At 68.9% G+C, this 57,671-nt stretch carries 45 protein-coding genes, 1 tRNA gene, 1 rRNA gene, 1 other RNA gene and 5 pseudogenes (2 of these 53 cut by a window edge); 18 read left to right on the forward strand and 35 right to left on the reverse strand.

The window, feature by feature from the left end; all coding sequences use genetic code 11:
- The 3 genes from ACVDFE_RS00425 to glnA form a co-directional block, all read right to left on the reverse strand.
- Positions 1 to 153, reverse strand: a 16S ribosomal RNA gene (locus ACVDFE_RS00425) (it extends 1,364 nt beyond the left edge of the window).
- Between the two features lie 474 nt (positions 154 to 627).
- A complete protein-coding gene (locus tag ACVDFE_RS00430) occupies positions 628 to 4,158 on the reverse strand; it encodes an FkbM family methyltransferase (protein WP_458429213.1) in 3,531 nt (1,176 codons plus the stop codon).
- Between the two features lie 19 nt (positions 4,159 to 4,177).
- Complete coding sequence (glnA, locus tag ACVDFE_RS00435; RefSeq protein ID WP_360386587.1) at positions 4,178 to 5,521, reverse strand: type I glutamate--ammonia ligase; 1,344 nt, start codon at positions 5,519 to 5,521, stop codon at positions 4,178 to 4,180.
- 207 nt (positions 5,522 to 5,728) lie between these two features.
- Here glnA and ACVDFE_RS00440 point away from each other — a divergent pair, with 207 nt between their 5' ends.
- Both ACVDFE_RS00440 and ACVDFE_RS00445 read left to right on the forward strand, forming a co-directional pair.
- Positions 5,729 to 6,199: an LppX_LprAFG lipoprotein gene (locus ACVDFE_RS00440; protein ID WP_458429214.1), complete on the forward strand. Its 471-nt coding sequence runs from the start codon at positions 5,729 to 5,731 to the stop codon at positions 6,197 to 6,199.
- 91 nt (positions 6,200 to 6,290) lie between these two features.
- Positions 6,291 to 7,382, forward strand: a pseudogene (locus ACVDFE_RS00445) (MFS transporter); the annotation flags it as partial.
- A gap of 285 nt (positions 7,383 to 7,667) precedes the next feature.
- On the opposite strand, the gene ACVDFE_RS00450 reads toward ACVDFE_RS00445, so the two are convergent.
- Together ACVDFE_RS00450 and ACVDFE_RS00455 are read right to left on the reverse strand one after the other, a co-directional pair.
- Complete coding sequence (locus ACVDFE_RS00450; RefSeq protein ID WP_360386581.1) at positions 7,668 to 9,191, reverse strand: alpha/beta fold hydrolase; 1,524 nt, start codon at positions 9,189 to 9,191, stop codon at positions 7,668 to 7,670.
- Entirely contained in the window at positions 9,188 to 10,753 is a 1,566-nt protein-coding gene (locus tag ACVDFE_RS00455) for an alpha/beta hydrolase (RefSeq protein WP_458429215.1), read from the reverse strand. The genes ACVDFE_RS00450 and ACVDFE_RS00455 overlap by 4 nt, the downstream gene beginning before the upstream one ends.
- 29 nt (positions 10,754 to 10,782) lie before the next feature.
- Here ACVDFE_RS00455 and ACVDFE_RS00460 point away from each other — a divergent pair, with 29 nt between their 5' ends.
- The 3 genes from ACVDFE_RS00460 to ACVDFE_RS00470 all read left to right on the forward strand — a co-directional run bounded on the left by ACVDFE_RS00460 (position 10,783) and on the right by ACVDFE_RS00470 (position 14,605).
- Positions 10,783 to 12,495, forward strand: coding sequence for an NAD+ synthase (locus ACVDFE_RS00460; protein ID WP_360386576.1), 1,713 nt, complete (start codon positions 10,783 to 10,785; stop codon positions 12,493 to 12,495).
- A 273-nt stretch (positions 12,496 to 12,768) separates the two neighbouring features.
- The gene (locus tag ACVDFE_RS00465; protein ID WP_360386573.1) at positions 12,769 to 13,953 is read left to right on the forward strand and encodes a sensor histidine kinase; all 1,185 of its coding nucleotides are present in this window, start codon (positions 12,769 to 12,771) and stop codon (positions 13,951 to 13,953) included.
- Positions 13,954 to 13,957: 4 nt separating this feature from the next.
- Positions 13,958 to 14,605, forward strand: a complete 648-nt coding sequence (locus ACVDFE_RS00470; RefSeq protein ID WP_360386570.1) for a response regulator transcription factor — start codon at positions 13,958 to 13,960, stop codon at positions 14,603 to 14,605.
- A 10-nt stretch (positions 14,606 to 14,615) separates the two neighbouring features.
- Here the strand turns inward: ACVDFE_RS00470 and ACVDFE_RS00475 are convergent, their stop codons facing one another.
- The 3 genes from ACVDFE_RS00475 to lysX form a co-directional block, all read right to left on the reverse strand.
- The gene (locus ACVDFE_RS00475) at positions 14,616 to 15,152 is read right to left on the reverse strand and encodes a hypothetical protein (protein WP_458429216.1); all 537 of its coding nucleotides are present in this window, start codon (positions 15,150 to 15,152) and stop codon (positions 14,616 to 14,618) included.
- Positions 15,149 to 16,204 (reverse strand): helix-turn-helix domain-containing protein, encoded by a 1,056-nt coding sequence (locus ACVDFE_RS00480; protein ID WP_458429217.1) that lies wholly within the window; start codon positions 16,202 to 16,204, stop codon positions 15,149 to 15,151. The genes ACVDFE_RS00475 and ACVDFE_RS00480 overlap by 4 nt, the downstream gene beginning before the upstream one ends.
- A 92-nt stretch (positions 16,205 to 16,296) precedes the next feature.
- A complete protein-coding gene (gene lysX / locus ACVDFE_RS00485; protein WP_458429218.1) occupies positions 16,297 to 19,542 on the reverse strand; it encodes a bifunctional lysylphosphatidylglycerol synthetase/lysine--tRNA ligase LysX in 3,246 nt (1,081 codons plus the stop codon).
- 21 nt (positions 19,543 to 19,563) lie between these two features.
- On the opposite strand from lysX, the gene ACVDFE_RS00490 reads away from it, so the two are divergent.
- Positions 19,564 to 20,403: an alpha/beta fold hydrolase gene (locus ACVDFE_RS00490; protein ID WP_360386560.1), complete on the forward strand. Its 840-nt coding sequence runs from the start codon at positions 19,564 to 19,566 to the stop codon at positions 20,401 to 20,403.
- Here ACVDFE_RS00490 and ACVDFE_RS00495 read toward each other — a convergent pair.
- On the reverse strand, positions 20,381 to 20,743 hold the full coding sequence (locus ACVDFE_RS00495) for a VOC family protein (protein ID WP_458429219.1): 363 nt from the start codon (positions 20,741 to 20,743) through the stop codon (positions 20,381 to 20,383). The two genes, ACVDFE_RS00490 and ACVDFE_RS00495, sit on opposite strands and share 23 nt — an antisense overlap.
- Before the next feature lie 125 nt (positions 20,744 to 20,868).
- Here ACVDFE_RS00495 and panB point away from each other — a divergent pair, with 125 nt between their 5' ends.
- Positions 20,869 to 21,726: a 3-methyl-2-oxobutanoate hydroxymethyltransferase gene (gene panB, locus ACVDFE_RS00500; RefSeq protein ID WP_360386555.1), complete on the forward strand. Its 858-nt coding sequence runs from the start codon at positions 20,869 to 20,871 to the stop codon at positions 21,724 to 21,726.
- A 105-nt stretch (positions 21,727 to 21,831) separates the two neighbouring features.
- Here the strand turns inward: panB and ACVDFE_RS00505 are convergent.
- Positions 21,832 to 22,689, reverse strand: a pseudogene (locus ACVDFE_RS00505) (glutathione S-transferase family protein).
- An 18-nt stretch (positions 22,690 to 22,707) separates the two neighbouring features.
- On the opposite strand from ACVDFE_RS00505, the gene pip reads away from it, so the two are divergent.
- Positions 22,708 to 23,649, forward strand: a complete 942-nt coding sequence (gene pip, locus ACVDFE_RS00510) for a prolyl aminopeptidase (protein WP_458429220.1) — start codon at positions 22,708 to 22,710, stop codon at positions 23,647 to 23,649.
- Between the two features lie 8 nt (positions 23,650 to 23,657).
- Here pip and ACVDFE_RS00515 read toward each other — a convergent pair.
- The 12 genes and pseudogenes from ACVDFE_RS00515 to ACVDFE_RS00570 all read right to left on the reverse strand — a co-directional run bounded on the left by ACVDFE_RS00515 (position 23,658) and on the right by ACVDFE_RS00570 (position 35,479).
- Positions 23,658 to 24,565 (reverse strand): annotated as a pseudogene (locus tag ACVDFE_RS00515) (IS5 family transposase).
- A 107-nt stretch (positions 24,566 to 24,672) separates the two neighbouring features.
- Positions 24,673 to 25,434, reverse strand: a complete 762-nt coding sequence (locus tag ACVDFE_RS00520; RefSeq protein ID WP_458429221.1) for a helical backbone metal receptor — start codon at positions 25,432 to 25,434, stop codon at positions 24,673 to 24,675.
- Positions 25,434 to 26,099, reverse strand: coding sequence for an NADPH-dependent F420 reductase (gene npdG, locus ACVDFE_RS00525; protein ID WP_458429222.1), 666 nt, complete (start codon positions 26,097 to 26,099; stop codon positions 25,434 to 25,436). Before npdG ends, ACVDFE_RS00520 begins: the two co-directional genes overlap by 1 nt.
- A gap of 191 nt (positions 26,100 to 26,290) precedes the next feature.
- Positions 26,291 to 27,688, reverse strand: a complete 1,398-nt coding sequence (locus ACVDFE_RS00530; RefSeq protein ID WP_458434244.1) for an RNB domain-containing ribonuclease — start codon at positions 27,686 to 27,688, stop codon at positions 26,291 to 26,293.
- 35 nt (positions 27,689 to 27,723) lie between these two features.
- Positions 27,724 to 27,918 carry a hypothetical protein gene (locus tag ACVDFE_RS00535; protein WP_360386543.1) on the reverse strand — a complete coding sequence of 65 codons (195 nt, stop codon included), beginning with the start codon at positions 27,916 to 27,918 and terminating at the stop codon, positions 27,724 to 27,726.
- On the reverse strand, positions 27,915 to 28,388 hold the full coding sequence (locus ACVDFE_RS00540; protein ID WP_360386540.1) for a hypothetical protein: 474 nt from the start codon (positions 28,386 to 28,388) through the stop codon (positions 27,915 to 27,917). Before ACVDFE_RS00540 ends, ACVDFE_RS00535 begins: the two co-directional genes overlap by 4 nt.
- An 18-nt stretch (positions 28,389 to 28,406) precedes the next feature.
- Entirely contained in the window at positions 28,407 to 29,408 is a 1,002-nt protein-coding gene (locus tag ACVDFE_RS00545) for a C40 family peptidase (protein WP_458429223.1), read from the reverse strand.
- A gap of 3 nt (positions 29,409 to 29,411) precedes the next feature.
- Positions 29,412 to 30,008, reverse strand: a complete 597-nt coding sequence (locus ACVDFE_RS00550; RefSeq protein WP_458429224.1) for a hypothetical protein — start codon at positions 30,006 to 30,008, stop codon at positions 29,412 to 29,414.
- 16 nt (positions 30,009 to 30,024) lie between these two features.
- Positions 30,025 to 31,896: a hypothetical protein gene (locus tag ACVDFE_RS00555; protein ID WP_360386531.1), complete on the reverse strand. Its 1,872-nt coding sequence runs from the start codon at positions 31,894 to 31,896 to the stop codon at positions 30,025 to 30,027.
- Positions 31,893 to 34,707 (reverse strand): annotated as a pseudogene (locus ACVDFE_RS00560) (ATP-binding protein). Before ACVDFE_RS00560 ends, ACVDFE_RS00555 begins: the two are co-directional and overlap by 4 nt.
- A gap of 19 nt (positions 34,708 to 34,726) precedes the next feature.
- On the reverse strand, positions 34,727 to 35,197 hold the full coding sequence (locus ACVDFE_RS00565; protein ID WP_360386528.1) for a hypothetical protein: 471 nt from the start codon (positions 35,195 to 35,197) through the stop codon (positions 34,727 to 34,729).
- A gap of 3 nt (positions 35,198 to 35,200) precedes the next feature.
- Positions 35,201 to 35,479, reverse strand: coding sequence for a hypothetical protein (locus ACVDFE_RS00570; protein ID WP_360386526.1), 279 nt, complete (start codon positions 35,477 to 35,479; stop codon positions 35,201 to 35,203).
- 489 nt (positions 35,480 to 35,968) lie between these two features.
- Here ACVDFE_RS00570 and ACVDFE_RS00575 point away from each other — a divergent pair, with 489 nt between their 5' ends.
- Positions 35,969 to 36,160 carry a ParB family protein gene (locus ACVDFE_RS00575; protein WP_360386523.1) on the forward strand — a complete coding sequence of 64 codons (192 nt, stop codon included), beginning with the start codon at positions 35,969 to 35,971 and terminating at the stop codon, positions 36,158 to 36,160.
- Between the two features lie 61 nt (positions 36,161 to 36,221).
- On the opposite strand, the gene ACVDFE_RS00580 is transcribed toward ACVDFE_RS00575, so the two are convergent.
- The 3 genes from ACVDFE_RS00580 to rnpB form a co-directional block, all read right to left on the reverse strand.
- On the reverse strand, positions 36,222 to 37,808 hold the full coding sequence (locus ACVDFE_RS00580) for a DUF6345 domain-containing protein (protein ID WP_458429225.1): 1,587 nt from the start codon (positions 37,806 to 37,808) through the stop codon (positions 36,222 to 36,224).
- Positions 37,809 to 37,968: 160 nt separating this feature from the next.
- Positions 37,969 to 39,093, reverse strand: coding sequence for a threonine synthase (locus tag ACVDFE_RS00585; protein WP_458429226.1), 1,125 nt, complete (start codon positions 39,091 to 39,093; stop codon positions 37,969 to 37,971).
- Positions 39,094 to 39,110: 17 nt separating this feature from the next.
- Positions 39,111 to 39,504: RNase P RNA component class A (gene rnpB, locus ACVDFE_RS00590), an RNA gene on the reverse strand.
- A 176-nt stretch (positions 39,505 to 39,680) separates the two neighbouring features.
- Here rnpB and ACVDFE_RS00595 point away from each other — a divergent pair.
- Together ACVDFE_RS00595 and ACVDFE_RS00600 are read left to right on the forward strand one after the other, a co-directional pair.
- The gene (locus ACVDFE_RS00595; protein WP_458429227.1) at positions 39,681 to 40,202 is read left to right on the forward strand and encodes an NAD(P)H-dependent oxidoreductase; all 522 of its coding nucleotides are present in this window, start codon (positions 39,681 to 39,683) and stop codon (positions 40,200 to 40,202) included.
- Between the two features lie 19 nt (positions 40,203 to 40,221).
- Complete coding sequence (locus ACVDFE_RS00600; RefSeq protein WP_458429228.1) at positions 40,222 to 40,401, forward strand: hypothetical protein; 180 nt, start codon at positions 40,222 to 40,224, stop codon at positions 40,399 to 40,401.
- 2 nt (positions 40,402 to 40,403) lie between these two features.
- Here the strand turns inward: ACVDFE_RS00600 and ACVDFE_RS00605 are convergent, their stop codons facing one another.
- Entirely contained in the window at positions 40,404 to 41,486 is a 1,083-nt protein-coding gene (locus tag ACVDFE_RS00605; protein WP_458429229.1) for a bifunctional RNase H/acid phosphatase, read from the reverse strand.
- Between the two features lie 119 nt (positions 41,487 to 41,605).
- On the opposite strand from ACVDFE_RS00605, the gene ACVDFE_RS00610 reads away from it, so the two are divergent.
- Positions 41,606 to 41,688, forward strand: a tRNA-Leu gene (locus ACVDFE_RS00610).
- Here ACVDFE_RS00610 and ACVDFE_RS00615 read toward each other — a convergent pair.
- From ACVDFE_RS00615 to ACVDFE_RS00635, 5 genes and pseudogenes are all read right to left on the reverse strand, one after another.
- Positions 41,670 to 43,418 (reverse strand): recombinase family protein, encoded by a 1,749-nt coding sequence (locus ACVDFE_RS00615; protein WP_458429230.1) that lies wholly within the window; start codon positions 43,416 to 43,418, stop codon positions 41,670 to 41,672. The genes ACVDFE_RS00610 and ACVDFE_RS00615 overlap by 19 nt on opposite strands.
- A gap of 151 nt (positions 43,419 to 43,569) precedes the next feature.
- Complete coding sequence (locus tag ACVDFE_RS00620; RefSeq protein ID WP_458429231.1) at positions 43,570 to 45,648, reverse strand: cell division protein FtsK; 2,079 nt, start codon at positions 45,646 to 45,648, stop codon at positions 43,570 to 43,572.
- A pseudogene (locus ACVDFE_RS00625) lies at positions 45,645 to 46,238 on the reverse strand (hypothetical protein). The gene ACVDFE_RS00620 and the pseudogene ACVDFE_RS00625 overlap by 4 nt, the downstream one beginning before the upstream one ends.
- The gene (locus ACVDFE_RS00630) at positions 46,235 to 46,567 is read right to left on the reverse strand and encodes a hypothetical protein (protein ID WP_458429232.1); all 333 of its coding nucleotides are present in this window, start codon (positions 46,565 to 46,567) and stop codon (positions 46,235 to 46,237) included. Before ACVDFE_RS00630 ends, ACVDFE_RS00625 begins: the two are co-directional and overlap by 4 nt.
- The gene (locus ACVDFE_RS00635; RefSeq protein ID WP_458429233.1) at positions 46,564 to 46,902 is read right to left on the reverse strand and encodes a WhiB family transcriptional regulator; all 339 of its coding nucleotides are present in this window, start codon (positions 46,900 to 46,902) and stop codon (positions 46,564 to 46,566) included. The genes ACVDFE_RS00630 and ACVDFE_RS00635 overlap by 4 nt, the downstream gene beginning before the upstream one ends.
- A gap of 349 nt (positions 46,903 to 47,251) precedes the next feature.
- Between ACVDFE_RS00635 and ACVDFE_RS00640 the strand changes: the two genes are divergently transcribed.
- The 3 genes from ACVDFE_RS00640 (at position 47,252) to ACVDFE_RS00650 (ending at position 49,682) form a co-directional block, all read left to right on the forward strand.
- Positions 47,252 to 47,635, forward strand: coding sequence for a helix-turn-helix domain-containing protein (locus tag ACVDFE_RS00640; protein WP_090062704.1), 384 nt, complete (start codon positions 47,252 to 47,254; stop codon positions 47,633 to 47,635).
- Between the two features lie 128 nt (positions 47,636 to 47,763).
- Complete coding sequence (locus tag ACVDFE_RS00645) at positions 47,764 to 49,335, forward strand: transcriptional regulator (RefSeq protein ID WP_458429234.1); 1,572 nt, start codon at positions 47,764 to 47,766, stop codon at positions 49,333 to 49,335.
- Positions 49,332 to 49,682, forward strand: a complete 351-nt coding sequence (locus ACVDFE_RS00650; protein WP_458429235.1) for a signal peptidase I — start codon at positions 49,332 to 49,334, stop codon at positions 49,680 to 49,682. Before ACVDFE_RS00645 ends, ACVDFE_RS00650 begins: the two co-directional genes overlap by 4 nt.
- On the opposite strand, the gene ACVDFE_RS00655 is transcribed toward ACVDFE_RS00650, so the two are convergent.
- Positions 49,671 to 51,221 (reverse strand): transcriptional regulator, encoded by a 1,551-nt coding sequence (locus ACVDFE_RS00655; protein ID WP_458429236.1) that lies wholly within the window; start codon positions 51,219 to 51,221, stop codon positions 49,671 to 49,673. The genes ACVDFE_RS00650 and ACVDFE_RS00655 overlap by 12 nt on opposite strands.
- Positions 51,222 to 51,261: 40 nt before the next feature.
- A complete protein-coding gene (locus ACVDFE_RS00660) occupies positions 51,262 to 52,209 on the reverse strand; it encodes an IS481 family transposase (protein WP_458429237.1) in 948 nt (315 codons plus the stop codon).
- Positions 52,210 to 52,878: 669 nt separating this feature from the next.
- On the opposite strand from ACVDFE_RS00660, the gene ACVDFE_RS00665 reads away from it, so the two are divergent.
- Both ACVDFE_RS00665 and ACVDFE_RS00670 read left to right on the forward strand, forming a co-directional pair.
- Positions 52,879 to 53,775, forward strand: a complete 897-nt coding sequence (locus ACVDFE_RS00665; RefSeq protein ID WP_458429238.1) for a helix-turn-helix domain-containing protein — start codon at positions 52,879 to 52,881, stop codon at positions 53,773 to 53,775.
- A gap of 63 nt (positions 53,776 to 53,838) precedes the next feature.
- Entirely contained in the window at positions 53,839 to 54,681 is an 843-nt protein-coding gene (locus ACVDFE_RS00670) for a DUF5753 domain-containing protein (protein WP_458429239.1), read from the forward strand.
- Between the two features lie 265 nt (positions 54,682 to 54,946).
- On the opposite strand, the gene ACVDFE_RS00675 is transcribed toward ACVDFE_RS00670, so the two are convergent.
- Together ACVDFE_RS00675 and ACVDFE_RS00680 are read right to left on the reverse strand one after the other, a co-directional pair.
- Positions 54,947 to 56,152, reverse strand: coding sequence for a DNA cytosine methyltransferase (locus tag ACVDFE_RS00675; protein ID WP_458429240.1), 1,206 nt, complete (start codon positions 56,150 to 56,152; stop codon positions 54,947 to 54,949).
- A 105-nt stretch (positions 56,153 to 56,257) separates the two neighbouring features.
- The gene (locus tag ACVDFE_RS00680) at positions 56,258 to 56,704 is read right to left on the reverse strand and encodes a very short patch repair endonuclease (protein ID WP_458429241.1); all 447 of its coding nucleotides are present in this window, start codon (positions 56,702 to 56,704) and stop codon (positions 56,258 to 56,260) included.
- 590 nt (positions 56,705 to 57,294) lie between these two features.
- Between ACVDFE_RS00680 and ACVDFE_RS00685 the strand changes: the two genes are divergently transcribed.
- On the forward strand, positions 57,295 to 57,671 hold the beginning of the coding sequence (locus ACVDFE_RS00685) for a hypothetical protein (RefSeq protein WP_458429242.1). The gene runs 397 nt beyond the window's last position; only the first 377 of its 774 coding nucleotides appear in the window; it begins with the start codon at positions 57,295 to 57,297; the stop codon falls past the right edge of the window.

The following is a 57,671-nucleotide window of genomic DNA, read 5'->3' on the forward strand; positions in this document are numbered from 1 at the left end:
TTTCCAAGGCTTATCCCAGAGTACAGGGCAGGTTACCCACGTGTTACTCACCCGTTCGCCGCTCGTGTACCCCGAAGGGCCTTACCGCTCGACTTGCATGTGTTAAGCACGCCGCCAGCGTTCGTCCTGAGCCAGGATCAAACTCTCCAATAAGGATTGTGTTGATCGCTCCAGACGGAATATGTCTGGCAATCTGGTCTAGCTACTCAAAGGAATACTCCTGACGAGGAGTATTCATATTACTGGCTGTGTTATCGGCACGCTGTTGAGTTCTCAAAGAACACGCGCTCACCGGGTCCATCTCCGTTTCCGGAGAGTTTCTCTCGGGGCTTGTGTTTGAAGCTTAGCCAGTTCGTTTTCGCTTTGTCAAATCGGCCATTTCGGCTTCTTCGGTGCGGCGCAAACTCGCTTCGCATTCAATTTTGCTTGGTTCAGAAGTTATCCGACTGGCTTTTCCGGTGTCAAATCGGGGTCATTTTCAGATCCCGGACAGCACGGTAGGCCGTTCATTTACTTCTGGGGGTTTGACGCCGTGAAACTTTACCCGGCCCGATCCGCGGTGTCAACCGCTCGTTCCGGGGGTCTCGCTTGCGACCCGGAGAAAGTTACTCACCGGGGGCACCGGTGTCAAATCGCCTGGTCAGCAGGCTGCTTGATGGGCACGGACGGCGGTGGAGCGGCCGGCTTGGCGCCGATCGGACGCGGTCGCAGCCACAGCGTGACCGACCGCAGACCCTCCATCGCCCGCACGATCTGCTCGGGAGAGGCGGCCTGGCGGGTGGCCAGCGGCACCAGCTCGTACCCCCAGATGCCGAACTCCTTGAGGACCGTCACCGGATCGTCACCGAAGTCGGCGGTCGCGGTGGCGGAGAACTCGAGGAACACCTGCGGGCGGTCCCTGCGCAGCAACCGGACCAGGCCGGCCAGTGCGCGGTGACCACGACCGGGCGTGTCGACCCGGACGACCGAGAGCTTCATGCCCTGTGCGAGGGCGATCTCCTCGAGCTCCTTGTCGAGCCGGACCGCGCGGACCCGCGGGACGTCGTCGCCCGCGTCGGCCGGCAGCGGTGCCACCGACACCCCGCCGGTCAGCGTCGGCGCGGCGGCGAGCTCGCCCGTGCTCTCCCACGCGGCGCCCTCGATGACGGTCATCCGGTCGGCGACGGCGGCGGGCAGGTTCGCGGAGACGTTGTGCCGCAGCAGGGCCGCGGCGCCCCTGTCGGGTTCGACGGCGACGACCGCGCCCATCAGGCCGAGGCGGGACAGCACCCTGATGGAGTGGTAGCCGACGTACGCGCCGACGTCGAGGAAGATCCCGTCCGGTTCGATGTGCGAGTCGAGCACCTCGGCGAGGTCCGGTTCCCACACGCCGTTGGACGACAGCAGCGGCAGCATGAACGCGTCGTCGGAGGGCAGCCGCAGCATGCCCGCGTCGCACAGCACCAGCGAGCTGCGCACCCCGGGCACGTCGGAGGAGGTCTCGTGCTGGCGCACCACGACCCGGCGGAGCGCGTCGGCGGTCTGCTGGGCCTGGTGGGCGGCGCGGACGGCGGCGTCGAGGCGGGTGTCGCGTTCGCGGAACACCTCGACGACGCGCGATTCGAGGGTGTCGATCCGGTCGAGCGTGCGGTCGAGTGCGACGGTGAGCTTGTCGATCCGGTCGGCGAGCACGTCGGTCGTCTTCGCGCGCTTGGCCGCCTCGGCGACGACGGCGTCCTCGATCTCGCGCAGCCGGCGGCCTTGGCCGGCCATGTCGGCGCGGACGCGGACCACGCCGTCGTCGACGCCGACGAGCTGGTCGGTGAAGTGGGTCTGGCGGGCGGCGACCTGTTCGACCTCGGCGCGCAGCAGCTCCAGCTCGCCCGCGCCGACGCCGGTGCGCAGCGCGTCCTGCCGGTTGACCAGCTCGGACACGGTGCGTTCGACGCCGTCGACGAGGGTGTGGAGCACCTCGCGCATGTGGTTGTCGTAGTGGTCCAGCGCGCGCAGCACGACCTTGCGCAGCGCGGGAGCCATGGGCGTTCGGTGTGCGGATCCCACGTCGGGCTGGCGCAGCAACGCGTGCTTGGCCGACTGGAGTGCGAGCAGCGGGTCGACCTCGGGGCGCGGCTTGGGCCGGCGGGCCCGCCAGCCGCGGTAGGAGTGCTCGACGCGCTCGCGCAGCAGTTCGCCGACGCGTGCGACGGACCGCACGGACAGGACGTGGTCGCGTGCGGCCTGGCCGAGGGCGGCGGCCGTGCCGAGGTCGTCGGCCAGTGACCGCATCAGCTTCGCGGCGGCCTGGACGTCGGGTTCTGCGCCCTGGTGGCACGGCACGAGCACGGCGGTCTTGCCGAACAGCTCGGCCACCCCGCCGTGGTCGGAGGCGAGCACGGGGATGCCGCGGACGGCGAGCTCGGCCAGGCGCAGTGCGATCCGGTCGTCGGCGCCGCCGCGGTGCAGCGACACCACGACGTCGGCGGTCTGGCACACGTCGAAGTCCTCGACCAGGGCGATCCGCTGGTCGGAGGCGGTGGCGAGGCGCAGCCGCTCGGCGGCCTCGGGGTGGTCGTACGCACCGGAGACCGCGACCTGCAGCGTCACGTCGGTGCGGTCGGGGAACGCGCTGAGGAACGCCGACACGGCGCCGAGGACGTTGCCGGGCCGGTCGAGCGCGTGGTCCGCGATGGCCGCGAACACCACCACCGAGCCGGCCTCGTGGTCACGTGCGCCCACGTCGTGCACGGGTACCGGGACCACGCGGACGATCGGGCCGCCGATGCGTTCCGCGGCGGCGCGTGACGACTCGGACGACACCCACAGCTCGTTCACGCCGACGCGGTCGTCGGCCGCGGAGGCGTCCAGGGCGATGTCGACGACGAACCGCCCGTCGGGGACCTCGACGTCGTCGGAGGTGCGCACGACGACCGGGTAGGCGGCGGAGTCGGACACGGGCAGCCCGGACGCCCGTGCGGCGGCCAGCACGCGTTCGGTCACCGGGCCGTTGCCGACGATCGAGACGCCGAGCTGGTCCAGCAGCGCCGGGCCTTCTGACCGCGGCTGGGGCACGGCGGGCACGGGCAGCCGCCCGGAGGCGACGCCGGCACCGGCGCACCACTCGCGCCAGTCCTCGAAGTCGGCGCCGAAGGGTGCGGGGAACTGCTGTTGCAGCGCGGGGTCCGCGCGCCAGACGGCGTCCGCCCAGCGGGTGCCGCCCTGCTCGGTCCGCTCGCACGCCCAGATGAGGAACCCGCCGCCGCCGTCCTCGCCGAACGCGGGCAGCGGCGTCGGTGCGGTGGCCCGGTAGTCGGCGCGCAGCTCGGACGGGATGACCGTGCCGTCGATGAGGGCCCCGAACCGGTAGGGCACGGGGGCGGTGGTCCACCCGCAGCGCACCAGCTCGGCGCGGTAGGCGGTGCACAGGTCGGCGACCAGGGGGTGTTCGGACAGCAGCACGCGCGGCCGTTCGACGAACTCCGCGGACAGCATCCACGGCCGCAGGGGGTCGAAGCCCGCGAAGTGCACGGTGAGCAGGTCCTCGCCGAGGACCTGGACGGTGCCGGCCTCGGAGCGGTGCAACGGCCGGTCGGCGACGTTCCACACGGACAGTCCGACCCGTGCGTCGCGCACGACGTGGTGCGGCACGATCGCGGGCATGTCCAGCGAGCCGAGGTAGGGCTCGGAGCCGGGGCCGACCGCGATGAAGCCGGGGTCGAAGGCGCCCGACTCGTGCAGCTCCCACGGCCCCGGTTGCAGGCCGTCGTCGGGCAGTGGTCGCAGGGTGCGCGGCAGCAGCACGACCGGTGCGGTGCGCAGCGCCTCCAGCACGAGCTTCGTGACCGACCCGAAGACCTGCACCCACGGGTCGAGGTAGAGCACCGGCATGCCCTGCGTCAGCAGCGCCTCCAGCAGCCGGGGCAGCATGGCGGCCTTCAGCTCGGCGGCGTCGCGCGCGGTGGCCAGCACGTGCAGCTCGACCTCGGAGACGCCGATCTCGAGCGGTGTGATGAGGCCGGGGCCTGCGTGCTCGGGCTGGGCGTCGACGATCAGCGCGACGAACCGGCCCTCGGGGTGTTCCGCGAGGAAGGAGCTGGACAGCACCTTCACCGCGGGCAGCTCCGCCGCCGTGGCGACCGTGCACGCGCAGATCGTCGGCTGGAACTCGGGTACCTCTGTCACGGAGAGCAACGTATCGGCCTCACAGCACGGGAAGAAGAGTGCGCAACTCGTACGGGGTGACGCTACGACGGTACGCGTCCCACTCCGTCCTCTTGTTGCGCAGGAAGAAGTCGTAGACGTGCTCGCCGAGCGCTTCGGGGAGCAGTTCCGAGTTCTCCATCTCGGTGAGCGCCTCGCCGAGGTTCTGCGGCAGGTTCGCGTAGCCCGCGGCACGGCGTTCGCGGTCGGTGAGCGACCACACGTCGTCCTCGGCGGGCGGCGGCAGCTCGTAGCCCTTCTCGATGCCCTTGAGGCCGGCGGCCAGGATCACCGAGTACGCCAGGTACGGGTTGCAGGCGGAGTCCAGCGTACGGACCTCGACGCGGCGCGACGACGACTTGCCCGGCGAGTACATCGGCACGCGGACCAGCGCGGACCGGTTGGCGTGACCCCAGCAGACCGCCGTGGGTGCCTCGCCGCCGACGATCAGGCGCTTGTAGGAGTTGACCCACTGGTTCGTGACGCCGGAGATCTCGCGCGCGTGCTTGAGGATGCCCGCGACGAACTGCTTGCCGATCTCGGAGAGCTGGTACGGGTCCTCTTCGTCGTAGAACGCGTTGCGGTCGCCCTCGAAGAGCGAGAAGTGCGTGTGCATGCCGGAGCCGGGCTGGTCCGAGAACGGCTTGGGCATGAACGAGGCGCGCACGGCCTGCGTGATCGCGACCTCCTTCACCACGTACCGGAACGTCATGACGTTGTCGGCCATGGTCAGTGCGTCGGCGTAGCGCAGGTCGATCTCCTGCTGGCCGGGTGCGCCCTCGTGGTGGCTGAACTCGACGGAGATGCCCATGGCCTCCAGCGCCTCGATGGCGTGGCGGCGGAAGTGCGTGGCGGTCTCGTGCGAGGTCTGGTCGAAGAAGCCGCCGTTGTCGGCGGGCTCGGGTTCGCTCCCGTCGCCGGGAAGGCCCTTGAGCAGGAAGAACTCGATCTCGGGGTGCACGTAGCAGGTGAAGCCGGCCTCGCTGGCCCTGGACAGGGTCCTGCGCAGCACGTGCCGCGGGTCGGCCCACGACGGGGAGCCGTCCGGCATGGTGATGTCGCAGAACATGCGCGCGGAGTAGTTGTTGCCCTCCGGCGTCTGCCAGGGCAGCACCTGGAACGTGGCGGGGTCCGGCTTCGCGACCATGTCCGACTCGTAGACGCGGGCGAAGCCCTCGATCGCGGAGCCGTCGAAGCCGATGCCCTCGCTGAAGGCGCCCTCGAGCTCGGCGGGTGCGACCGCCACGGACTTCAAGAAGCCGAGGACGTCGGTGAACCAGAGCCGGACGAACCGGATGTCGCGTTCCTCGAGCGTGCGGAGCACGAACTCCTGCTGGCGGTCCATAACGCGCAGCCTAAGGCCTGGGGGGACTCTACGATCAACGCATGTCCGCCCGTTGGTTGTCGGTTTGCTTACTCGCCCTGCTCACGAGCTGCACCTCAGGCGGGGATCTCCCCGATGGTGCGACTTTGCTCTCGAAGTCGGCGGAGTCGATGCGCTCGGTGTCGAGCGTCCACTTCTCCATCAAGGTGGACGGGGAGCTTCCCGGACGTGCCGGTGAAGGACGCCGACGGCGACCTCACCGCGGCCGGGGACTCGAAGGGCAACGCGAAGGTGAACTTCGCCGGTCAGCTGTTGTCCATCGAGTACGTGCTCACCGGCGGCAACCTGCACTTCAAGGGCCCGACCGGTGGGTACACGAAGCTGCCTGCGGCGTTCGCGGGCCAGGTGTACGACCCGTCGGCGATCCTGAACCCGGACAAGGGCGTGGCGAAGGTCCTGTCGGCGGCGAAGGACCCGAAGACCAAGTCGGCCGGTGACGTGTCGGTGGTCGAGGCGACCGTGCCGAAGGACGTGGCCGCGGGCCTGGTGCCGGGGATCTCGTCGGACGTGAAGGCGACGTTCTCCGTCGACCAGGACTCGAAGCTGAAGAACGCGCTGTTCGAGCTGCCCGGCGGGCAGAAGGTCGACGTCGGCCTGACGGACTTCGACAAGCCCGTCACGGTGACGGCGCCCGCGTAACGTGCGCACAGCAGCCCTTGCCGCGTCCGGCGCGGCCGTGCTCCTCGGTGCGCTGGACGCGTACGTCGTCGTCGGCGTGCTCACGGACATCGTGCGCGACCTGGGCATCGCGGTGAACCAGCTGGAGCAGGCCACGCCGATCGTCACCGGGTACCTGCTCGGGTACGTGGCGGGCATGCCGTTGCTCGGGCAGCTGTCGGACCGGCTGGGGCGGCGGTTCGTGCTGCAGGTGTCGCTGCTCGGGTTCCTGGTGGGGTCCGTGGTGACGGCACTGGCCGCGGACGTGCCGGTGCTGGTGGCGGGCCGCGTGGTGCAGGGACTGGCCGGTGGTGCGCTGCTGCCGGTGACGATGGCGCTGGTCGCGGACCTGTGGGAGGCCGGGAAGCGGTCGACCGCGCTCGGGACCGTGGGTGCGGCGCAGGAGCTGGGGTCGGTGCTCGGCACCCTCTACGGCATCGGTGTGGCCACGTTGTTCAACGCGATGCCGTTGTTCGAGGCGTGGGAGCCGCAGAGCTGGCGGTGGGTGTTCTGGGTGAACGTGCCGTTGGCAGTCATCGCGATGGTGGTCGTGCAACGGTCCGTGCCGGACACACGGCGTCCGGTTCGGATCGACGTCGTGGGCGGTGTGCTGCTCGCGGTGGCGTTGTCGCTGCTCGTCGTGGCTCTCTACAACCCGGCACCCGCCAAGTCCGTGCTGCCCGCGTGGGGTTGGCCGGTGCTCGGTGCGGCAGTGGTGGTGTTGGCGGGCTTCTTCGTGTGGGAACGCCGTGCTGCCGTGCGGCTCATCGATCCCGAGGGTGTGCAGTGGCGGCCGTTCTGGGCGGTGCTCGGGGTGTCGCTGGCGGCCGGTGCGGCGTTGATGGTGACGCTGGTCGACGTGGAGCTGTTCGCGCAGACGGTGCTGCGGCGTGACTCCGCCGCCGCGGCGACCCTGCTGACGCGGTTCCTCGTCGCGTTGCCGGTCGGTGCGGTCCTGGGTGGACTGCTGGCCGGACGCGTCGGTGACCGCTGGGTGTCGTTCGCCGGTCTGGCGATCGCATCGGTGTCGTACGTGTTCATCGCGCAGTGGCCGGCGGATGTGAGCGGGCTGGTGCTGACGCGGGACCTCGCGGTCGCCGGGTTCGGGCTGGGCCTGGTGATCGCGCCGCTGTCCGGTGCGGTGCTGCGGGTCGTGCCACCGGTGCGGCACGGGGTGGCGTCGGCGTTCGTCGTCGTCGCGCGCATGACGGGCATGCTCGTCGGCGTGGCGGCGTTGTCCGCGTGGGGACTGCACCGCTTCCGCGAGCTGCACGGCAGACCTGGACACCCCGCTGCCGTTCGGGGTCGAGCCCGCCGAGTTCCAGCGGCGGTTCGCCGAGTACCAGCGCGCGCTCACCGAGGCGCTGCTCACCGAGTACCACGAGATCTTCCTGATCACGTCGGTGATCTGCGCGCTCGGAGCGCTGGGATCGGTGTTCCTGCCCGCCCGTCAGCAGACCGGGTCGGTCTCGGGCAACCGCAGCTCCGCCAGGTAGTTCGTCGCCACCCCGTCCACGCAGCCGATACCGGCCAGGAACGCCGTGTGCTGGTTGCCGTTGTAGGTCAGCAGCCGCGCGCCCAGTGCGGCCGCGAGGTCCACACCGGACCGGTACGGCGTGGCCGGGTCACCGGTCGTGGAGATGACCAGCACCTGCGGCAGCCCGGTGACGTTCGGCGGATGCGGTTCCGAGGTGTGCGGTGCCGGCCAGAACGCGCACGGGCCGAGCGCCGTCTCGTCGGTGGGGACCGTGTCGTTGCCGAGCAGTTCCAGCAGCTTCCGGCGGTTGGACTCCAGGGTGGCGCGGTCCTTGATGGGCGGTTCGTCGACGCAGCGGATGGCCACGAACGCGTCCTGGATGCGGCTGTAGGTGCCGTCCGCGGCGCGGCCGAGGTACTGGTCGGCGAGCTGCAGCAGGGTGGTGCCGCGGTTGGTGCGCAGCTCCTGCAGGCCCTTGAGCGCGGTCTCCCACAGCCGGTCGCTGTACATCGCCTGGATGATGGCGGTGTTCGCGTCCGAGTGGGACAGCCTGCGGTCGCCGACCGGCAGCGGGGTCTTCTTGAGCGGCTCGATCAGCTGGCGGAACTTCGACTCCGCGGTGTTCGTGTCCCTCCCCAGGGGACAGTCGCGTTGCGCGCACCAACCGGCGAAGCGCTGGAACGACTCCTCGAAGCCCTGCGCCTGCCGTGCCGACGCGGCCACCCGGTCGGGGCTGACCTCCACGGCGCCGTCGAGCACCATCGCGCGCACGTTGCGCGGGTACATCTCGGCGTACAACGTGCCGATGCGCGTGCCGTAGGAGTAACCGAGGTAGGTCAGCTTCTTCTCGCCCAGCGCGGCCCGCAGCACGTCCAGGTCCCGTGCGACGTCACGGGTGCCGACGTTGCGCAGCAGGTCGATGCCGCTGCGCTGGGTGCACCGGTCGACGAAGAACTTGTTCTCCGACTCCGTCTGGCTCGCGTTCTCGCCCTTGGGGCGCAGGCGTTGCGCGTCCCGTTCCGCGTCGGTGAGGCACTGGACGCGGGGCTGGCTCGCCCCGACCCCGCGCGGGTCGAAGCCGACCACGTCGAACCGCTTGCCGACCGGGTTGTCCGGCTGCATGTTCGCGACGTGCGTCATGCCCGAACCACCCGGACCGCCCGGGTTCACCACGAGCGACCCGACCCGCCGCTGCTGTTCGGCGGCGGGCCGGCGTAAGAGCCCGATGGTGATGGTCCCGATGTCCGGCTTCTCGTAGTCGAGGGGGACCTGCAGCCGTGCGCACTGGATGCCTTCGCGCTCGAACAGGCCCTTGCTCTTCGCATCGGTCGCGTACGGCTGGCACGCGGCCCACGACAACGCCTGCGCGTAGAAGCGCTCGACGCCCTTGCGCGCAGCGACGGGACTGCCGTCGATGCGCGCGTAGGACGTGGAGGTGCCCAACACGACTATCAGGGCGAACACGGCCGCGGTGATGCGGGACCGCCGTTTCGTCATGAGGCGCACCGGGTTCCGTCGGCGGGCAGGGTCAGGTCGACCAGGTACTTCACGCCGGCCGCGTCGACGCACGACTGGCCCTGCAGGAACACGGTGTGCTGGACGCCTTCGTAGGTGAGCAGCCGCGAGTTGAGCGCCTTGGCCAGGTTCACGCCGGCCTCGTAGGGCGTGGCGGGGTCACCGGTCGTGGAGATGACCAGCAGCGGCGGGATGCCGTCGGCCGTGGGCGGGCCGGTGCGCGCGGTCACCGGGGCCGGCCAGAACGCGCACGAGTCGAGCGCCGCGCCCGGCGGGTTGCCGTCGTCGAGGAACGGCGCCGCGGCCTTGTACTGCCTGGCGGTCTCCAGCAGGGCGTTCTTGTCGGTCAGGCGCTGGTCGTCGACGCAGTGCACGGCGCTGAACGCGTCCGTGATGGTCGAGTAGCTGCCCTGGTCGTCGCGGTCGAAGTACGCGTCGGCGAGGCGCAGCAGCATCGTGCCCTTGCCGTTCTTCAGCTCGTTGAGCCCCTGCAGCAGCAGCGGCCACAGCTGCTCGGAGTACAACGCCTGGATGGTCGCGGTGACGGCGTCGTTGTAGGACAGCTTGCGGCTGCCCACGTCGACCGGTTTCTGGATCAACGGGGTCGTGAGCCGGCGAAAGCTCGCGTTGGCGTCATCGGCCAGGGGACAGCCGTCCTCCGCCCGGCACCACTTGACGAACTCGTCGAACGCCTTCTGGAAGCCGGCACCCTGCGCGACCAGCGACTGGAGCTGGTCCTGGGTCGGGTCGACGGCGCCGTCGAGGACGAGGGCGCGCACGTTCTGGGGGAAGGTCTCGGCGTACTCGGTACCGATGCGGGTGCCGTACGAGTAGCCGACGTAGCTCAGCTTCGCGTCGCCGAGCGCAGAGCGAAGGACATCCATGTCCTTAACTACGTCCCGCGTGCCCATGTTGGCGAGCATTGCCGCCCCGAATTTCGTCCCGGCCGCACACTTCTCGGCATACGTCCTGTTCTCCTGCTCCGTTTGGGCGATTCCGGCCGCAGAAGTGTCCGTGTCGAGGTCGAGCCGCTCCGCGTCGCGCTCGGCGTTGGACAGGCAGCGGACCGCGGGCTCGCTCGCCCCGATGCCCCGCGGGTCGAACCCGATCAGGTCGAACCGTTTCGCGAGCTCGGTCTTGCGGTAGTCACCCACCATGCCCGCGGCCGACGCCATGCCGGACGCGCCCGGCCCGCCGGGGTTGGTCAGCAGCGACCCGATCTTCTGACCGGTGGCCCGGTAGCGCAGGACGCCGATGGTGATCGTGTCGCCCTCGGGCTTGGCGTAGTCGAGCGGCACCTGCAACCGGGTGCACTCGACGTCGCGCTTGGAGCCGTAGGCCTGCCGGCTGGTGCCGGTCGTGGCGAACGGCGCGCAGTCCTGCCAGGCGAGCTGCTGGCCGTAGTACTTCTCCAGTCCCGGCGGGACGGTGCCGGCCGGACCGGGCTTCTCGAAGGTCACGCCGGGCTTGGCGGTCCCTTCGAGGATCGAGGTGCAGGAGGCCAGAAGGGGAATGACGAGCAACACGCTCAAGAGACGGACCACAGTCCGATGGTATGGGAGATGATGAGGGCATGCCGCAGCTTCGCATCGCGCTCGCCCAGGTCAACGCCACTGTGGGCGACCTTTCCGGCAATGCCGCGCTGGTCGTGGAGTGGACGCGCAAGGCCCGCGAGGGCGGCGCCCACCTGGTGGTGTTCCCCGAGATGGTCCTGACCGGCTACCCGGTCGAGGACCTGGCGATCCGCACCTCGTTCGCACGGGCGTCCGCCGAGGCGCTGGAGGCGCTGGCGGTGTCACTGGACGACGCCGGGCTCGGCTCCGTGACCGCGGTCGTCGGCTACCTGGAACACGACTCCGTCGGCCCGCGCAACGCGGTGGGGGTGCTGCACGAGGGCAGGGTCGTGGCGCGGCAGTCGAAGCACCACCTGCCCAACTACGGCGTGTTCGACGAGCGCCGCTACTTCAAGCCCGGCTCGTCGCTCGACGTCGTGCGCGTCAACGGCGTCGAGGTCGGCATGGTGATCTGCGAAGACCTGTGGCAGGACGGCGGCCCGATCACCGCGCTGGGCGACGCCGGCGTGGACCTGGTCGTCTCCCCCAACGCCTCCCCGTACGAGCGCAAGAAGGACGACGCCCGGCTGCCCCTGGTGGTCCGCCGCGCGGCCGAGGCGGGCGCACCGCTCGCGTACTGCAACCTCGTCGGCGGCCAGGACGAGCTGGTGTTCGACGGCGACTCGATGGTCGTCGGCGCGGACGGCCAGCTGATCGGACGGGCACCGCAGTTCGTCGAGCACCTGATGCTGGTGGACTTCGACGTGCCTTCTTCGGCGTCTTATGAGCAGGGTCAGATCGGTGACTTCTACGTGCGCCGGGTGTTCATCTCGGACGCCGTCGCTCCTTACGAACCGCTGCCCGCACCGCGCGTGTTCGAGCCACTGTCCGATGAGGCCGAGGTGTGGCACGCGCTCGTGACCGGCCTGCGCGACTACGTGCACAAGAACGGCTTCCGCTCCGTTGTGCTCGGTCTGTCCGGTGGCATCGACTCCGCCGTGGTGGCCGCACTGGCCGTGGACGCCCTCGGCGCCGACTCCGTCTACGGCGTCTCGATGCCGTCGTCGTACTCGTCGGAACACTCCCGTTCGGACGCTTCGGAGATGGCGGCGCGCACGGGCCTGCACTTCACCACGGAACCCATCGGCGAGATGGTGTCCGTGTACGTGTCGCAACTGGGGTTGACGGGTCTCGCCGAGGAGAACATCCAGGCGCGTTGCCGCGGCATGCTGCTGATGGCGTTGTCGAACCAGCACGGGCACCTGGTGCTGGCGACCGGCAACAAGTCCGAGCTCGCGGTCGGCTACTCGACCATCTACGGCGACGCGGTCGGTGGTTACGCGCCGATCAAGGACGTGCTGAAGACCCTGGTCTGGGACCTGGCGCGGTGGCGCAACGCCGAAGCCGAGAAGCGCGGCGAGACCCCGCCCATCCCGGAGAACTCGATCTCCAAGCCGCCCTCGGCCGAGCTGCGGCCGGGTCAGGTCGACTCGGACTCGCTGCCGGACTACGCGGTGCTGGACGACCTGCTGGACGACTACGTCGAGGGCGACCGCGGGTACGACGACCTGCTGGCCGCCGGGTTCGAGCCGGAGCTGGTCGACCGGGTGCTGCGGATGGTGGACCGGGCGGAGTACAAGCGGCGGCAGTACCCGCCGGGCACGAAGATCTCGAACAAGGCATTCGGGCGGGATCGGCGGTTGCCGATCACGAACGGGTGGCGGGAGGGCTGAGGGCCGGGTTGGGCAGGGTTGGCCAGGCTGTGCTCGCCCTCCTGACCTCGACGGACAGCCCACTTCGTCACCCACCCGAGTGATCCTTGTCCTGATCCACGCCTGACCGCGTCTGTCTCATGTCCGGATCTCCCTCCTCCGACCCCCGCCGAAGGAGGAAGGGGCGCGGGGGTGGCGAGCGGTGCGGCCGAGAACCCGGGCAGGAGGGTGGAAACCGGGGAGTGGAGCCTGCTCTACCGCGACCGACGGGTCCGGGTGGCTACGTTTGGCCACATGAAACGGATCTGGGCAGCGGTGGTCTACCTGGCGACCGGGTTGCTGACGGCGATCGCCGCGTGGCTCGCGATCGGCGTGCTGCTGCTGTCGGTGGTGGTGCTGCCGTTGTTGCCGGTGACCGCGCCGTACATCCGCCGGATCGTGGACTTCGACCGGCGGCGGCTGGCCCGGTTCACCGGGGTGGAGGTGCCCGCGTCGGAACCGCTCGACGGGCCGTGGCTGCACCGGGCGCAGCGGGTGCTGGCAGACCCGGCGAGCCGGCGGGACGGGTTGTGGCTGGTGCTGCACGCGATGTTCGGCACGTTGTTCGGGTCCCTGGCGATCGGGGTTCCCGGGTCGTTGGTGCAGCAGCCGCTCGCGGTGGCGCTGTGGTCGGTGGTGCCGATGGAGAACTCGTTCGGCATGCGGATCGACTCGTGGGGCAAGGCGCTGCTGAGCATCCCGATCGGGCTCGTGCTTGCGCTGGCGCTGACGCAGTTGCCGCGGCTCGCCGAGGTGGACGCGCGGTGGGCGCGGGTGTTGCTGGCGCCGCCGCGGGCGACGTTGGAGAAGCGGCTGGCCGAGGTGGTCGCGACGCGGGCCGCGGCGTTGCAGGCGCACGGGGCCGAGCTGCGGCGGATCGAGCGGAACCTGCACGACGGCACGCAGAACAAGCTGGTCGGTGTGGTGATGATGCTGGGGATCGCGGAGCGGACGCTGCACCAGAACCCGCAGAACGCGCTGCAGGCGTTGCTGCGGGCCCAGGACGCGGCCGGCGACGCCCTGGAGGAGCTGCGCAACGTCGTGCGCAGCATCCACCCGCCGGTGCTGGAGGACCTGGGGCTCGACGGGGCGATCCAGGCGCTCGCGGCGCGGTGCCCGGTGCCGTGCCTGTTGCAGGCCGACCACCTCGGGCGGTTGCCGGCGGCGGTCGAGGCGGCGGCGTACTTCGCGGTGGCCGAGGCGCTGACCAACGTGGCCAAGCACAGCGGCGCGAACCACGCGTGGGTCAGCCTCGGGATGAACGGCGAGCGGCTCACGGTCGTGGTGCACGACGACGGCAAGGGAGGTGCTGACGAGAAGAAGGGCACCGGCCTGGACGGCATCCGGGGGCGGGTCGAGGCGCTGGACGGGACCGCGACGATGAGCAGTCCCGAGGGAGGCCCTACGGTTCTCACCGTCGAGTTGCCGACCGGGAAGTGACCACATGCGCATCGTGATCGCCGAAGACGACGCGTTGCTCCGCGAGGGGTTGACGTTGCTGCTGCGCAACGAGGGCCTCGACGTGGCCGCGGCGACGGACAACCCGGACGACTTCCTGGTCGCCGTCGCCGAGCACGAGCCGGACATCGCCGTGGTCGACGTGCGCATGCCGCCGACGTTCACCGACGAGGGACTCAGGGCCGCGGTCGAGGCGCGCGCACGGCACCCGAAGCTCGCCGTGCTGGTCCTCAGCGCGTGGGTGGAGCAGAGCTACGCCCACGAACTGCTGGCCGGTACCTCCGGCGGCGTCGGCTACCTGCTCAAGGAACGCGTGGGCCGGGTCGCGGACTTCCTCGAGTCGCTGCACCGCGTCGCGAACGGCGGCACGGCGCTGGACCCCGAGGTCGTGTCGCAGCTGCTGGTGCGCCGCAAGTCCGACGACGCGCTCAGCGGGCTGTCACCGCGCGAACGCGAGGTCCTCGGCCTGATGGCGGAGGGGTTGTCGAACGCGGCCATCGGCGAACGGCTCGTCGTCAGCCCGGGGGCCGTGCACAAGCACATCGGCAACATCTTCCTCAAGCTCGGCCTCAACACCGAGGACGGTGCGGGTGACCGACGCGTGCAGGCCGTGCTGGCGTACCTGGATCACTGAGGACGACCGCTCACAGCAGGCCGTAGCTCCTCGCGCATGCGCTGAACCCCGAGCCCGTGCAGGGCAACCTCATGTTGCTGTCCCGCAGCATGTCGATGAGGTTGCCCGCGCCGGCCTCGGGAAGCTTGCCGTCCCGGCACAGCTGGGCGAGCAGCCAGATGGTGCCGTGCACTTCCAGTCCCCGTGCGCGCGCCACCTTCGTGGCTTGCCGGTCGTCGGTGAGAGCGACACCGTCGAGGACCTCGCTCGCCGCGAACACGCTCGCCTCACCGTGGTCGCGGTCCGACGTGCCGATCGCCCTCGACCACTTGACGAAGAGCTGGATCTCGGAGAGTTCGTCCAGCGCCTTGACGTGCAACCACGGCAGGTCCAGAGCGTTGCGCAGCAGCGGGTGCTGCCCGACGCCGCGGGAGATCTCCTCCTTCACGACCGCGGTGGTCCAGCACTCCCTGTTGCCGAGCAGCTCTCCGAGCACGTCGAGCCGTTCGATCAAAGCGAAGTGCGACAAGCACATGGTGTCCAGGACCAGCGGCTTGTCGGCCGTCACGGTGCGACTTCGTCGTCAGGCGCGACAGGCAGGTCGCTCTCGACGAGCTGGCCGTGCATGAGCTCGACCGCGCGGGACGACGTCACCAGGTCGCGCTTCCACGCTGCCATCACCGCCTTCGCGTAGCTGCGCGGCACTCGGACGGAGTCGAGGTCGGGTTGCGGCGCCCATCCGACGGCGTCCATCAGCTCCGCCTTGGTCGGCGTGCGGTGCTTCCACCTCCGAGCCTCTGCGGCGTCGAACGAGTCGACCAGCTGGGCCTGGCGCGTTGCCAGCGACCAGGACGTCCGGTACCGAGCCGCCAACTCGACGAGGCCTTGGCGACCGTTCGCCTTCGCCACCACCTCGGACGGGAGCAGCAGTTCCGCCGCGAACGCGTCGACCACCGCTTCCCGTTCCCGCAGTGACGCGTGCACGCCGATGTCGTTCGAATAGGGATCTCCGAGCACCATGTGCCCGAGCTCGTGCGCGGCGGTGGCGCGTCGCCGGCCCGGATCACCCGACCTGCTGACCACGGCGACCGCCAGCTCGTCGTCCACCAGCACCGATGCACCATCGCCCGGCAGGTCGGTGACGAGCACGAACTGCCCCGCTTGCTCGCACAGGTCCATCAGGGTCGGGATCGGCTCGAGGACGAGGCCCGCGCGTTCCCTGAGCCGCAGTGCCGCCCGCCTCGCGTCCTCTTCGGTGGCGACGGCTCCCTGGAAGCGGTAGGGGTTCCTGGGCGGGAGCGTTCCGAGCCCGATGAGCTGCTGGACGTCGCGCACCCACGATTCCAGGCGCGCTTCCAGCCGGTGAGCCTGCCGGCCCGCGTCGGTGGCGGTGTCCTCGCTCAGCTCGGCACGCCTGGACAGCACCGCCGGCGCGCTGTGGAGGAAGTGGTCCAGTGGCACCTGCAACGCGGCAGCCAGCCTGGTCAGCTCCAGCGCGTCGACCTTGCGCGTTCCCGCTTCGATCTTCGCGATCATGGTGCGGTCGAGCGACAACGCCGCGCCCAGCTCGGCCTGGGAGAGACCGGCGCCGATTCGAGCGTCACGGACACGCTCGCCCACCTGGCTCCACTCCCGGATTTCGGCCATGGTGCGATTTTCGCACATGCTGTCGCCCGTGTCACAGTCGATCACCCGGGGTGATCAGGAGTGGATCACTGAGGGCGGACGAACGGGAACAGCACGGTCTGCCGGATCGACGTCCCGGTCAGCATCATCAGCAACCGGTCCACGCCCATCCCGAGCCCGCCCGTGGGTGGCATGCCGTGCTCCAGCGCCCGCAGGAAGTCCTCGTCCAGCTCCATCGCCTCGACGTCGCCGGACGCGGCCTTCAGCGACTGCGCCTCCAGCCGGCGCCGCTGTTCGAGCGGGTCGGTGAGCTCCGAGTAGGCGGTGCCGATCTCCGCGCCGAACGCGACGAGGTCCCACCGTTCGGCCAGGCGGGGGTCGGTGCGGTGGCGGCGGGTCAGCGGGGACACCGAGGTCGGGAAGTCGATGTAGAAGGTCGGTCCGACCGTGGTCGCCTCGACGAACGAGTCGTACGCCTCCTGCACGAGCTGGCCGTGGTCCCAGTCCTCGTTGACCTCGACGCCGCGTGCGGCGAGCAGCGAGCGGAGTTCCGGGACCGGTGTCGAGGGCGTCACCGAAGTGCCCAGCGCCGACGAAACCGCCGTGTAGACCGGGATGACCGGCCACTCCCCCGAGAGGTCGAAGTCGCCGTCGGGGCGTGAGGCGATCTCCGCGCCGAACGCTTCCCGTGCCGCGTGCTGGATCAACGCGCGCACGAGGTCCAGCATCACGCGGTAGTCCGCATAGGCCTGGTAGGCCTCCAGCATCGTGAACTCGGGGTTGTGCGTGGCGTCGGCACCTTCGTTGCGGAAGTTGCGGTTCAGCTCGAACACCCGGTCCACGCCCGCCACGCACAGCCGCTTCAGGTACAGCTCGGGGGCGATCCGCAGGTACATCCGCATGTCGTAGGCGTTGATGTGGGTGACGAACGGCCGGGCGTTCGCTCCGCCGTGCACCGCCTGCAGCATCGGCGTCTCGACCTCCAGGTACGAGCGCGCGTGCAGGAACTCCCGCACGCTGCGGATCACGTCGCTGCGCAGCTTCAGCAGGGCCGCCGAGTCGGGGTTCACCACCAGGTCGAGGTAGCGCTGCCGCACCCGCGCCTCCGGGTCGGCGAGGCCCTTGCGCTTGTCCGGCAACGGGTGCAGGCACTTCGCGGTCAGCGTCCACGAGGTGGCGCGCACGGAGATCTCGCCCTTGTCGGTCTTCATCACGGTGCCGGTCACGCCGACGTGGTCGCCCAGGTCGACGTCCGACTTCCACGACCGCAGGGCGTCGCCGAGCGACTCGGTCTCCAGCATCAGCTGGATCTCGCCGCTGAAGTCGCGCAGCCGTGCGAAGCACAGGCCGCCCATCTCCCGCAGTGCGACCACGCGGCCGGTGACGGAGACCTCCTCGCCGAACCGCTCCCGTGCGCCCGCGAGGAGGTCCGACCGCGCGAAGCCGACCGGGTACGGGTCGACGCCGGCGGCAACCAGGCGTTCGACCTTCGCGATGCGGACCCTGACCTGTTCGGGGCGGCGGACGGTCTTCGGTTCGACCTTCAGCGCGTCGATCTCGGCGACGCGGGCGGCGAAGTCGGAGCTCACGCCGGTCTTCTGCAGCGCGCGCCTGCGCAGCGACCGCAGCGACGGCACGAACCCCTCGGCCACGCCGGCGGCGATGCTGACCCGCGGCAGCGCCCTGGACCGCTGGTAGCAGAGGAACCGCGGCTCCCACTCCGGCAGGTACTTGGCGTTCGACCGGTACAGCGACTCCAGCTGGAAGAACCGCGACGCCAGCGACAGCACCCGCCGCCACGCCCGCAGCACCGGGCCGGCGCCGATCTTCTCGCCCTCCTCGAACACCGCGCGGAACATCGCGAAGTTCAACGAGATCCGCTGCACGCCGAGGTGTCCCGCGGCCGCAGCGAGCTGGGCGACCATGTACTCGTTCAGGCCGTTCTCGGCTCCCCGGTCGCGGCGCATCAGGTCGAGCGACACGCCCCGGCGGCCCCACGGCACGAACGACAGCAGCCCGCGCAGCGCACCCGAGGCGTCGTAGGCCTCGACCATCACGCACCGGCCGTCGCTCGGATCTCCCAGGCGTCCCAGCGCCATCGAGAAACCGCGCTCGGTCTCCGCTCCGCGCCACGCCTGCGCCAGGTCCAGGATGGACGACATCTCGTCCGGTGCGATCTCGCTGTGCCGGCGCACCCGCGTGGTGTACCCGGCGCGTTCCACGCGGGACACGGCCTGGCGCAGCCCGCGGCGTTCCGGGCCGGCGAGGTTGAACTCGCGCACGTCGAGGATCGCCTCGTCACCGATCTCCAGCGCCTTGAGGCCCGCGTCGGTGTAGACCTGCGCGCCGCGTTCGGAGGCGCCCAGGACACCGGCGGTCCAGCCGTAGGTGCGCGCCTCCGCGAGCCACGCGAGCACTGCCTCCGGCCACGCCTCCTCGTCACCGACCGGGTCCGCGCTGGCCAGCGTCACGCCGCCGATCACCCGGTAGGTCAGCGCGGCGCGCCCCGAGGCCGCGAACACGACGCTCTTGTCGCGCCGGGTCGCGAAGTAGCCGAGCGAGTCGGGTTCGCCGTCGGAGGCGAGCAGGCGGCGCACGTCCAGCTCCTGCTCGGACGTGATCATGCTCTGGGTGCGGACGCCGCGGAAGAACACGTACAGGGCGCGGCTCGCGACCAGCGTGCCGCCCAGTCCCAGCACGACGCTCAGCCACTGCGGTCCCTCGGGGATGTCGAGCCGGCCCAGCCGGACGACCTCACCGGTGGCCTGGTTCGCCGCCCACGCGAGCTTGTCGGCGTGCTCCACCAGCTTGCCGGGGAACAGCTCGGTGAGACCCCAGCCGGCCAGCACCAGGGCGATCATGCCCAGCACGAACGACGCCAGCGCCTGCCGCCACGCACCGCGCGCCAGCCGGGCCGGGAACGCCGCCCGCACCGCCCACAGCGCCGCCACGAACAGCACCGAGGTCGCGAGCCCGACGCCGAGGAACGCCCAGTAGCTCGACTCGTCGTCGCCGTCCAGCACTTCTTCAGGTGCGACGGCCAGGATGACCATGGTGAACGCGACCGCGAGCAGGCCCAGCGCCTGGAACAGCAGCAGGGCCCACAGGGCGGCCCGCTTGCGCCTGCGCAGCGCCGCGCCCAGCACGAAGAACACGAGCGCGATGAAGAGGTTGCCGTCGATGGGCAGGCCCGTGAAGTACCCGACGCCGTCGGCGAGGTCGGTGAACCAGCTGTCCTCCGGCAGGACCACCCGCAGCAGCGACATCACCCCGGCCAGCTGCACGATCGTCGCGATCCAGCCAGCGACCTTCCACTGCCACGCCGGTCCCACATCATCTCCCGAGGTCAGCCGATGACGGCCATGATCCCCTCTTCGGCGGGCCGGGTGCACGTGGCGGTCTCCGGGCGTGTTGACCGGCCGGTCGTGGTGCTGAGCTCGGGGCTGGGTGGGGCGTGGTTCGACTGGGACCGGACCGTGCGGATGCTTGAACCGCTGGCGCGGGTGGTGGTGTTCGACCGGCCCGGTCTGGGCATGTCCGGTCCGGCGCGGCGCGGGCCGTCGCTGGCGCGGGAGGTGGCGGTGCTGGACGCGGTGCTGCGCGGTGTCCCGCAGGCGGTGCTGGTGGGGCACTCGATGGCATCGATGCACGTCGAGGCCTATGCGCGGCTGCGGCCGCACCGGGTGCTGGGGGTCGTGCTGCTCGACCCGGACACGGAGATGCCGGGCGCGGGGGCGCCGTTCGACGTGTCGGCGGTGGTGGCGCAGGTGTTGCGCGCGTTCGGCAGCCGTTGGCTGGGAGCCCGCCTCACGCGCAGGTACGGGCACTCCTTCCGGAACTGGCTGACCGCGCTGTCCACGCTGGGCGCGACCGACCCGGCACCGCGGGACCTGGTCGAGCTGGTCTACCGGCGGGCCGATGTGGGACGCGCCACACTGGCCGAGCTGGCGTCCTACCCCGGTCAGGTGGCGACGCTGGAACGGCTGCGGACCCGCTGCGCGTTCCCGGAGGTGCCGTTCCTTGTGCTCACGGCCGGTCGGAAGATATGGCCGGAACACCGGTCGCTGGCCTCCCTCGTGCCGTGGGGGCGCAACGTGCCGGTGCCCGGCAGTCGGCACATGGTTCAGATGGACCGGCCGGACGCCGTGGTCATGGCGATCCGGACCGTGCTCAGGGCTCTGCCCGGCCGCTGAGCAGGCAGAACTCGTTGCCCTCCGGGTCGGCGAGGGTGTACCAGCTGACGTCCTCGCCCTGGCCGATGTCGATGCGCGTGGCGCCGAGCTCCAGCAGGCGCGCCAGCTCCTCGTCCTGCTCCCGGTCGGTGGCCCGGACGTCGATGTGCAGGCGCAGCTTCTGCAGCTTGCGGTCCGGGTTCTTCAGGAACAGCAGGGTGGTGCGGCGGTCCGGTGGGGCGATCTCGACGAGGACGTCCTCGCGGTCGACCACCTCGTAGCCGAGGACCTCGCACCAGAAGGCCGCGAGTCGTTCCGGATCGGTGCAGTCGAGCACCAGTTCTGTGATTCGGGCTGCCACCCGTGTGACGGTAGCCGCATCTGCAACCGGTTTCCGGCCGGCGGTGCCACCCTGGGGTTCGGCAACCGTGCACCAAGCGCCCGGGGACTCGCTGCGGCGGGCCTCGAGGAAAGGAACGGTCGACGATGACCAATGCCGAAGTTTCCGCGCCCTACGGCTCCGGAGCCGCTCCCCAGAAGGCTCCCGCGAAGCGCGTGCGGGTCCACCACCTGCGTGAGATGAAGGACCGCGGCGAGCCGTGGCCCATGCTCACCGCGTACGACACGTTCACCGCCCAGATCTTCGACGAGGCGGGCATCCCCGTACTGCTGGTCGGCGACTCCGCGTCGAACACGGTCTTCGGCAACGACACCTCGCTGCCGGTCACGGTGGACGAGCTGATCCCGCTGGTGCGGGCGGTGACGCGGTCGGTCAAGCGCTCCCTCGTGGTCGCCGACCTGCCGTTCGGCTCCTACCAGGTGTCGGTGGAGCAGGCCGTGGCCACCGCGGTGCGGTTCATGAAGGAAGGCCAGGCGCACGCGGTCAAGCTGGAGGGTGGCGCCTACTTCGCGCCGCACATCCGCGCGATCACCGCCGCGGGCATCCCGGTCATGGCGCACATCGGCTTCACCCCGCAGTCCGAGCACCAGCTCGGCGGGTACCGGGTGCAGGGCCGCCACGAGAACCACGACGTGGTGCTGCACGACGCCGCCGCCGTCCAGGAGGCCGGCGCGTTCGCGGTCGTGCTGGAGATGGTGACCGCCGAGGTCGCGAAGCAGATCACGCACGACCTGGTCATCCCGACCGTGGGCATCGGTGCCGGTCCGGACACCGACGCCCAGGTGCTCGTCTGGCAGGACATGATGGGCCTGAACCGCGGCAAGGCGCCCCGGTTCGTGAAGCGCTACGCCGACATCGGCAACGTCATGCTGGGCGCGGCGACCGAGTTCGCGAACGAGGTGCGCGGGCACCAGTTCCCCGGCCCCGAGCACACCTTCCACTGAGCGGAAGTCACGCGGGAGTCCTACGTTCCCTTTTGAGGCACGCGGGAGTCCCGCGTTCCCTTCCGGGGAACGCGGGGCCCCCGCGTGACAGCAAGCCGAGCAGGGTCAGCGGGTCCAGACCGACGGGTCTGGGCCCGCCGGCACGATGCCGGTCGGGTTGATCTCGTGGTGCGTCACGTAGTAGTGGCGCTTGATGTGGTCCCAGTCGACCGTGTCCCCGAACTGCGCGTAGAGGCGCTTCGCGTACGCCCACAGGTTCGGCATCTCGGTCAGCTTGGTCCGGTTGCACTTGAAGTGGCCGTGGTAGACGGCGTCGAACCGCACGAGCGTGGTCCACAGGCGGATGTCGGCCTCGGTGAGCTGGCCGCCCACCAGGTACTCGTGCGTGGCCAGGTGGTCCTCGATGCGGTCCAGCTCGGCGAACAAGGCGGTGTACGCCTCCTCGTAGGCCTCCTGTGACGTGGCGAAACCGGCCTTGTAGACGCCGTTGTTGACGTTGTGGAAGATCGGCTCGATCTAGGAGTCGATCTCCTCGCGCAGGTGCTCGGGGTAGAGGGTGCTCTCCGGGTTCCACTTGAGGCTGAAGTCGAGGGTGAGCTGCGGGTAGTCGTTGGTGACGACCTCGCCGGTGGTCGTGTCGACCAGCGCGGGAACGGTCACGCGGCCCTCATAGCCGGGGTCGGCCTTCTCGTAGGCCTGGCTGAGGAAGTCGTAGCCGAGCACCGGGTCCGTGCCCTGGAAGCGCCAGCCGCGGTCGTCGCGGATCGGGTCGACGACGGCGAGCGAGATCGCGTCCTCCAGGCCCAGCAGCTTGCGCACGACGACCGCGCGGTGCGCCCACGGGCACGCGAGGCTGACGACGAGCCGGTAGCGGCCGTGCTCGGGTTCCGGCCGCGCGGTGAAGCGGTTCGGCTGCCGCACGAACGCTCCCGTGGTGGACGTCTCCTTCGTGAACTGCGCCATGTCCTCGACGATAGGCCCATGTACCCGGAGATCGAGCCCCACGCGTCAGGCCTGCTGGACACCGGCGACGGCAACCAGGTGTACTGGGAGGAGTGCGGCAACCCCTCCGGCAAGCCCGTCGTCTTCCTGCACGGCGGTCCCGGCGGCGGCTGCTCCCCCGCGCACCGCCGGCTGTTCGACCCCGAGGTGTACCGGATCGTGTTGTTCGACCAGCGCGGTTGCGGGCGTTCGCTGCCGCACGCGTCGGTGTCCGGTGACCTCTCGCTGAACACGACCTGGCACCTCGTCGCCGACGTGGAGCTGCTGCGCGAGTCGCTGCGGGTCGAGCGGTGGCAGGTGTTCGGCGGGTCCTGGGGGTCGACGCTGGCGCTGGCGTACGCGCAGAAGCACCCGGACCGCGTCACGGAACTGGTGCTGCGCGGCATCTTCACGCTGCGCCAGTCCGAAGTGGACTGGTACTACCGCGGTGGTGCGGCGAACGTCTTCCCCGACCTGTGGGAGAAGTTCATGGCGCCGTTGGAGGGCATGTCCGGCGACCCCGTGCAGCTGTACGCGGAGCTGCTGGCCGACCCGGACCCGGCGGTGCACGGCCCGGCGGCGGTCGCGTGGAGCACGTGGGAGGGCGCGACGGTGACGTTGCTGCCCAGGCCCGAGCTGGTGGCGCAGTTCGCGGAACCGGCGTACGCGCTGGCGTTCGCCCGGATCGAGAACCACTACTTCGTGCACGACGGCTGGTTCGAGGAGGGTCAGCTGATCCGCGACGCCGACCGGCTGGCGGGCATCCCGGGCGTGATCGTGCAGGGCCGCTACGACATGGCGACGCCCGCGGTGTCGGCGTGGGACCTGCACAAGGCGTGGCCCGGTTCGGAGCTCGTGCTGGTGCCGGACGCCGGGCACGCCTACGACGAACCCGGTGTCCTCGCGGCGCTGCTGGCGGCCACCGACCGGTTCCGCAACTAGGCCGTGTTTTAGATGTGGCGTAGCCAGATGTTGATGGCGGCGACGTGGACGGTGGCCTGGTAGCGGGTGGCGAGTTTGTCGTAGCGGGTGGCCACGGCCCGGTGTTGCTTGAGCAGGTTGATGCCGCACTCGACGGCGTGGCGCTGTTTGTAGACCTGCCGGTCGATCGCGGGTGGCCGTCCGCCTGCGGAGCCTTTGGCCTTGCGGTGGGCGGCTTGGTCGCGGGGCTGGTCGATGGTCACCTTGATCCCGCGGCGCCGCAGGTAGGCACGGTTGGCTTGGGAGCTGTAGGCCTTGTCCGCCAGAACCCGGTCCGGACGGGTCCTGGCGCGTCCGGGCCCCATGCGTGGCACCGAGATCTGCTCGATCACCGGTGTGAACTGCGGGCTGTCGCCCCGTTGCCCGGCGGTGACCAGCAGTGACAACGGCCTGCGGCCCTGCTCGCAGGCCAGGTGCAGCTTGCTGGTCCAGCCACCGCGCGACCGGCCCAGCCCGTGATCGTCGGGCTCGGTCCCGCCGGCCGGGGTGCCGGGCGGTTCGACCTGCAGATCCCCCTTTTCCGTGCGCCGGCGGCGTGCTGGTGCGCCCGCGTGATGGTGGAATCCACCGACACGTCCCACACGATCAACCCATCGGCATCGGCACGGGCCTGCAGCGCGGTCAGGATCTCCTGCCAGACTCCGGCCCGCTGCCAGCGGCGGAACAACCCGTACACGGTCTGCCAGGGACCGTAGTCAGGCGGGATGTCGCGCCACGGGGCACCGACGCGCACCCGCCACCGGATGCCGTCGATCAACTGCCTTTTGCTCCACTTCGGCGGGCGCCCCGGTTTACGCCCGACAGGCAGCAGCGGCTGCAACGCCGCCCATTGCGCGTCGGTCAGGTCGGCCCGCCCCGCTGCCGCTACGCTGGCCACGAGGTCTCCGGTATTGCGGGTTTGCTTGGTCGCTAACCCACTTACCGGAGACCTCGCCACGTTCCGGCACCGACACGCCGCCGATCACCTCACCTTTGAAACACGACCTAGTCCCCGAGGTGGCCCAGCACCCGTTCGAGGCTCGCCCTGGCCTCCACGAGGGAGGGCCCGTACCACGTGAGGTGACGGCCGTTGACGAGCACGTACGGCAGGCCGGGGAAGCTCTCCGGCCCGTCGGAGTGGGTGAACGCGTACGGCTCGTCGGGCAGCACCACCAGGTCGGGCCGCTGCTCGTTCAGCTCGTCCAGGCTCGGCCGCGGATAGCGTTCCTCGTGGGAGGCGTAGACGTTCTCGACGCCGAGCCTGCGCAGCACGTCGGTGGCGAACGTGTCGCGGCCGACGACCACCCACGGCCGGCGCCACACCGGGATGAGCGCGGTGAGGCGTTGCGGTGCGGTGTCCCGCCACAGGTCCTCGGCGTCGACGAGCCAGCCGGGTTCGAGGTCCCAGGCGGTGGCGAAGAGCCGCCGCAGCGACGCCAGCGCCATCGGCACGGTCCGCGGCGCCTCGGTCACCCACACCGGGATGCCGTCGGCGCGCAACCGGTCGACGTCCTCGGCGCGGTTCTCCTCGGAGTTCGCGATCACGAGGTCGGGCCGCAGCCGCAGAACCTCCTCCACGTCCGGGTACTTCGAGCCGCCGACCCGCTCGACGTCCAGGCCGGCCGGGTGCGTGCAGTAGTCCGTGGCACCGGCCAGTGCTCCCGGAACGCTGACCGCGACGGCCTCGGTGATGGACGGCACCAGGCTGACCACGCGCCGGGGCCGGTCGACCGGAACCGGCTCACCGAGGTCGTCGACGGGCAGCATCAGACTCCCGTGATCTTCAGACCGGCGTGCGCCTTGTACCGGCGGTTGACCGCGATGAGGTTCGCCGTGAACGCCTCGACCTGGTGAGCGTTGCGCAGCCGCCCGCCGTAGACGCCGCGGAAGCCCGGCACCAGCTCGGCCAGCTCGCGCACGGTGTCCGTGGCCTCGCGGTCGTCGCCCAGCACCAGCACGTCCATGTCCACTTCGGACACCGTCAGGTCCGCCAGCAGCACCGCGGACACGTGGTGGAACGCGGCCGTGACCCGCGACTCCGGCAGCAGCAGCTCCGCCTGCTGCGCCGCGCTGCCCTCGGTCACCGGCAACGCGAACGGGCCCTGCTTGTCGAACCCGAGCGGGTTCACGCAGTCGATGACGATCTTCCCCGCCAGCTGGTCCCGCAACGACGCCAGCAGGTCGCCGTGCCCGTCCCACGGCACCGCGACGAGCACGACGTCGGAGTCGGCCGCGCAGTCGGCGTTGTCCGCGCCTCTGACGTCACCACCGGCGACACCGGCGATCTCCTCGGCGGCGAGCCCGGCCCGCTCGGCACTGCGGGAGCCGATGATCACCTTGAGCCCGGCCCTGGCCCAGCGGATGGCGAGGCCCTTGCCCTGGGCACCGGTGCCACCGAGCACGCCGACGGTGAGGTCACGAATCTCTGTCACCCGTGCATCTTCACACGGTCCGGTGGGGGCGTGCGGCCCAACGTGACCTTGCGCTCGACACGTGCGACTACGCCGCGAACGCCGATAGCCCGCGCACGCGGGGATCGCACGAAAGGGCCCCGCGTGGCATCAGGAGGGCACGAAAGGGCCCCGCGTGGCATCAGGAGGGCACGAAAGGGGCCCGCGTGGCGTCAGAGCTGGGCGGTGAAGTGGACGCGGCGGGAAGGCGGGTCGGCTTCCGCGAGGCGCACGCGGATGCGTTCGCCCTCGGGGAGGTGGGGGCCGGCGCACTTGGCGAGGATCGGCGGCGAGGCGATGAACACCTCCGCCTCGTCGTCCCCCGCCCGCAGCACGACGGCCTCGAACTCCTGCCCGACCCGTCCGCTCAGCACCCACGCCTCGACCTGGTCCAGTGTCGCCCGCTCCACCTTCGACGCGAGCGAGTCAGACGCCCCCATCAGCGACGGCAGCAACGGCAGCGCCTCCGCCAGCCACGCGGGCACCGGCTTCCCCGCCGACACCGCCAGGCACACCTCGGTGGCGAACCGGTCGACGAGCCGGCGCAGCGGCGCGGTCACGTGCGTGTACGGCGCCGCGACCCCCGCGTGCGTCACGAGCTCGGGCACCGTGCCGTCGAACGCCGAGTAGCCCGCACCCCGCAGCAGGCGCGTGGCGTCCGTGAACAGCGCCAGCGCCTCCGGTGTCGAGGCGTCCAGGTCGGCCAGGAACGCACCCGGCGACACCCCGGCGGCCCACGGCACGCCCAGCGCCGCCGCCGACTTCCGCAGCGACGCCACGGCCTCGGCGTCCGGGTCCGGCAGGGTCCGCAGGACACCGACGCGGGCCTCGATCATCATCTTCGCCGCCGCCATGCCGGTCATCAGCGAGATCTCGGCGTTCCAGGAGTCCACGGCGGCCCGCGGGCGGGTCACCAGCTTCCAGCCGGCGCCGTCGGGTTCGACCTCCTGCTCGGGCAGCTGCAGCTCGATGGCGCCGCGGGAACGGGCCAGTGCCCGCCGCAGCGGGCCGAACTCCGCCAGCGCCGCCACCGACAGGTGCGGGGTGCCGGCGTCGAAGGTCCGCTGGACGGAGGCGTAGTCGAACTGCGCGGTCGAACGGACGAGAGCGCGCCGGACCTCGACCGCGGCGACCTCGCCGTCGGCCGAGCACGTGAACGTCCACACCACCGCCGGCCGCACCACGCCGGGCAGCAGCGACGCGGCGCCCTCGGACAGCACGGTCGGGTGCAGCGGCACGTTGCCGTCGGGCAGGTACACCGTCTGGCCGCGGCGCCGGACCTCCTCGTCCAGCGCACCGCCCGGCGTCACGAACAGGCCCAGGTCGGCGATCGCGTAGTGCACCACGAAACCGGAGGACGTGCGGTCCAGGCACAGCGCCTGGTCCAGGTCCTTCGCGCCGGGCGGGTCGATCGTCACGAACGGGATCGACGTGAGGTCGAGGCGGTCACCCACCGGGCGGGCGACCGCCTCCTGCGCCTCGGCCAGTGCCGCGGCCGGGAACACCGGCCGCAGCCCGAACTCGGTGCGGATGCCGTCGAAGGACAGGTCAGCACGACCCGTGCGGATCACCAGGGAGGCCACCCGCACAGCCTAAAGACCGGTGATCAGTCCTCGTCGTCGCCGCGCCACTTCTTGTCCGCCTCGTCCGCGGAGCGCGTGCGTTCGCGGGCGATCTCCAGGGCGCGTGCGGCCGTGGCCTCGTCCGGGTACGGGCCCATCCGGTCAGCGCCCCGGCAGCCCTTGCCCTGCTCGACGGTCTGGTGGGTCAGGCAGTAGAACCACCCGCTGGTGTCACTCATGCGCGTTCGCCTCCCATGGGCGCCGGGAATCCCCGCGGCGGCGTGGACTGGTTGGCGTTGGCGTACTCCGACGGGATCGGATCCAAACACGAGACCAGGACCGTGCGGTGCTCGGCGTTGTCGATCAAGCGGTCGGACCGGTCACGGTAGACCAGCGAACCGTCCGAGTCGATCTCCACCACGGCACCGACCTCCGCGAGCTGTTCCTCGTCGAGGTCGGTGAGCTTCTCGTAGCGCGAGGGCACCACGCGGTAGATCGGCCACTTCAGGTGGCCGTAGGTGCGGTGGAACTCCGCGAGCAGGTGGACCATGTGCTGCTGCCACGGCAACGGCATGGCCTCGGCCAGCGCGCGCGGGACCACCACGTAGTCGGACGAGACACCGGGAGCGCCGGCGGCCGTGTAGTCGCGCACGGGTGCGCTCGACGCGGGTGGTCCGGCGGGCCTCGGGATGGGGTTGTGGTTGAACATGCAGCGCCTCCCCGCGATCTACACGCCCGGCCGGACGGCCATCGGCATCAACTCGTGGTAGTTCCAGTTGATCTTGCTGATCTTCACGACGTCACCCGTCTGCGGTGCGTGGATGTACTCGTCGCCGCCGAGGTACATGGCCACGTGGTGCACCGAACGCGGGTCGGCCGTGTTGTAGGCCCAGAAGATCAGGTCGCCCGGCTGCGCGTCGCGGACCGGCAGGTGGGCGCCGCCCTTCTCGTACTGGTCGTTCGCCACCCGCGGGATCTTGACCCCCGCCCCCGCGAACGCCTTGACCAGGATGCCGGAGCAGTCCCAGGCGTCCGGGCCGTTGCCGCCCCACAGGTACGGCTCGCCGAGCTGCTGCTTGGTGAACTCGATGGCGACACCCGCCGCGTTCGAGGCGACCAGGAACTCGCCGGCGCCCGCGCCGCAGCCGGCCGGGTCGGAGATCTGGCCGAGCTCGCTCAGCAGGAACGCCGCCATGGACTCCCAGTTGTGGTACCTGTCCGGGAACGCCGAGCGCTCCACCGCCTGCGCCGAGTCGCCGGGCCTGCGGTTCTCCCAGTCCGGCACCTTCAGCAGCACGTCGTAGAACTTGTTGATCGCGTAGACCGGGTCGACCACCTGGGCCTCGGTGCCCCAGCCCATCGACGGGCGCATCTGGAAGATGCCGAGCGAGTCGCGGTCGCCGTAGTTCAGCGGGCGCAGACCCGACTCGGTCATGCCGGCCTGGATCGCGATCTGCCACGCCAGCGGCGGCAGCTCCCGCTGCTGGCCGATGGAGATGATCTGGGCGACGATGTTGCGCTGCTCGTCGTTGAGGCGCGACGCGTCGTGGCGGCCCTTGTCGCCGCCGCCCGCGTCCCACGGCCCGATCGAGGCGTTGCAGCTCATCCGCAGCACGCCGGCTCCGCCGGCCGCACCGCTCTGGTTGTTGACCACTTGCGTGACACCGGACGTCGCGACCACCGTCACGATGGCCACGACGACCACACCGATGATCAACATGAGGCGCATGGCTCAGTCCGCCTTCGTGTAGCTGTTGACCCGCCACTCGTTGCTGGGCGAAAGCTTGATCAACGTGATGACGACCTTGCCGGAGTCGGTGCCGACCCGGAAGTCGGCCGACGACACCGTGGACCGCACCGGGGCGACCTTCTCGGTGATCTTGTCCGGCACGTTCTTCGGGTCGATGGTCGCCATCTGCGCGAGGAACTCCTCCGTGGTGTACGGGCGGAGGTTCGCGAGCCACTTCTCGACGTCGTTGTTGGGCGGCGGCTTGATCCAGTTCTCCGCCCAGAGCTCGGCCACCAGCTGCGCGTCCGCCTGCGGCGGCGCGGCCTGCGCCGAGTTCGTCGGCGGCGGCAGCTTGGTCGGCAGCGACACCCCGCTGCTGGGCAGCTGCCCCACCTGGGTCGGCTGCACGGAGGTCGACTGGGCCGCCACCGTCGTGCCGGTCGGCGAGCGGTCCAGCATCCTCGGGATGATCACCCCGAGGGCGACCACGAGCAGCACGAAGATGACGATCGACGCACCGAGGTGGCGCGGGGAACGCATCGGCCAGCCCCACAGGCTGCGGTAGACCGCGGCACGGCCGCGGTTCGTGCGGATCGGCACCGGTTGTCCCCCTTCCTCAGTTGTCCCTGACTTCGAAGCCGCGCGACGGGCGGTAGATCACGTGCACCTGGCGTCCCGCCACCACTTCGGTCTCCGCGCGCCGCGGTTCCTGCACCGGGGCCGAGTAGCCGTTCGACCGCGACGGCACGAGCACCGCGTCGTCCACGCGGTCCCACTGCCGGTCGGTGACCGGTGGGCTGTCCACGACGCGCGACCGGCCGACCGGCAGCGCCGCCGGGCCCGATCCCGCGGGCAGCGCACCGGCGCGCGTGGTGCTGTAACCGTCGCCGGACGAGTTGATCTGGCTCGGCGCACCGCGGTCGAGCCGCTGGGCGGTGGCCGCGACCGGGTTCGACGCCTCCGGGCGCACCCGTCCGCGGCCCCGCTGCGGCACCTCCTCGCCGGCGCCGTCGCCCTCGCGCACCGAGTCCCAGAACTCGTCCTGCGGGCTGGGGCCGGTCTGCTTGCGGCCGCGCAGCTTCGACCAGACGCCGCCCTGCATCGGCAGGACGTTGCTCGCCGAGCCGACCGACATCTCGACCATCTGCCACATGCGCCGCAGCGGTTTGCCGATCACGAAGCACACCAGGGTGAGCATCAGTCCCAGCAACGTCCTCGTCAGCAGCGACAGCCCGGTCGCGTTGAAGATCGCCTGCAGCAGCAGCGCGTGGACACCCGCGAGGACCGCGAGCACCAGCACGTTGAACACCGTCACGGCGGCCGCGCGGGCGACCTTGCGCAGCAGGTCGTGGTGGATCAGCGCGACGAGGCCGATGAGCGGGCCGGCGAGCGTAAGGATGCGCAGCAGCAGCTGGGCCAGCAGCACCGCGCCCTTCGCGAACAGCTGGAACAGCGAGAACGCGACCGCCTGCAGCAGCGAGAGGAACCCCGCGCCGGTGCGGCTGCCGTCGGTGCCGTCGAAGTAGCCCTTCGCGGTGCCGAGCTGGCCTTCGAGTGCGATCCACTCGGCCTTCTTGGCGCTCAGCGCCGCCTGGTCGGCGTCCTTGTGCTCGGCGATCTCGGCCGTGGTCCAGGCCTGCGCCTTGAGGATGCGCGGGCCGTACTCGACGGCCTGCGGTGCCTCGGGAGTGCCGAACGCGCCGCGCAACCAGCTCTGGTACACAACGGCTTCGTGCAGTTTCGTCGGCAGCACGTGGAGTGTGCCCTGCTCCTCGGGGGCCTCGATGAAGCCCGCCTGTATCTCCGACGTCTTGGAGACCAGGGTGTTGTCGAGGAGGTTGTAGAACTGGGGCAGCGCCAACGTCGACGTGGCGAGCCACATCGCGGCCAGTGCCCAGAGCCCGCGTTTGGAGATCGCGGCGAAGTCGCCGGTCCAGATCTGCCGGAACATCAGGATCGCGAGGATCAGCGCGACCAGCCCGAACCAGCGCAGGTAGACGTTGTCGTAGACCTTCTGCACACCGTTGTTCACGGCGTCGTCCAGCGGCACGAGCAGACCGCGGCCCATCACCGTGTAGTGCAGCGCGTTGGTGGCGCCGACGATGTTCTTGCCGATGCTGAAGAGCTCGTTGCCCGCCCACGTGTCGATCGTGGCGTTGGCGTTCGGGATGGTGCAGCTCTTCTGGTAGTAGTGCCAGACCATGCCGGCGTAGCCGTAGTCCAGGTACGCCGAGCCCGGCAGGCCGTTGCCGACCGGCGGGTCGAGCGCGCCGACCATGCCCGCACCCGGACGTTCCGGATTGGGTGCCTCACCGCAGTTTTGGGCGTGGGCGGCGGGGGCACCCAGTACCACCTGGAGTGCCAGGATCGCCGACACGAGACCGATGGCCCTCGTGCGCGCGCCCACGCGCTGGGAGAGGCGCAGCCCGAACCGCCGCCTCGCCCAGAGCAAGGCGACGACCGAGACCACGACCGCCAGCAGCGTCATGCCACGCCGTCCCGGTGGCGGTTGGAGCCGTCACCGTGACCCACCAGGTGGGCCTCGTCCTCTGTCAGCCCCAGTTCGAGGTCGGCGGCGAGCTCGTCGTCGATCTCGTCCGGCACGTACGCGGGTTGTGGCACTGACGGCACCTGGTCCTCCTCGCCCGACGGAAGAGCATCGCGGTCGCGCTTGGCGTCCGGAGTCGTGTCGAGCGCGTTGCGCAGGTGCTCGAGGTGCGGACCGCTGAAGTCGATGCGGATCCGTTCCACGCCACCGGCACCGTCGCCGAAGATGAACTGCCGCGGCGCGCGGTCGCGTTCGGACACGCTCCGCTCACCACCGGGACGACGGCCGAGCGAGGCGACGACCTGCTCGTAACCGGCCCCCACGGGCACCTTCAGCAACCGCAGCGCGTCCGCCTGCGCCTGGTCGTCGTCGAGCCTGCCGACGAAGACCGAGTCGAGCAGGGCGACGAAGCCCTGGATCTTGAGGAAGTCGGCGGGGATCTGCGAGGACAGCAGCACGCGGACGTTCCACTTGCGCGAGTCGCGAGCGAAGCGGTTCATCAGCACGCGACCGGTCGGGACCTCCGACAGGAAGAACGCCTCGTCGATCCAGACGCCCTTGCGCTGGTCCTTCGGCTTCTCGTAGATCGAGCGCTGGGTGAGCCACGCGGCGAGGTTCAGCATCTCGACGCCGAGGGACTCCGCGTCCGTCCAGTGCTCGCGGCCGACGCCGTCCTTGGGCAGGTTCAGGCCCGCCATGGTCAGCACCGTGAGCCGGTCGTCCCGCGCCTCGTTGTACGGGTCGGCGTTCGCCTCGGGGATCAGCAACGACATGCGCTCGCGCATCTCGTCGAGGAAGTCCGCGACGACCACGGCGTGCTCGTGGTGCTCGGACGCGTCCCGGCGCAGCGCCTCGAAGACGAGACCGGGGTGGGCGTCGAAGCGGCCGCCGACCGTGCGGACCGCGCGCAGCAGCACGATGCGCGTCTGCGGCAGGCGGGCGACCTCGAACGGCAGCAGACCGGTGAGCACGTCCAGCACCAGCCGGCGGCGGGTGGCCGCGGCGAGTGCCTTCTCCCTGCGCCACGCGCGTTCCGGGTCGTCCTCGTCGAGGAAGTGCTCGATCATCGGCTCGGCGACCACCCGGTACGGGTTGAGGATGCCGGGCTGGGCGTTGAGCAGGTTGATCGGCCGGGCGTACGGGCGCAGCTCCGGCAGCTCGCACAGCGCCGCCAGCGGACCGGACGGGTCGAGCAGCGTCCAGTGCGCGCCGGAGCGCAGCGTCTTGTAGACGATGCCGCCGCCGAGGAACGACTTGCCCGCACCCAGACCCGCGACCATCGCCGTCAGACCGGATGCGTCGCGCAGCTCCTGGGCCATCCACGGGTCCCAGGCGACCGGGCGCCGGGTGGCCGTGACGGTCTCGCCGAGCAGGATGCCGCGGCGGTCACCGACCTCGGCCGTGGCCGTCGGGACGGCGGACGCCGCCCACAGCACGCTGCCGCGCCGCAGGTACGCGCCGTTCGACAGCGGCTCACCGGGGATGAACTCGCGGGCGATCGCGTACTGCGCCTCCGGGTGGTCGATGGCGATCTTGGGCTTGTACAGCTCCAGCAGCTGCTGGGCCAGGCGCAGGGCCTCGCGCTCGGTCGGCCCGGAGACCGCGAGCCGCCACCACGAGCGCACCCTGGTGCCCAGCGCGGTGAAGCCCGACGTCATCTCGTCGTCGATCTCCAGCACGCGCCCGGCCTGGCGGGCCAGCGACTGCGGCGGTTCCAGCTCGTGCTCGTCGGTGTAGTGGCGGACCTGCGAGCGCACCTTGCTCATCTGGCGGGAGAAGCTCGCCGGACACCTCCTCCGGGCGGCGCACGTAGATCCGCGCTGACCACTCGACGGAGGCGGGCAGCCGGTCGGCGCGCTGCACCCACGGGTCGTCGACCTCGGGGATCTGCAGGCCGTGCATCAGCCCGACGGTGAGCACGGCGACGTGCCGCCGGATGCCCGCGTTCGAGCCGGTGCGGCCGCGCACGGTCACCGTCGGCGAGTACGGCTCCTGGTGGAAGTCCGCGGCGTCGGTGAAGCTGGCCAGGTCCTCCGGCTCCCACGCGGCACCCGGCACCGCGGGCAGGTTGCGCGGTGCGGGCAGGCCCAGCGAGCACGACCGGTGCATCAGCCAGGACATCTCCTCGGCCGTCGCGGGACGGCCTTCGAGACCGGCCGACCCGATGACCTGGTCGAGGTGCTCGACCTCGGAGTCCAGCGCCACCAGCTCGGCGTCGACGGCGTCCGGGAAGACCTTGCGCAGCACGGGGGCCGCGCGTTCGACGGCCCGGTCCATCATGTTGCGGGTCTGCACCTGGACGCCCAGGTAGACCTCTTTCTCCGCCATCGAGCGGCCCATGAGCTGCTGCTGCTCGCCGACCATGTAGTCGTCGAACGTCAGCGTGCCGGGGGTGTCCGGCAGGCGCTTGACGGCGTTGTGCACGTGCGCCTCGGCCCACATGCGGATCGGGTACGGCCGCGTCGTGACCCGCAGGTGCATCCAGCGGCCCTGCAGCTCGGCGTACTGACCGGCGATGGCGGCGATCAGGTCCTGGCGCTGCGAGTCGCTGCGGAACGACCAGCGCTGCGGCGCGAGCCGGTACCAGGCGTAGACCTCTTGGCCGGTGCGCAGCAGGTGGCCGTCGATGCTGCGGGCGCTGATCGACGGCGTGTAGCTGGGCACCGCCTGCTCGCCGGGCAGGCGGCGGCCGCGCTTGGAGTACGCGGCCCGGTCGCGGTCGCGCGGGTCCGCGGCCGCGTGCTGCGCGATGTGCTGGGCGGAGCGACGATCACGGTCTCGCCGGCGTCCGAACACCGCGAACCTCCTTCTTGCGCGTGGCTGACGTCCGGCGGTTCTGGGCCTGCTGTCTCGCCCGTTGTTTCTTGCTCAACTTGGGACGAGGGCGCTGCGAGCTGACCCGGATCCGGGCGGCACTGGCCGCCCCGCCGGTGCTGGCCGTGCGTTCTCGAGGTGCGGTGAGCTCGCGGACCCACATCGACATGACCGCCGTGAGCGGCCGTTCGTGGCTGATCCGCTGGGTGATGAACCTGGTCAGGATGATCGTGGCGACGAGGGCCCACGCGGTCGAGAAGAACCCGAACCCGATGCCCATCTGGCGCTCGATCGTGAGTACGACGAGGAAAACGACGATCCCGACGCCCCACGCGACGTAGCGCGCACGCCAGGGGAAGGTCGCTTTCGGCGGGCCCAGCCAGACGGCGTCGACCCGGTAGACCTCGTCGTCAGTGCGAACCCGCACGCGTCAGCCTCCGACGAACAAACCGGCGAGCCACTGCCCGATGTTCTTGCCCGCGTCGGTCGTGACCGCGAGGCCGATGATGGCCAGTGCGACGATCACACCACCGAGGCGGCGCATGACACCCGCGTTGTCGCCCTTGCCGCCACCCAGCCAGAGCAGCAGCAACGCGACGGTCAGCAGGAGCAGGGGAACGATGTTGCCCAGGATCCAGTCGCGGATGTTGTTTGTGCCCGGCACCGTCGGCTGCTGCTGAGCGAGTGTCACCAGTTCCATGGCGGTCATTTAGGTACTCCTGAGTGCGCTCGGGCTTGCGCTACGAGTAGAACACGAGTTCGTCACGGCGTGTGGAGCAAGTGGAGCTGGCTGCAGATCATCTGGGCGTTCCCTGGGCGGCGAATTACGTCTAATCTGGCCGACACATCATCACTGAGGAGACGTCAGTGGGGAACACCAGGACCAAGATTCTCTCCGTCGCTGGCAAGGTTCACCCGACTGCGAACGCCCTGGTCACACACAGTGCGTGCGTCTCAAAACCGCGCACGTGTCCATCCAGGGTGGATGCGCTGATCGGCCGGTTCGCGGCTCCGCCGCGCGTACGCCCCGAAGCGACGACTCCGAGGAGATTCGCCCATGCTCGAACCTGACCTCGTGCCGGACGGAAGTGTGGACGGAATCACAGCCTCCCCTAGTGCTCCAGGCGTTCCCCAGCCTACCGGGACGGGCCCGCAATCCCGGCGCCGGGTCCAGCGGACGATCAACTTCGACCGGTCGGTGCTGGAGCGCGCCCGTGCGGCGGCCACGTACCTCGCGTCGTACGAACCGCAGGCCGGGGTGCGCTCGCTCGCGGACATCGTCAACCCGGCTGTCCTGGCGTACGTGACAGAGCTGGAGGAGCTGTACAACGGCGGAGAGCCGTTCCGGCCCGTGCTGCGGATGCCGTCCGGGAGGCCGGCGAAGCGCTGAGCACGCCGGAAAGGCCCGGCGACCGCAGTCGCCAGGCCTCCCACCGGTGTGCCGGGCAGGGTCAGGACCCGCCGCGGATCCGCCAGAACATGCCGGTCGAGGCGTAGTCAGGACCCACGGAGCCCTTGCCCCAGAAGTAGTCGTTGAAGTTGCCGTACCCACCGGACGCGCCCAGGTACACGCCCATGGTCGCCCACTCGACGGACGCGGGCTGGGTGTCGATGCTGGCCTGCGCCCACGCGTCACGGACCTTCATCGGCTTGTTCCACCACAGGAACGGCGAGCGCCACATGTAGTGGCCGTACTTGCCGCCGTGGTTGGAGGAGTTGTAGCTGATCGTGGTGAAGCTGTTGATCTGGTGCAGGCCGCGGAACGCCTGTCCCCAGCGCTGGCCCCACGTCTGGCCACCGGTGTTCGTCTCCAGGATCAGGCAGGTGAAGAGGCTCATCCACTCGACGTCGTTGTTGCCCCAGCGCGCCTCGGTGTTGGCGAGCTTGGTGTCGTTGTGGTTGGAGCAGCCGGTGAAGTAGAAGCCGGTGCCGGAACCGTGGCCCTGCCAGTAGGTCAGGTCGACGTCGTCGGCCCAGTTGGTGTCGTCACCGCCGGGGAACACCGGGTCCTTGAAGTCGCTCTCCCAGGCGTTGTGGTCGAGCCAGCTGAAGTCGCGGGTGATGCCGTGGCTGCTCGCCTCGGAGTTGAACGAGCCGATGTTGGCCGGGGTGTTGGGCAGGCCGGAGCAGTTGCCGGTGCCCTCGCTGCCGACCTGGGTGCCGGCGCGCTGCGCCTTGAGCTGCTGCTCGGGACGCGGGGTCTGCGGCGGCTGCGGGGCGGGCATCTCCGCGCCCACCACCGCGGGCAGGATGATGGCCTGCGGTGCGCCGCCGTCGGCGTTGCGGCCGGTGCAGCGGAACGACGGCTCCACCCGGTCGACCTTCTCGCCGAGCGCCGGGGCCGCGTAGACGTAGTTCACGTCCGGCTTCACCTCGGCGCCGAGGTAGCTCTGGCACAGCTTCAGGCCGTAGGTCAGGTCGTTGACCTTCACGCTGCCGGTCTTCTCGTACGTGCGGGCGGCGTGGCTGAGCGCCGTGACGCCCTGCGCGTCGAACGCGACGCGGATGTTCGCGCCCTCGCCCTCCAGCGGGATGCCGCCGAGGTCGAACGTGTACGACACCGACGTGTCGAGGTTCTGCGTGAGCCCGGTGCGGCCGTTGGCGTCCGCGAGCTCGAACGTCGTGTGCCGGGCGGTCGGCGTGGCGTTGTCCGGCAGCACACCGGCGGAGCGCAGCGCCTCCTGGACGCGCTTCACGGCCACGTCGGTCGGGACGGTCTGGATGCGCTTGAGCGCCTCCAGGTCCAGTGCGGACTGCGTGGTCTCGTTGCCGTCCTCGTCCTCCTTGCCCCGTCCTTTGTCGACGGTCGGGACCTGGAGGTAGCGCTGCTCGTCGGCGAACGCCACCTCACCGCTCTCGGACCTGGCGACGTCCTTGAGCCCCAACGCCCTCTGCAGCTTCTGCGCCTGCTCCTGGTCGAGCCCGGAGCTCGTCACCCCGTACACGGGCAGCTCCGCCTCTGCGGCGAGGCTGGTGCCCGCGGCTCCCGCGGTGATCAGGCTGGACAGGGCCAGCACCGCGGTCAGCTTGCGTTGCATCGTCTTGTTCCCCCTCCTCGGTGGTACGGCCGGCTGCAGGGGCCGACCGTCTGACAGGAGGATGGGGGCGTGCGGGCCGTGATACCGGGAGTGGTGAACCGGGGCCGGCGCACCACTCGAACGGCCGCATTTCTGTAACGCCCTCAGGGCCTGCGCGTACTTAGAGGCGGATCCCCGGGTATTTGACGCCCGCACCGGTGTTGAGCACGACCACCTCGTCGGCCGGCTGGAGCCAGCCGTCCGCGCGCAGCTCCCTGACGGCGCTGACGGTCGCGGCACCCTCCGGGCACAGGAACACGCCTTCGAGCCGGGCGCACTCGGCGCGATCGGCCTCGATCTGCTCGTCGGTGACGGCGACCGCGGTGCCGTTGGTCTGCCGGAGCGCTTCGAGGATGATGAAGTCCCCCAGCGGTTTCGGCACGTTGATGCCGAACGCGGCAGTGTGGGCGCCCTCCCAGAACACCGACTCCTCCGCGCCCTCCACGAACGCCCGCACGACCGGCGCGCAGCCCGTCGCCTGCACGGCGACCAGCCTGGGCAGCTTCTCGCTGATCCAGCCGAGCTCGCGCATCTCCTGCAGCGCCTTGTAGATCCCGATCAGGCCGACCCCGCCGCCGGTCGGGTAGACGATCACGTCGGGCACCCGCCAGCCGAGCTGTTCGACGATCTCGTAGCCCATCGTCTTCTTGCCCTCGATCCGGTAGGGCTCCCGGAGGGTCGACGCGTCGAACAGGTCGACGTCGGCGAGGGCCTTGGCCGCGTCGGCGATGGTGCCGGGCACGATCCGCAGCTCGGCACCGCTCGCCGCGACCTCCTCGCGGGTGATCAGCGGGGCGTCCTCGGGCATGGCGATGACGCTGCGCAACCCGGCGCGGGCCGCGTACAGGGCCCAGGCGGCGCCCGCGTTGCCGTTGGTCGGCATCTTGATGCCCTTGATGCCGAGCTCCTTGGCCTTCGCGACGCCGACGGCCGCGCCGCGGGCCTTGAACGACCCGGTCGGCACGAGCGACTCGTCCTTCATGATGACGTTCGCGTCCAGCGCCCGGCTCAGCGCCGGCAGCGGCACCAGCGGGGTCATGCCCTCGCCGAGGCTGAACGCCGGGTCCGGGCTGAACACCGGCAGCACGTCGCGGTAGCGCCACAGCGAGTTCTCGGCCGTCGGCCGGGTGACGCGGGTCAGGTCGTAGCGGGCCAGCAGCGGCGAGGCGCAGGAGTGGCAGAGGTTCTGGACGGCGTTGGCGTCGTGCTCACGGCCGCACCGGGCGCACTCCAGGTGAGAAAGCATGCGTCCATCAATACAGGCGGATGAGCCGGCATGTAAGCCGGATCCTGTTCACGGGGCTCACGCCCCGCTCGGCGGCCATCCATCTCGGCCTGCCGTCGCCGACAGGCTCTAGCGGCCTACCCGCGAGCATCGGGCGGGCCGCCCTCGAACGCTCGCGCAGGCGCCGTCGCTTTCGGTCAGGCGCCCTCTTGGCCTTGCTCCGGGTGGGGTTTACCTAGCCGCCCCAGTCACCTGGGGCGCTGGTGGTCTCTTACACCACCGTTTCACCCTTACCCCGGCCGTGGGCCGAGGCGGTCTGTTCTCTGTGGCACTGTCCCGAGGGTCGCCCCTGGTTGCCGTTAACAACCACCCTGCCCTGTGGAGTCCGGACTTTCCTCGACGGTCTCCCGCCGCGGCCGCCCTGCCGACTCATCCGCGTCCACCAGGATATCCCAGCGGCTGGGAGCGGTTGTCCACTGGTCCGAACGTTGCTTCACTCACACCCATGACACGACGTCGCCACGTCGACTACGGCCGCGTGGCAGCCAGCCTGTGTTGCCGCTGAGACCGCCACCGCCCACGTCCGCGATCTCAGGGAGTGCCCTGCCGTGTCCGAGCTGCTGATCATCTCCGGCGCGCCGTCCCCCGCCGCGCCCACCGGTCTCGTCGTGTCCTGCGTCGCCGCGCTGCTGGAGGCCGCCGGCCACCGCGTGACCCACCTGAACGTGCGCGCGCTGCCGACGTTGTCGCTGCTCACCGAGGACCTGCGCGACCCGGAGATCGCCACGGCCGTGAGCTCCGTGCTCTCCGCCGACGGCGTCGTCGTCGCCTCCCCGGTCTACCGCGCGGCCTACAGCGGCCTGGTCAAGGCGCTGCTGGACCTGCTGCCGAAGAAGGCGCTGCGCGGCCGCGCCGTCCTGCCGCTCGCGACCGGCGGCAGCCAGGGGTTCCTGGTGGCGATGGACTACGCGCTGCACCCGTTGCTCGCCTCGAAGGGCGCGGACCACGTGGTGCGCGGCGAGTTCGTGCTGGACCAGAACGTCGGCACCCCGGCGGCGACGACGGCACTGGAGGCCGCGGCGGACCGGTTCATGACGGCGCTGACGCCCCACCTGCGCAAGGCCGGCTGACCACTCCGGGAGGGGAACCGTGAAGCTGTTCGGCGTCGTGCTCCTGTTGGCCGTCTTCACCTTCCTGCTGCTCGACACCGGGCTACCGGCAGAGGCGTCCGCGGACCCCTCCACCCTCCCCGACGTCGAGGTGCTGGCCCTCAGCGGCGCCCTGGTCGCGGCGGCGGTCGCCCTGGCGGTGCACCGCCGCCGTTCCTAGCTTCAGCCCAGGTGTGACGTGTCGTTGATCAACTTCACCGACGCGTGCCCGTCCGGGTAGAACTCGGCGATCGAGACGCCGGTCAGGTCCAGGTGCATCCGGAACAGGAACTGCGGCCCGACGTCCAACGCCTGCCGCAGCAACGTCTTGATCGGCGTGACGTGACTCACGACCACGAGCGTCTTGCCGCCGTACTTGGCAATCAGGTCCGTGCGCGCCTTCCGCACCCGCGCGTGCACCTGGTCGAAACTCTCCCCCTGCGGCGGCTGGACACTCGTGTCCCCCAGCCACCGCCGGTGCACGTCGGGGTCCCGCTGCGCCGCCTCCGCGAACGTCAGCCCCTCCCACGCGCCGAAATCGGTCTCGATGAGCCCCTGGTGGGTGACCACCTCAAGCCCGACCGCGCCGGCGACCTCCCGCGCGGTCTGCGCGGCCCGCTGCAACGGCGACGACACGACCGCCGCGACGTCCTCCACCTTGGACAGCCGCTGCGCGGCCTTGGCCGCCTGCTCCAGCCCCAACTCGGTGAGCGGGTGGTCGCCGCGGCCGGAGTAGCGGCGCTCGACGCTCAACCTGGTCTGCCCGTGCCGCAGGAGGATCAGCCGCGTGGGCTCGCCCGTGGCTCCACTCCAGTGCGGCTGCTTGTCGCCTTCCGCTTCGGCTTGGACTGGCTTGGACGGCTTCTGCGCCTCGTCCATGGCCTCGTTCGCAAGCCGGTCAGCCTGCCGGTTGCGCTCCCGCGGAATCCACTCGTACGAGACCCGGTCGAACCCCTGCGCCACCTGCTGCGCCTCCCGCGCCAACGGCTGCATCGAGGGGTGCTTGATCTTCCACCGCCCCGACATCTGCTCGACGACCAGCTTGGAGTCCATCCGCACCTCGACGACCCCGGCCCCGACCTCCGCCGCAGCCCTGAGCCCCGCGATGAGCCCCTGGTACTCGGCCACGTTGTTGGTGGCGACCCCCACGAACCCCTTGCGCTCGGCCAGCGTCTCCCCGCTCCGGTGGTCGCGGACAACGGCCCCGTACCCAGCAGGCCCGGGATTGCCCCGCGACCCCCCGTCGGCCTCGACGATGACCTTCACCGGCCGTCCTCCTCGCTGTCCACGCGCCTGTGCGGCCCCGATCGTAGGCGGGCGTGCCGGCGTTGCGTGCCCCCTGGTTCAGGGGGCGTTCAGGGGGCGTATATGCTTCAGCCACACCGGTCCGGGTGGCGGAATGGCAGACGCGCTAGCTTGAGGTGCTAGTCCTCGCAAGGGGGTGGGGGTTCAAGTCCCCCCTCGGACACGAGCGTTATTCACCCCCACGGGGTTGATGGAGACATCAGCTTCGTGGGGGTTTTGCTTGTACCGAACTTGCAGGTCTATCGCCTCGTACAGCTCTTCGAGTCTCGTCGGCGCGCTGTCTCTCAGTGCCGCGCTGACGTCTCCTATCAGGTCGATCGCCGCGTAAATCTCAGCGACGTCCACCTCCACCGGTGCTGGGACGTTGTCCAGGGCCGCTCGTGACGCGAGCCTCTCGGCCTGCGCCTCGTTGATCGCCTCGACCAGCGCCGCAGGGTCCACACCGGCCATGATCGCGTTCTGAAACCTGGTCAGCTTGGCTTCCGCCTCAGCGAGCCTCTTCTTCGCGGCATCGCGACCGATCTGGATGACCGGCTCTTGCGAATCCATCAACGCGGCAACGGTCCGGTCGCGGTTCTTCCTATCGAAGACGTGCCCCAGCCAGCCATTCACCGCATCCTGAAGAGCGTCCTCCCTCAAATAGACCGCGCCAGGATGCGACGTGAGCACTGGTGATCCCGGAGCCAACGTGCGTGCGGGACACCGGTAATACATCGCCTTCTTCCGGGGACTGCCCTCCATCTTCCGACCGCAGATGTCGCACCGGATACGACCACGGAACAGGTAGCGGTGTTTCAGCGCACGCCCAGACCGTTCCGTCTTCCGCGCGCTCCGCAAGCTGCCCTTCGACTTCCGCAGAAGCTGCGCAGCCGTGAAGTCCTCAATCTCCACGATCTTCGGGTGCGCAGGATTACGCGACCGGACCACTCGATCCGGACTGGCTTTCCGAAACCGCACCACGTGACCAGCCGACACGTCGTCAGGGTCGAGCAGCGTCTCGAACTTCGTAGAGCGGCCGAAGAACGCATAGCCGGTGTAACGAGGGTTCTCCACGATCGCCCGCACAGTGCCGCCCTGCCAACCATCGCCGGGCCGATGCTTGTTCTGATCCGGCCGGCGCGCGGACGGACACAGAATCCGGTCACGGTTGAGCCCGTTGGCAATGGCCCGATCACCCATACCGCTCAAGTACTCGGCAAAGATGCGCTGGACAACCCATGCGGACTCGTCATCGATCGCGAGCACCCGCAATCGGTAGCCCTCCGCTGACTTGCGCGGATTCGGATGCGGACCGCCGTCTACCGTCACGTACCCGTACGGCGCTCGGCCGCCCTGGTGACGTCCCTCGTTGAGCACCTGCGTATCCATCGCGGCCCGAACACGCGCCTGCACGTGCTGGCGCTCGGACTCGCTCATGCCACCGAGCACGCTCATCAGCATCTTGTGCGACGGATTCCGTGGGTTGTACTTCCCGCCCAACTCCGGCACCCACAGGTCAACGCCGTATGCCTCGAACCGAGGAGCGATCAACGAGAACTGGTTGCCGAACCAGCACCTCGTCCCCTCCCCCACCACGACGGCGTTCCAACCACGGTGTGGGTTCTTCAGCGCTGCCAGCAACCGTGAGGCTTCGTCCCGCCGCTCCCACGGCACGGACCGCGACTTGCCGATGTCGAAGAACTCCTCAACGATCCGGCCACCCAACGGCCCGACGAACTTGTCCGCGTTGCCGAACTGCCAGCCGCGCGACGTCTCGGGGTCCTGGTTGTCTTCAGTCGAGCACCGGCCGTAGCCCGCTACCGGACCGATGCCGTCCTCCACGACGTCGCTGACCTCGATGCCCCACAGGTCATCGAGCGTCGCCCATGGGTCCCGGCTGATTTCAACCGTCATCACACCTCCCTCCCGGAGGCCCGATTCAGGGCCTCCGCCTCGCTCAGCTCGAACAGGATGTCTAGCAGTATGCGGCTTACTCGCCTGGTGAGGACAGGCAACTCCGTCGGAAGGTTGACCTTCAGCTCTCCGCGGTCCGGATCATCGCCGGTCATAGCTGGTCCACACCTGACAGGCCAGACGAGCCGATTTCAACAATGGCCGCTCGGATGTCCGCCGTCAGATATCCCCTGACACGACGCGTGCCCTCTTCCTCCTGGACGTACTGCCGCGTGGGCCGGCAACCAAGGTCGCCCATGTCCTTGCCGAATGTCGTCGGCTCGACGTCCAGCGCCTCCACCAGCTCGGCCGTGGGCACGAACTCCCGCTCGTCCAGTCCGTCACCGAGGTAGTCCACGACCGCAGACAACGGCTCCGGCAGCTCGATCTCGTCGCGACCCGGCTCACCGATCGCCTGCACGACCTCCGCGCGATGGAGCAGCGGCGCGTCCTGCCCAGCGGCCTGACCGGTCAATGTGCCTTCGACCTCGCGGAGCGCACGGCCTCGTTCGCAGATAGCCCGCCAGTCCTCATTGGGCATGTAGAACGTCCGCACGGTCAGCGCTAGCACGTCGGCGCCGGCCTGCGTCTCTCCGTCCGGCCGCAGGATGCCGACTCCCTTGTGCGACGGAAGCAACCGGCTGCTGTCGTATCCGCGGGTGTTCATCTGCTCGCCGAGCACGATGTTGCTGTCCCGCCAGTCCATGACCCGCAACGCGAACCGCGAACCGAGCACGGCCCGCAACTTCGACGGAATCGTGTTGCTGTCCGGCCGTTGCGTAGCGAGCACCAGGACCAGGCCGGCCGCCGGAGCCTTCTTCGCGAGCCACGTGAGCAGCTCGCCGATCTGCTCCCCTGCCGTGAGCTTCTTCCCCTGCACCACAACAGGAGTGCGATCCTCCAGTGCAATGTGGACCTCGTCGACAATCAACGCCGTGATCGGCATGTCCAGCGACGGATCACGCGACATCGCCGGAGTCACCTTCGACTCGGGACACGTCACGTCGTCCAGGTCCTGCATCCGCCGATACCGCCGCTGAACGTCCGCAACCAACTCAACGAGCCAGCCCAGGAACGCCAACACATGCTCGCTGTCGTCGCCGGCCATGAACCGGTGCGCGACCTGCTCCGCGGCCTGCCAGTCCTTCCCGTTCTTGAAGTCGGCGACGTACAGCCGCGCGTACGGATCGAGAATCAGCCCAGCAGCAGCCAGCCGCTCGGCCATCGTCTTGCCCTGCCGAGGAATCGCGCCGATCAGCACCGACGTCCACACCAGCGGTAGGTCGATCCGTCGTCCACGCGCGTCGGTGCCGAACGGCACCGGTCGCCACGCGTCCCAACGCTCGACCGCGAGCAACGGTGTTCCGATCGGCGGTGAGGCGTACGGGTCCTCATCGGCAACCCACATCGCCACACGTCCGGCATGACCGCCGTTGCCACGCACGCGCTCAACGCTCAGCTGGATCTCATCCACCGCCAGTGCCGACGCCAGGTCCTCCCGGTGCTTCACGACGTCGGCCGCCTTGCGCGTGGCAGGCAGATCCACCGTGATCGCCCAACCAGCACCCTGCCGAGACGCCCGCTCGACCAACCGCAGGGACTCGTCCTTCCCGATCAGCTTGGCGTCCCGGAACGCGTCGACCAGCACCTGAGAGTCCATCGTCCACGTCAGCGTGCGCGGTCCGGCGAGCACGGACTTCCGCCCTGGTGAACCGTCCTTCGCCCGTCCGACTATCGCCAGCACGGCCGCGCCAACGCCTCCAACACTCCACAACACCACGTCGCCGTAGAGCACCCAGGCCACAGTGACCACCGCACCGCCGACCAACAACACGGTCCCGGTGACTTTCCACCGGAACAACGTCAGCGCGCGGATCTCAACGAACTTGTCCGCCAGCTTCTCCGACTGCTCGGCAGCGTCGCGGTAGTCCCGCACCCGAACCCAGTTCCGCCAGCCACGCGCCGCAACCACCAGGCCACGACCGACAGCACTCGCACACCGGAGCGGAGCCCGAAGCACCCAACCGAGCGCATCCTTCGCGGCAAGCTTCAACGCCTCCCGAGACTTCAGCGCCGGAGGCACCACCCGCGAGTAGCGCCAGGTCGTCTCGACCCGCCGAACGAGCGCAGCACGCTCGTCGACCAACTCACCTTCCAAGACCCGCTCGGCAGGCACCAGCTCGCCGTTCACGGCTGGTCCCCGTTCAACGCCGCAGCGAGCTTCGAGGACAACCCGCGCGAGCACCCCGTGACCTCACGGACCCAAGCCGGCGAGACCTTGGCGCTCGACTTCCGAGCCTTGCGAGCCACCGCCAGGTACTCCGCGAACGAGGTCCGCGGAGCGGGTGCCACGGCCTCCACCGTGGCACCCGCAGCGGTCCCAAGCTTGTCCCGCAACTCCGTCACAGCCTCAGCAGCAACGAACACAACGAGCGGCGGCACCGAGTGCAACACCACGAGCGCCGCAGACCCGGCCACGAACGCGCTCCAGGTGTTCATGACGTATGTGGCTCCCAGCGTGAACCACTTGGCCGCGCGCACCCATCCACCGAGCCGCACCCCGTGCCGAGCAGTCACCTGCTCGGCACGGAGAATCGCCAGCAGCACCAGCGACACCATCGGGTCCAACAGCCACGCCGCGAACTAGGCAAGTGACCACACCGCCGCACCGGCCGCCGCGAACTGCTGAACGTTGGTCATCGTGAACGCGAGCCCGAGCAGAATCCCGGTCCAGCACAACCGGTCCACCTGCACAGCAACCCGCTCGATCGGCTCGCTCACTTCCGATCACCACCACGGCCACGAGGCTTGTACGTGGTCACCGTGAGCGCCTTCGTCAGCGTGTACGACGCGAGCAATGCCGGCACTCCGAGCACCGCGAACAACAGCCAGCCGTTCCCGCCGTGCGTCACGACCACCCACTGAACGATCACGATCAACACCGCGTTCACGACCACGCGCCCACCGAGCGACATCAGTCGAACGCTCGTCCGCGCCGCACTCGCCGCCGCCTTCGCCCGACGAGAACCAGCCCGCCAGACCAACACCAGAACCAGGAGGACACCGACCGCGGCCAGCACCTGAGTGGGCGTCACGCTGATGGCGTTCATGAACGCGGCCCCCTCTCGGCCCGTTCACCGCGCTGAAGCCAGTGCCAGTGCACCTCGCGCCGCTCGTCCTCCGGCAACGCACCCCACACCCCGACCGTCTCAGCACCGGCCGTGCGCAACTCCAGCTCCAAGCACTCGTCCCGCACGGGACACCCGGAGCACTGCCGCTCAGCCAACTCCCGATCGGTCAGTTCCTCGTCCGCCCACGGCGGTTCACCCGTGAACGCCCACATGCACAGCCCGTCGCTCTCGACGACGTCGGTCAACTCATCGGTCGGCACCCATCGCAAGTGGTCCAGCGACCAGGCGATCCCGACCAGCCGCAGATCAGTCACGAAGCACCCCCGGCTCCGAAAGCACTCGCCGAAGCGAGCTACCGGGGACGACGAGACGGCCGTACTGGCGCTCAGCCGTCAGCAGCCCGAGCCGGATAGCCCGGAACACGAGTCCCTGGCTGATGCCGAGCACCCAAGCGGTCTCGCGGATGGAGTGAACAGAAGACACAGAAGTACGCATAGGAATAGGCCCTTCAAAGAGTGAGCTGACGATTTCAGCTCTAATTTATTGATTTCAGCGCGCATGAAGCCGAGTTTGATCCCGCACAGCGCGAAATGCGCCGTGTCACGTCTCCAAACAGCGCAAGGCGGCTAATATCAGCGCCGAGGCGGAACGCGGAGGAATTACGTGTCGGAGGATTGGGCGGCAGTCGCCAGAGCCATCAACGAGCGCGTGAACGAGCTCGGCTGGCGTCAACGCGAGCTAGCAGAACGCTCGAACGTCTCCCAGGCGATCGTCCGCGAGATCCAACACAACACAGTGGAGCGCCGGCGGGGGCCGCGGACGCTGGAGTCCTTGTCTACAGCCATGGGCTGGCACCCGATGCACCTCGACGCGGTGCTGCACGGCCGCCGCCCACCCGAGCGAGACGAGCCGATCACCGACCCCGGCGACTCGCTCTGGTCGCGTTTGGACAGTGTCGAACAGCGCCTGATCGACATCACCGAACGCCTCGACGACCTGAAGTCGGACCTCGCGTCGGTAGCGAAGCAAGTCCGCGAGAACCGGTAGCGCGGTGCGTTTCTGCTGGTTGAGCGCTTTGATTTCCATGCACCAATTCCAGCGTGAATCGGCGCCCGAACCCATGCATGTCCAATGCAAGTTCAATGCAGGTTCTGCGCTCCGGGGGTAGCGCGAGCATGAGCGTGAACGACGAGTGGACCGGCCAATCAGCGCGTTGCCTACAGGCCGCGCTGCGCATGACTCACGAGGCTTTCGCCGAACACCTCGGCATCGGCGTCCGCACCGTGGCCTCCTGGCACCAGAAGCCAGACACCAAGCCACGCTCAGGAGTCCAGCGCGAACTCGACACCGCCCTGGCGAACGCCCCCGCTGACGCAGCCGACCGTTTCCACGAGCTGGTCAACGGCGGCCCGCTGGACCTCCCGGACGGGGCGTCCAAGGACGCGGAACTCCGTCTCAGCGAAGACGCGACTATCGTCGCCGCTCTCGACTGGCTCGACGCACGCGCAGACTGGGACCCCGGCACGGCCCGCCGCGAAGTAGCCGCACGACTGGCAGCCCTCGACCTGCACGCCCTCCAGGACCGCGGAGTCCTCCGCGGTCGCGTGAACCAACAAGACACCGCCAGCGCACTCGCGGACTACTACGGCACCTCGACCACCGGCCACGGTCGCTACTCCGCAACGTTCGGCACGAACACGGCAGCCTCCACGACCGTGCTGACGCACCCGGACTGGCTAGACCTCGACTGCCCGCTGTTCCCCAAGCACGACAAGCTGAAGCTCGCCGGCGTAACCCCGGCCGACAACATCACGATGGATGAAGCGAGCGCAGACCGCGCCGCGCAACGGCTGGCCGAAACGCTGGCCCTGGGACACCGCATGGTGAACATGCCGCTGTTCCGGCTGCTCGACGTGGACATGCGCAAACACCAGCTCGCGGGCACCGTGGGCGTGACGGACTTCGTGGGGTACGTGGTGACGATGGACCTGCTCGAAGGCGAGCTGGTCGACGCGCTCACCACCGACAAGCCGACGAGCCCCGGCGCGCTCCCCCTCCGCGACACCTACATGCCGAACCTGACGGCCGCACTCAACGTCGGCGACCGAATGTGCGCAGGCGGTGCCCTCGCGCTGACAGCCATCGCCCGCCCCGCGGACGCGTTCCGCAGCGAACCGGACTACCTCCTACTCGTCCAGGAGCGCTCAGGCCACGTGATCAACGCCGCCCGCCGCCTGGCCGTGATCCCCAAGGGCTTTCACCAGCCGCTAACGGACTTCCGCGCCGATACACAGGTGGGCGCGACCCTCCGCCGCGAGATGGAAGAGGAACTGTTCGGCCGCGACGACGTAGACAACACCGTCGGCGAACAACGCCACGCAGACCCCATGCACCCAAGCCGACTTTCCGAGCCGATGCGCTGGCTACTGGCCGAACCCGGCCGCCTTCGCATGGAGTGCACAGGCTTCGGCCTGAACCTCGTGAGCGGCAACTTCGAGTTCGCCAGCCTCATCGTCATCGAGGACGAGGAATTCTGGACGCGCTACGGCGGAGACGTCCAAGCCAACTGGGAAGCGACCCGTCTGCACCAGTACTCCAGCCGCGACGCGGAGCTCCTGGACGAACTCGTGAACGATGTAGCTTGGAGCAACGAAGGGCTCTTCGCCCTTCTGCAGGGCCTACGCCGCCTCCGAGAAATCGGCGGCACCCGCGTAGACCTGCCAGAGATCGAATGGGAGATCAGGTGACCGCCAACTGGCAGGCTGGCAACGCCGCGGACGACAGCACGGAGACCCGCGGCTGGCTGGTCGGACACTTCATCGACCCATCGATCGGCGTCCGCTCCCAAAAGGACGTCGAAGTGAAGTGGGGAACCCACCCCGCCGGCGACAAGCGTCCGGAGTGGACCGCAGACGACCAGCGCACGACCCTGGTCCTGTTGGTAGAAGGCAACTTCCGCGTCGACACCACCGACGGCAGCAAGACCATGACTCGCCAGGGCGACTACATCATGTGGGGACCGGGCGTAGACCACTCCTGGGAAGCCCTCGCGGACTCCGTCGTCATGACCGTCCGCTGGCCATCACAGACCTGACACCTCAAAGCCAGGCAGCTTCACCCGCGATCCGCCGACCTCACGCAACCGCCGGAGCCCTTGGAGCAACGCGAACAACCCTTCGTTGCTCCAAGCCTCCTGCTGCACCAGGTCCGTGATGAGTTCGCCGTCCAAGCTGGAGTACAACGTCAGCCCGGACGCCTCCCAGTTCGCCTCAAGCTGCCCGCCGAACCGCGGCCAGAACTCCTCGTCCTCGATCACGACGAGCGTCGCGAACTCGTAGTTGCCGCTCACGAGGTTCAGTCCGAACCCAGTGCACTCCATCCGCATCCGGCCGGCCTCGTCCTCCAGCCACCTTATCGGCGCAGACCAGCGCCCAGGATGCATCGGCGATGCCGCCCGCGAACCACCAGCAGTCGCGTCCACATCGCCACGCCCGAACAACTCCTCCTCCAGCTCTCGCCGAAGCGTGGCACCGATCCGGACATCAGCCCGAGGATCGGTAAGCGGCTGGTGAAAGCCCTTCGGGATGACCGCCAGCTTCCCAGCGGCGTTCACCACCTGGTCCGACCGCGTCTGCACAATCAACGCGTAGTCCGCAGCACCTCGGGACGGGTCCGTCGGCCGCGCAATCGCCACAAGTGACAGAACACCACCCGCACAGACGCGCCCAGCGACATCGAGCACAGCATCCATGTCCGGCAAGTACTCGTCCCGCAACGGGTGCAGCACACCGGAGCCGCTCGCCACCGCATTCGCCAGCTCCGCTTCGAGCAGATCCATCGTCAGCGCGTACTCGACAAAGCTCCCCATGTCGACAGTCCCGCCGATGCCCCGTGAGTCGACGTCGATCTCCGCCAACCGGTACAGCGGCAGGTTCGCGAACCGCACACCGAGAGCAGCCGTCATCACGAGCCGCTGGACAGCTGCCTCCGCGCAGCCTGTGTCCAAAGCAGGCACCGCCCCAGCTCGCTGCACGAGAGCCAATCGCTCGTGGCCAGCGTCGAGCGACAGCCCGAGGTCATTCCATTCGGCCCGCGTGAACACGCTGGTCCGAACATCCAAGCCCAGGCCACGGACCCCGAACGTGGCGTCGGTTCGGTAGTACCGTCGCACAGCGTCCGCGATCTGACCCCGGCCGATCCCGCCACGCCGTGCCCGCTGTCCCTGGAGCACCCCGACGTCTGCGACCTTCAGCCCGGCACTCACCTTCGCCGCGGCTGAACCTGACGGCCAGCCAGCCGCACCGTCCAACCACTCGAACGCACCCGCCAAGCCCGGATGAGCCGACACGCCAACCACACTTTCCGCAGGACCGTGCTCCATCGGCGGAGACAGCAACACCTCGACCGTCGCACCGAACATGCTCTCCAGCAGTCGGGCGGTACTCGCCTTCACCTGACCAAGAGGCTCGCCGCCAGACCGACGACCAGCAACAAGCCTCTGAAGGTGCCGAAGCCCGAGCGTCCCAGGCTCCTGATGCTCTCGCGCATACAACTCAGCTTCCTCGACAAACTCCTCCAGCGTCAGCCGGCGTTCCCAAATCCGCTGCTCAAGCACGGTGCGAAACGTCCGCATCGCCCCTCCTAGCTGTACTGATTCGTGACGTTGTTGATGTCTAGGCGGTCAGTCGGGTGATGGGTGGCTGGCCGCCGAGGGCGGTGTGGGCGCGTCGTGTGTTGTAGTGGTGGACCCAGCTGGGCAGGGCGGCCAGGCGGTGGTTGTTGCCGGTCCAGGCTCGGGCGTAGGCGAACTCGGTTTGCAGGGTGCGGTTGAAGCGTTCGGCTTTGCCGTTGGTCCAGGGGCAGCGGGGTTTGGTGAATCGGCGGCGGATGCCCAGCGCGACGCAGACCGCTGCCCAGGTGCTGCCGACGCGGTAGACCTTGGCGTTGTCGGTGAGCACCCGCAGCACCACGACGCCCTGGTCGCGGAACCAGGCCACCGCCCGGTGCAGGAAGCCCGCGCAGGTGCGGTCTTTCTCATCGGGCAGTGCTTCGACGTAGGCGATGCGGGTGCGGTCGTCGACCGCGACGTGCAGATAGTCGTAGCCGATACCGCGGCCGCGCACGGCTTCGCTGCGGCCGTGGACCCGCCAGCCGCCGCCGTCGGGCACGCGCCCGAGTTTCTTGACGTCGACGTGCAGCAGGTCGCCGGGCCGGGGGCGTTCGTAGCGGATGCCGCTGTGGCGACGCCGCACCGGCAGACCGGTGATCGGGTCGGCCGCGGCCAGCGCGGGCTCGCCGCGGCGGCGCAGGACCCGGCCGATCGTGGAGGCCGGCAGCCCGAGCAGGCCGGACAGGTGCACCGGGCCCCGCCGCGTCTCCCGCCGCACGGCCAGGATGCGGTCCTCGACCTCGACCGGTGTGCGGGCCGGGCTGCGGTGCGGACGCGAGCTGCGATCGGCCAGGCCCGCGTCGCCTTCACGCCGGTAGCGGGCCAGCCACTTGTGCACGGTGGCGCGGGAGATGCCGAGCTGCTCGGCGATGCACGCCGGTGACCACCCGGCCGCGCGGCGGGTCACGATCAGCCTGCGGGCATGGATCGTGGTGCGGGCGTTACTGTGCACGCGAGGACCTCCGTGTGCCGATGGGATGCGTCAGACACATCCACTCCGCCCGGAGGTCCTCCCATGTTCAACCCGACACGCCGTCAACAACCTGATTAGTCACTACACCTAGCTCGCCAGGTCGATTCAGGACGTCCCTGGTCGCCTCCAGGCCGTACCGCTGATCGAGCGCTGATGAAATCTTGATTTCAGTCTGACACGCCCACTCAACACCCGTCAGACCGTCCGGTGACGTGAGGACTCCGCGTCCGCCTCAAACACGTCACCGGACACCCCAAACGCACGTCTGCGAGGGAAGGGAGTCGCCATGACCGCAATCACGGTCGCCTTCGGCCTTGTAGCAGCGGCGACATGGTCATGGGTCATCGGCGACCACTTCGACTGGTGGCAACGAGCAGCCGCACGCCGACGTCACCAGAGCCCTAGCCACTAGGCCGGGCGCACGGATGGACGGCCTCACAGCCGAAGCGTTCGGCGAGAGGTGGTTGTCGCTCACCAACGAGCAGCGCTCCGAGTTGCTGTCACAGCTACGAGAGAACCAGCTCAACGAGAGGGCGCTCGACGAGGCGCCCACCAACCACGGCGAGAACGAACAGCCCTTCAGGTCCGCGAGCACACCGATGCCGAGGTTCTCATCAAGTTCTTCGCACCAGAGCAAGGAATTGGGACATGCCCAAGAGGTACTCCACCGCGCGCGGCCGTGAGTTCGGCGAGAGGCTGCGAGCGGCCATCGCTCAGGCGGGCATGACCTCTCGACAGCTTGCCGACCTGCTCGGCTGGCAGGAGGCCAAGGTCTCGGACATGGTGAACGGCAAGGGAGGGGTCACCACTCTGGAACTCGCGATGGTGCTCGGCGTCTGCCGAGTGCCTGAGTCCGAGCGCGAGTACCTGCTCAGCCTCTTCCCGACTACCGAGCTGAATGGCTGGTGGCAGCCACACGGCAAGCGCGCACCAGTCCGATCGCACACAGCCCGTAGCAACCTTGCCGCAGCTAAGACCCTCGTCAGCTGGCAACCTCATGCGATCCCGGACCTCCTCCAGACAACTGATTACGCGCGTGGAGTGCTGGCCGCTTCAGCCACCGTGCCGGCGACCGAACTGGACGAGCGGCTGCGTGCGTTGCAGGAGATGCAGGAGATGCTGCGCAGCGATCTCCACTGCACGTTCTACATCCACGAGTTCGCACTTGAACTCCAGGTCAGTGGACGCGAAGAGCACATCGCCCAACTGCAACACCTCATGCGCATGGCGAACTGGAAGAAGATCAGGATCTTGATCCTGCCCGCGACGGCCGGTGCGCACGCCGGCATGGCGGGACCGTTCACACAGCTCACGTTCCCGAAGTACCAGCCGCTGATCTGGATCACCACCGAGAACTCCAGCCTCTTCGTCGAAGAAGAACACGCGGTCGAAGGGTACGAGGCAGTCGTCCAGGAACTCGACAAGATCAGCCTCGACGAGGACCAGTCGCTGAAGTGGATCTCCCGCCGATGCGTACGCCTCCAGGAGTCCGACGCCGAGGACGTGATCCACGACGACAAGGACGAACCCTTTCCTCCGCTGTAGGCGACAAGTGCTTCGCAACCGAGATGAGAGCGAGCAGAGCGATCGTGAGGCGTCGACCTCCTCATGCCTAAGGACTTCCGAGCTACTGCGCTCGAACGCGCTGTCGGCCGAAAACTGGCCAGATGGCGGGACGAACGCGATCTCAGCCTCGTCGAAGCAGGCAGCCGCGTCGGTTTCAGCAGCGCCAAGTTGTCGATGATGGAGAACGCGATACAGCCTTCCGCGGCCATCGACATCATGGCGCTGGGCTATGTATACAAGGTGAGCACGCCCGAGTGGCAGCTCGTGATGACGCAGGCGCAGCACGCCGCGGACCTGAGAGTGCACCGGCAGCCCCAAACAGCCATCTTCGACCCGGCTGAGGACTTTCCACTCCTCATCGCTGATGCGACGCGGCTGCGGACGTTCGCCACGGACACGGTGCCGGCCATCTTCCAGCTCGCCGACTACACCACGGCAACGACACAGCACGACGCCTATGCCAAAGCCCGACAGCTCTCGCGCGTCACGGAGACATGGGCAACCCGTTCGACCAGCGACGACCCCCTTGCCGTCGAAGCGGTGTTTCCCGAAGCGGTGCTGCGACAGGTAGTAGGCGGCAGGCGCGTCATGAAGGCACAACTCCTCTACCTCATGGAAGTGAGCGAGCTGCCAGAAGTGAGCCTTCGGGTGGTACCGCACTCAGCTGGTGCCTATCCCGCGCTGAGCTGCCCCTTCACGTGGCTGAGCTTTCCGCACCGACAGCACAACGATATGGTGTACACAGAAACGTTCCTGCGGTCCGAGTACGTGGAAACCCATGCCCAACTCGAGCAGGTGGCAGAGCGGTTGTCTGCACTGCGGACGTTGGCGCTCGACGGAGGCGAGTCGGTGGAGCTCATCGCCGAGGCCGCCACGCGCATCTAGCTGAACCCTAGCGCGATGGGCGCGGCCGTCATGGGTCTCGCAGTAAACGCAGCCTGATCAGATCGATCTACCGGTGTTCACAAGAATCGGCGACAGAGCCCAAGATCTGCGACTGCCAGGTCTTCATCTGGTCGATCAACGTTGCACTCGCGGTCGCCTGCGAGGACCACTGCGACATCCTTGGGGTTGTGAGCCTGCAACGGTGCGCGAGTATCAAGGTATTAGCTGCACGTATGCACTGAACTCAAGAACCGCTTCATGGTTGCTACGCGCCCGTACGCCGTCGCCTACCAGTACTCGTTGCTACACGGTCTAACGCCTCCTTGGCGACCGTGGCAAGCGCACGAGCCATGAGCGGAGGCACTGCATTCCCTACCTGCTTCAGCATCTGCCACTCACTCGACTCAAACACGAACCCGTCATGGAAAGACTGGAGTCGCGCTGCCTCGCGCACGGTGATCCATCGATGCAACCAAGGATGCACCCACTCGGACATGTCACGGTGCATCTGCGCGAGGATTGTGTGCGATGGCCGATCCGGATGCAGCCGGCGCCACTTCTCCGCCCGCGTACCAGACCACACACTGGCCGGAAGGCTCTTTCCGTTCGCACCAGGCTGGAGGTGCTTAACCAGCTCCTGTCGCCGAGGCTCCATGCCCTTGGTGTGGTGGTTGTGCAGCAGCATGGGGCCATTAAGCGCTGATCTCTTGTGCTGCTTCGAGTACCACAGCCCGTCACGGTCGACTCGAAGCTCTCGTGCAGCGGGGCTGACACGGCCGCCCTTCGGGTACAGCAAAGGCGAATCGTCTAGCGAAATCTCTGCCGGGAGGTCACGAAGAACGTTGGCTACGGTTGGTGTCGGCACACGTTGGCTGTCTAGGATCTTGCCGAGAAAGTCAGACGCTGGCATGCCGAGATCAAGGTCATTCCGCACACCGAAAAAAATTGCGCGCCGTCGTGTCTGAGCCACACCGAATTCATCGGCAGAGACGACCAACACCCCTGCGTTCAGGTATCCTGCGTCGGCCATCGCATCCATCACCGCGGTCTTGAACTGTCCGCCACCTATCAGGAGCATGTTGGGCACATTTTCCATCAAGAAGACACTTGGGCGCAAGTCAGCCAAGACTCTGATGAACTGTTGATACAGCTGGTTCCTCGGATCCTCTATGGAGCGTGGCCCAATCGAGCTAAAACCTTGACAGGGCGGACCCCCAAAAACCAGATGGGTCGGCGCTCCACGAAGCCGCCTGAAACGCGAGCGCTGCTCTTGCCATGATCTGGCATCATCGACCAGGAAGTCGCAAATATCGCCTTCAAATAGCGGCACCTCAGGAAAATTTCGCCGATAGGTCTGGGCCGCGTATTGGTCGGACTCAACCGCAGCGTTCACCGAAAATCCGGCTAGACGAACTCCATCACAGAAGCCGCCACAACCTGAAAAAAGTGATACCGCCCGATACCGATGCACCGTTCCCCCTCGCCTTTGGCCCGTTGCCGCGAACGATGAGGCGACGGCATGCCGCGAGATGATACTTGATCAACCGCGACTCATCGAGCATAGGCGCTACGGTGGTTACGACCTGCGCCCGAGTTGCACCCTCAGGTCGCTAACAAGGCCAGCCACCACCCGCGCAGCCATTTCAGGTTCTTCGTGCTCCCACACCCGTATGACGGTCCAGCCAGCGTCGCCCAACAGAGCGTTGGTCTGCTCGTCTCGACGTCGGTTGCCGGAGATCTTGTCGACCCAGTAGTCGGTGTTTGTCATCGGCTCCTTGTAGTGCAACGGGCAGCCGTGCCAAAAACAGCCGTCAACAAATACTGCGATCCGAAGGCGGGTGAAGACGATGTCTGCGGTTCTCCGGACTTGCGGAACAGGTCGGGTGCACACACGAAACCGCAGGCCAGAAGCATGCAGCAGTGACCTCAGCGCCTTCTCCGGCCGAGTGTCGCGGCTGCGGCACGCCAGCATCGTGCGGCGGATCGCGTCGCTCGACGCCCAACTCACCTGACCACGAGTCAACCCGCCTCCTCCCCTGATGCCGACAGCACGGGGACCGCGTCAGTCGTCTAACGCTGGCACACCGGCGTTCCGTCCCCAGTGTCGGAACATGCAGTCGTGCGGTTACATGCTCGAGCCCACAGAAGTCGAAGCAGGAAGCAAACACTCGATCTCCCTATGACACATCGTCCGATCGAGTGAATCTCACGTCGAGGGACTCAGGATCCTGCGAGGCCTCTAGATTTGATCTGTTCGGCCTGCACACCTTGGCCGAACCGTTACGCGCATGGTGTAGCAATTCCACACGCGACAACGATCAGCTGGAGGTGAGCAGTGTGACGGACCCCCAGCTCAACCGATCGGGCACCAAGCCAATGGATGCAGCCCATCGGAGCGGGTCCGTGCCATCACAAGGCCGTCCACGATGTCCTCGCGGCAGCTCGCTGATCGCAGTCGCCGATGCTTCCGGGCCGTTGCGTTGGTCCCCGCCCTGGATGGATTCATGGCAACGACTTGGAGCCCGAATTGCACGATCCCTACATCTACTAGCACCAGCCAAATATCGCAGGGTGGTCATTGGCGTAAGTACTCCGACCCGAGAATATGCGGCCGTGATGGTAGCCATGGGGATGATCAGGCTATCGTACAAGGATCGGATCCTGCCCGATCCGATCGAAAACTGCCGATTCCTGGCAGCGCTTCCCCCGGGCACAGTCGTCAGAGCTGTCCTCGGAGGCCACAAGGTTGAAATTGGCCCGGTCTCAGGTCTTGACTCGAACGGCAATTTGAGATTTGGTCGAAAGTCGCTCAAACCTACCGCCTGTGCAGACGTCACGCCTTTTCCCTGGGCCGAGCCAAGGTGGGGAGAAGACCGGCTAGAGATCGTCTACCAATCCGACTTCCTTAAAGACATGATCCCCAGCGCGGACCCCGTGTTGTTCGCGTCCGAGGCGAACGCGGTCTGCGCGATCATCGGACCTCCACGGGA

Source organism: Lentzea chajnantorensis (assembly GCF_054300775.1).

What these genes read in the sequence shown, in the direction of transcription:
- glnA (WP_360386587.1), bottom strand. Translation starts at nt 5,521, where the DNA reads ATGGACCGCCAGCAGGAGTTCGTGCTCCGCACGCTCGAGGAACGCGAC.
- ACVDFE_RS00450 (WP_360386581.1), bottom strand. Translation starts at nt 9,191, where the DNA reads ATGACGAAACGGCGGTCCCGCATCACCGCGGCCGTGTTCGCCCTGATA.
- ACVDFE_RS00460 (WP_360386576.1), top strand. Translation starts at nt 10,783, where the DNA reads ATGCCGCAGCTTCGCATCGCGCTCGCCCAGGTCAACGCCACTGTGGGC.
- ACVDFE_RS00465 (WP_360386573.1), top strand. Translation starts at nt 12,769, where the DNA reads ATGAAACGGATCTGGGCAGCGGTGGTCTACCTGGCGACCGGGTTGCTG.
- ACVDFE_RS00470 (WP_360386570.1), top strand. Translation starts at nt 13,958, where the DNA reads ATGCGCATCGTGATCGCCGAAGACGACGCGTTGCTCCGCGAGGGGTTG.
- ACVDFE_RS00490 (WP_360386560.1), top strand. Translation starts at nt 19,564, where the DNA reads ATGACGGCCATGATCCCCTCTTCGGCGGGCCGGGTGCACGTGGCGGTC.
- panB (WP_360386555.1), top strand. Translation starts at nt 20,869, where the DNA reads ATGACCAATGCCGAAGTTTCCGCGCCCTACGGCTCCGGAGCCGCTCCC.
- pip (WP_458429220.1), top strand. Translation starts at nt 22,708, where the DNA reads ATGTACCCGGAGATCGAGCCCCACGCGTCAGGCCTGCTGGACACCGGC.
- ACVDFE_RS00520 (WP_458429221.1), bottom strand. Translation starts at nt 25,434, where the DNA reads ATGCTGCCCGTCGACGACCTCGGTGAGCCGGTTCCGGTCGACCGGCCC.
- ACVDFE_RS00535 (WP_360386543.1), bottom strand. Translation starts at nt 27,918, where the DNA reads ATGAGTGACACCAGCGGGTGGTTCTACTGCCTGACCCACCAGACCGTC.
- ACVDFE_RS00540 (WP_360386540.1), bottom strand. Translation starts at nt 28,388, where the DNA reads ATGTTCAACCACAACCCCATCCCGAGGCCCGCCGGACCACCCGCGTCG.
- ACVDFE_RS00545 (WP_458429223.1), bottom strand. Translation starts at nt 29,408, where the DNA reads ATGCGCCTCATGTTGATCATCGGTGTGGTCGTCGTGGCCATCGTGACG.
- ACVDFE_RS00555 (WP_360386531.1), bottom strand. Translation starts at nt 31,896, where the DNA reads ATGACGCTGCTGGCGGTCGTGGTCTCGGTCGTCGCCTTGCTCTGGGCG.
- ACVDFE_RS00570 (WP_360386526.1), bottom strand. Translation starts at nt 35,479, where the DNA reads ATGACCGCCATGGAACTGGTGACACTCGCTCAGCAGCAGCCGACGGTG.
- ACVDFE_RS00580 (WP_458429225.1), bottom strand. Translation starts at nt 37,808, where the DNA reads ATGCAACGCAAGCTGACCGCGGTGCTGGCCCTGTCCAGCCTGATCACC.
- ACVDFE_RS00585 (WP_458429226.1), bottom strand. Translation starts at nt 39,093, where the DNA reads ATGCTTTCTCACCTGGAGTGCGCCCGGTGCGGCCGTGAGCACGACGCC.
- ACVDFE_RS00615 (WP_458429230.1), bottom strand. Translation starts at nt 43,418, where the DNA reads ATGACGGTTGAAATCAGCCGGGACCCATGGGCGACGCTCGATGACCTG.
- ACVDFE_RS00630 (WP_458429232.1), bottom strand. Translation starts at nt 46,567, where the DNA reads ATGAACGCCATCAGCGTGACGCCCACTCAGGTGCTGGCCGCGGTCGGT.
- ACVDFE_RS00645 (WP_458429234.1), top strand. Translation starts at nt 47,764, where the DNA reads ATGAGCGTGAACGACGAGTGGACCGGCCAATCAGCGCGTTGCCTACAG.
- ACVDFE_RS00655 (WP_458429236.1), bottom strand. Translation starts at nt 51,221, where the DNA reads ATGCGGACGTTTCGCACCGTGCTTGAGCAGCGGATTTGGGAACGCCGG.
- ACVDFE_RS00665 (WP_458429238.1), top strand. Translation starts at nt 52,879, where the DNA reads ATGCCCAAGAGGTACTCCACCGCGCGCGGCCGTGAGTTCGGCGAGAGG.
- ACVDFE_RS00670 (WP_458429239.1), top strand. Translation starts at nt 53,839, where the DNA reads ATGCCTAAGGACTTCCGAGCTACTGCGCTCGAACGCGCTGTCGGCCGA.